This is a genomic window from Nocardioides hungaricus, from assembly GCF_054782915.1.
In genome coordinates, this window is record NZ_BAAGRO010000054.1 from 1 (window position 1) to 57,503 (window position 57,503).

A 57,503-nucleotide genomic window follows, 5' to 3' on the forward strand; every position below is an offset into this window, starting at 1 on the left:
ACCATCAACCCGGCTCGTGACCGCTGAAGTCAGCACCACACGTTCACAGTCGGTGGATCAGGGCTGAGCAGCCCCAACCCACGGCCAAATCTTCAGTACGACTTGCTCCACCCAGTGACTGGACAGCCTGTGAAGCGGAACCGAAACGGCTGGCGGGCCAGCCGCGAGGCGATGGACAGCATGATCGGCGAGGACCGCATCCTGTTCGGTAGCGACCACACGTCGACCGCCTACTTCAAGCGCTACCTCGATGAGCAGACCAACGAGACCGTCGGCTCGGTGTTCGAGCGAGACCGGCGAGCGTCAACGGCCTACCTGAAGGGCATCCTCGGAGACGCACGCTTTCCCAACCCCAAGGACCACGAGGTTCTGAAGCGGTGGATCAGGATCACGGCACCGACTGACGGGGTGATCGTCGACTTCTTCGGCGGCTCGGGGACGACGACTGAAGCGGTCCTCCGCCTCAACGCCGACGACGGCGGCACCCGCCAGTCGATCCTGGTCACCAACAACGAAGTGGGGGCGAAGCAGGCGAAGGTGCTCCGGAAGGCTGGACATCACCCGGGCGACGCCGAGTGGGAGGCGCTGGGGGTGTTCGAGTACGTGACCCGGCCGCGGATCAGCACAGTGGTGACGGGGACGCGCCCCGACGGCTCCACATATTCCGAAGGGCTGTCCGCCAACGTCGAGATGTTCAACGTCACCTACCTCGATCCCGGCATGGTCCGCCGCGGTCGGGAGTTCGAGGCCATCGCCCCGCTGCTCTGGCTTGAAGCTGGGGCGGTCGGCGTGCGCATCGAGGAGGTCCCCGAGGACGGTTGGGCCCTCACCCCTACCTATGGCGTCCTGTTCAGCGTCGATGCGATCACACCGTTCGTCGCCGCCGTCGCTGAGGCTGCCAAGAAGGAATCACCACCGAATGTCGTGTTCATCGTCACCGACTCACCCGTTGAGTACCAGACCGCGGCCGAGCGGCTCCCCGTCGGCATCGAGACCGTGCGGCTCTACCAGGACTACCTGGCCAACTACACGATCAACGTTGACGGCGGTGCCCGATGAGGTTCACGCTCGAGGACTACCAGAAAACCGCCGTCGACCGGCTCCTCACCGCCATCTCCCGCGCCCGCCGTGACTTCGCCGAGGACGGCGAGCGCACCGCCGTCGGCCTCACCGCCCCAACCGGTGCCGGGAAGACGGTCATCGCGACAGCGGTCCTCGAGGGCCTCTACTTCGGCACCCCAAGTCGCGAGGCAGACCCCGGTGTCACGATCCTGTGGGTCACGGACGACCGCTCCCTGAACGCCCAGACGATCGGGAAGATCCTCCAGGCATCGGGCGGCCGGATCGACGCCAACCGGATCAGGTTCCTCGGCGACACCGACGAGCGGACCCTCGAACCGGGCTACATCTACTTCGTCCATATCCAGGCGCTCCAGAAGAACTCCACCCTGCACGCTGTACGCAACGGAACCCGCTCCGACAAGCGCACTCACGGCGCCTGGGACATGATCGCCAACACGGCCCGCGAGCGCGGAGGCGACTTCCTCATCGTCTGGGACGAGGCCCACCGCGGCTCAGGCACGACCTCGAACGAGCGCAACACCATCGCCGGGACCATCGTCAACGGCGGCATCACCAACGTCGGCACCCAGCAGCCCCCGGCGCCGGTCGTCCTCGGCATCTCCGCGACCCCTGAGCGATTCCACGCCGCCATGTCCGCCGCCGGGCGCACCATGCGGCTCGTCGAGGTGCCGCCAGCGGACGTGCGCGAGTCCGGGCTGCTGAAGGATCGCATCCTCATCCGCAACATCGCGGAAGACCAGTCGGCCGATAACACGATGCTCGCGCTCGCCGTCGAAGACCTGAAGGCATCCGACGAGGCATGGCGAACACACCATGAGGCCAGCGGTGACCGTCTTGTCGAACCCCTCCTTGTGGTGCAGGTCGAGCCGAAGGTCACCGAGGGGCGGCTCGTGGAGATCCTCGCCGTCATCGAGTCAGCGTGGCCCGACCTCACGGACTACGCGATCGCGCACGCGTTCGGCGACCCACACGGCCCGCTCCCTGTCGGCGACAAGACCGTCCGTTACCTGCCGCCGGAAGCGATCTCCGGGGACGACCGGGCACGGGTCGTGCTGTTCAAGTCCGCGCTCACCACCGGCTGGGACTGCCCGCGCGCCGAGGTGCTCGTCTCATTCCAGGGCAAGGACTCCTACACCGAGATCGCCCAGTTGATCGGTCGCCTTGTCCGCACCCCGCTCGCGCAGCGGGTCGACGGGGGAGACGACCGGCTCAACGAGGTCGTCGCCTACCTGCCCGGCTTCAAGACCGAGCACGTCACCCGGGTCGTGTCGGCCCTCACCGAGGACGAGACCGTCGAGGTCGAGGTGCTTATCAGCCCCGAGGTGTGCGTCCGGTCCACCGACGTGCCCGCGGCCTTGTTCGAGCAGCTCGACACGATCCCTTCCTACACGCGCCCGCGCGCCACCTTCTCGACTCGCACCGGGCAGTTGATGCGGCTCGCCGCGGCCCTCAACGAGCACGGGCTAGTCACCAACGCATCCGCGAAGGCCCGGCAGTGGGTCGTCGACCAGATGCGTGCGGCGGACTCCCAGCAGTCCGACGAGATCGACGCCAAGACAGCAGACATCCTCACCCTGTCCGTCGAGACCTCCATCGTCGGCTACGGCGGCGCGATCATGATCGCCACCGAACTCGGCGAAGTCGCTACCACCGAACGCGACCTGGACGCCTACTTCGTCAAGGCACAGCGAGTGATGCCCGACGGGTCCGCAGCTTGGTACTTCAACGACCTGTGCGACCGCGGCATGGATGAAGTCGAGGCCGGAGTCCGGCTGGCCGCCATGGCGGCGCTCGGGTTCAAGGACACGGTGGAACGCCAGGCTGCTGAGCAGATCAACACCTGGCGCGATGCCCACGCTTCCGCTGTGGCACGCAAGCCCCGGAACATCCGTGATCTGATCGAGCCGCTCTGGTATCTCGGCTCGTCGCCGATGCACCCCACCACGGTCGAGGCACGGCAGACCTACCCCGCGGCCACTGAGAAGGGCACCAGCGAGGGGACCCGGCCTGTGCCGGTCTACCCGCATCACCTGTACGTCATCTCTCCCGGCAAGGCGAACGCTGGCAAGTTCCCGGTCGATACGAGCCGTTCGTCCTGGGAGCGGGACGTGCTGGAACGTGAGCTGTCCGCCACCACTCTCGTTGGCTGGTACCGCAACCCCAACTCCGGCAGGTACGCACTCGCGGTGCCGTACGAGTTCGGCGAGAAGACGCTCCTGATGCACCCCGACTTCCTGTTCTTCCACCAGGACGGCGACGAGGTGGTGATGGACGTCCTCGATCCGCACCGGCACGACCTCGCCGACGCCGCCCCCAAGTGGTCTGCCCTCGCCAGGTACGCCCAAGACCACCCTGATCGGGTGCGACGCGTCCTCGCCGTCGCCAGAACCACCGCGGGCGAACTCCGGGCGCTGGACCTAACCGCGGAAGGCATCGCGGACAGGATCGCAACAGCCACCAACAAGGACCGCCTGGAGGCTCTCTTCGCCTCCGACGGCTACGCCTACTGAGGGCAGATCGTCTGGGTCCAGGGGCACGTGTCCGGCTGTGTCTTGCTGATGCTCGTCGGCTGCCGTGTAGCGGCTGCCGACCTCGCCCGCTGGCGACGACCCGCAGGGATGGCACCGCATCATCGCGATACCTGGCGTCCAGGCGGCCGCTCGGGCCGATGATCGATCGACTCGCGCAGATCGTCGCGGCTCTCGATCGTTCCGGGCGACGCGACGGGCGTGGCCGAGGGCGGTCGCAGCTGGTGCCTGGCGACCGCGAGCAGGTCATTTTGGACGGGCGAGTGGATCGGGACGTACCGCTCCCGGGTGGGACTCACGAGTTCCCCGCTGCCGTTAACCATGCGAGGCGCCTTGACGCTGACGAAGTAGAGGCGCTCGGCAACGCCCTGCTCGATGATCGCCGCCATTCGCGCGTCAGTGCGGGTGAACAGTTTGTCGAGGTCGCGCAACGGCTCGGGCCTCGTGATCTCGTCCACGTGGATCCGTCGCAGTCGACCGACGGCGTTGGCTGCCTCGGCTGCAGCAAGTCCACCGTCGCCGGCCAGTCCGCCGACGTTGCGGGTCTCGTCGATCAGCCGCTTGTAGGTCTGCTCGCGCTCGCGCCACTTCTCGATCAGCTCGGGTGCGACGTTCGGCGCCCGCCGGGCCGCTTCGTGGGACAGGATCCGCTGACCGTCCATCACCCGGCGCAGGTTGAGCGCGTTCGGGAAATGACAGAGATGAACGAGCATGTTGTGCTCGGCCTGGAGTACGCCACCGATGCCAGGCAATGGTCCGCCGTCGATTGTGGCCGATGGCGGCCGCCAGCCCTTCTGGTCGACTGAGTAGTCCGGCTCGACATCTCGGGCGAAGGCGGCGCAGACTTGCGCAGCTCGGTCGAGGCGTGCGCGTTCGCGGATGGGGATCCAGCCGGGGATGTTGTCGTACCGCTTGTCGAGTACGACAAGGGCTCGTGCCACCTCGGCGGCGTCCCTGAGGACGGTCGTGGACTCCGCGTGGGACAGCCGGCCGCGATCCATGAATCCCGGGAAGTCGTGTTCCCCGAGGACTGCGGCTCGTGCAACCTGCCGCCAGCTCTCGACCATCGCGAAGTCCTGCGGCTTCGACAGTTCGTCAAGGGATGGCAGTCCGGCGCTAGAAAGCCTGATGCTCCGAGTCAGCCGGAACCGCAGCTCCTCAGCCGGTCCCCGCGCGTGCCCCGAAGACCCTTGGGGGCCCGATCGCGGGCTCTCAGCGGCGACTGCGTGAAGGCACCAGGCCAGAGCGGCGTAGCGGAAGCGCTGGATCTGCTCCCCCAGATGCTCCCGCTCCTCCGGCGTGGTCGTCACCGGGATCGAGTGAGAGCCCGGCCCACCGAGTCGCTGCTGGATCCGGTGATGACGCAGCAAGGATGTCAGCTCCTCCCGCAGCTGGCGACCGTTCGTCCCGTACATCAGCGACGATCCAGGGCACGTGCATCCTCGAGCCGGGCGAGGATCAGCTCGACCTGGAGGGCGTCGACGCCGTGGTCGACGAGCTCCTCGATCGACGCCTCGGCGACCGTGTAGAGGACGTCGCTCTTGTCGGTGAGGACCTCCGTGATCGGAGGAACCTCGCCGCCGTGGATCGTGTCGAGCTCGAGGAGGACGTGCTCGTACTCCACGGACGCGTCGAACGTGTGGGCGTTGTCGGCGAGGGCCGCGACGTACGAGCGAGCCTCCGCGAGCGTGACTGCGTGAGCGAGCAGCATCAGTTCTTCCCTTCTTGTACGGCGGCGCCGGGGCGGCTGCAGCCGGTGCCACGGTCGCGCCGGCCGGACTCGGGATGGGCCGGCACGACCGGGTCTGTGGAGAGGCTGGCCACGTCCGCGGCCTGGGCACCTTCGGCCGCCGCCAGGTAGCGGCGACCGAGGTGGCGGCGCAGTCCAGCCAGCTCGAATGCCTCGTTGCGGGACAGGCCCTGCTCGACGATTCGCAGTAATGCCCTGCCGATCTCAACCTCGATGGCTGCGGCCGCCTCGTGGGCGGTGGCGAGCGCCTTGAGCCGGCGCCGGGCGATGCGGGCACTCTCCGCGACTCGCGCCCGACGTACCGACCCCAGCGGACTGCGTTCGTCCGCTTTCGCGATCAGCCGATCGATGTGCGCCCTCGACTCACGCCTTCGAGCCCGCAGCGCCTTCGCCGTCTCCGTTCCCATGCGCACTTCAAGCGCGTGAAGACCAGCGAGCGGACACGTCTGACGCGGCAGCGCTTCGCGGTCGGCGACCGCCGAGCAGTCGACGCTAGAAGTAAATATTTACTGCTAAGGTGCGATCATGCGAGTAGGCAGACCCGCGAAGCTCACCAGAGGCAGCGCTCGTCTCGGCCAAGTGCTCGTCGCCCAGCGGCTCGCCGCCGGCATGACGCGGAGCGATCTCGCAGCAAAGGCCGGTGTCTCGACCAACACCCTGATGAAGGTCGAGCAGGGACAGACGCAAGATCCCGGCGTGCTCAAGGTCGCCGCGCTCTGTCATGCGCTGCGCGTCTCCATCGATGATCTGGTGCGCGACGCCGTACGAACCCCATCACCCCAGGAGGTCCCAATGAGCCACGGCATCGTCTCCATCGGGTACGAAGGCCGCACGATCGAGGCGTTCGTCGCGGACCTCCAACGCGTGGGCGTCCGCACCGTCGCTGACGTGCGTCTCAATGCGGTCAGCAGGAAGGCGGGCTTCTCGAAGACGCGCCTCAAGGAGGCCCTGGCGGCGGCTGGGATCGGCTATCGGCATCTGCGAAGCCTCGGGAACGCCAAGGAGAACCGTCAGCCGTTTTGGGACGGGCGCGTGGAGGAGGGGCGTCGCGTCTTCCGCGAGACCCTTCGGTCGCCAGAAGCAGAGGCATCACTACTGGAACTGGCAAACATGGCTGCCGATGAGGTCATCGCCGTATTGTGCTTCGAATCCGACATGGAGATGTGTCACCGCAAGGTGATCATCGACGAGGTCGTCGACGCAGCCCCCGTGCCGGTCGTCGCGCTCCCACACTGACCAGTTAGAACAGCGTCCCTTCCTCTTCGATCTTCGGCCAGAAGACGCCGAGCACCAGGAACGTTGTGAGCCACCTGTGCGTGTTCCCGACGAAGAAGTGGGTGTCACGATCGTCACCACACAGCTGCGTCAGGAACTTGTCACGGATCCGGCTGGGTATCTCGGCCTCCGGGTAGCGTCGTGGCCACTTTCTGCCGGCCTCCCCCACCTCCCAGTCGATGAGCGACTGGGTGTGGCCTTGGCAGCCGGCCTCTTGGCATCGGTACCGGTACTTCACGATGTAAGGGCTCGGCTCAAGCTCTTGCTTGGCTGCGGTGAATAGCGTCGCCTCCGCGGCGAGCGCAGCCAGCGCCTGCCTGTCGGCGTCGAAGCCATGGTTCTTCTCGACCTCTACGTCAAGTACCTCTGGCTTGATGAGTCCGAGTGAGGGGGCTGCCCCACGCCCGGCGGCCTCGTTCTGGTGGAGCAGCTCGCACATCGTCGTCTGCCCCACAAGTCCCCCCAGAATCTTGCGGCGCTCAGTCCACCGCTGATCGGATCCACTCGCGATGGAGCGGACGACGCTGATGCTTCCCTGAACCGGGATGTAGCTCTCGGGCCTCGTGTCCTTCCCCCTCCCGATCTCAACATCGACGATGTCGTATTTCTTGAACTGCTGGTACTCGTCGAGATCGCGATAAGCGACAGGGAAGAGCCTGATCCACTCGGGACGACCCCTATCCAAGCGAACACCGGCGACGCAGACGACTTCTCCCGCCTTCTTGCTCAGTTGCGGGTAGGCCTTGACCGTCACCATGACCTGCGCGCGCTCAACCGATGCCATGCCAGCAAGGTACGCAAGGCCACCGGCGAATCTTGGGCGACAGGCTGCTGCCAGCGACGGGCGACGCCCGGCTGACCAGCGCTCACCGGCCGGCTCACACCGTAGTTCCGCGTGCGCTGCCACACCCCGTGCACACAGTGGGGACCGCTGCACCGAGGAAGCAGCGAGAAGGTCGACCGGGGTCGCTTCCGGAGCCCCCGTCCACAGCACCGGCGCCCGCAGCGGCGCGGTGCCCCAACCGGCTCGCAGGCTGCCCCTGACCGCTCAACCAATCCGAAGGAGACACGATGAGCGACTCGCAATTCGTCCGCCTGGACCCCAGCCAGATCAAGATCGGCGCAAACGTCCGCACCGACCTGCACGCCGACGCCAAGGAGTTCGCCCGGTCGATCAAGGAGCGCGGCGTCCTGGAGCCGGTGACGGTGTACGCCGACGAGGACGGCGCGTACGTCGTCCTGCGCGGCCAGCGACGTACCGTCGTCGCCGCCGAGGTCGGTCTGACCGACATCCCGGCGCAGGTCGTACCGAAGCCCGACGAGGCCGACCGGATCACCGACCAGATGGTCGAGAACCTGCACCGCGCCGCCATGCGCGACAGCGAGATCGTCGGCGGCGTCGAGCAACTCGCGCTCGTCGGCATGAGCGCCGCGCAGATCGCCAAGCGCGCGGCCCTGCCCCGCGACCGGGTGAACTCGGCGCTGGCGATCGTCGACAAGGAGCAGACCCGCGCTCGTGTCGTCTCCGGCGACCTGACGCTCGACGAGGCGGCCATCTTCGCCGAGTTCGAGCACGACGCGGAGGCTGTCGAGCGACTCGAGCGCGCCAAGCAGTTCAGCCGCCCGCTGGAGCACATCGCGCAGCGACTGCGCGACGAGGCCGCAGAGCGCGTCGCACTCCTGGCCGAGGTCGACCGACTCCGGGCCGAGGGCCTCCCCGTGCTCGACCCGGACGAGGTCCGGGACGCCCGCGGGCTACGGCTGGACGACCACGTCCGAGCCGCCGACGGCGAAAGGATCGCGGAGGACGACTGGCCGACCGTGCCGGGCGCGGAAGTCGTGGTCGTCAGTGAGTGGGAGTACCCCGACAACGAGACCACCGACGGCGACGACGAGGAGTCGGACGACGAGCCGGTGCAGGTGTTCAAGCCCGTGTGGATCTGTCGTGATCCGGAGGCGGCTGGTCTCGTCCAGCGCTGGAACTACCGCACCGGCACTCACAAGACCGGCGATGGCGAGGTCGACGAGGAGGCAGCCGTCGAGGCCGCGCGCGAGGAGCGTCGACGAGTCATCGCCAACAACAAGGCGTGGGCCAGCGCCGAAGTCGTGCGCCGCGACTGGCTACGCCAGTTCCTCGCCCGCAAGACCGCCCCACAGGGAGCCGAGGCGCTGATCTGTGAGGCGGTCGTGGGCGGGCAGTTCACCCTCACCAAGGCGATGGACGCAGCCCACCCGATGCTGCGCGACCTGCTCGGCCTCAATACCGCCAGCGTGTACGGCGGAGGTCGTCAGGCAGCCGAGCACCTGGCCGAGCAGGCAGCCACGCCGAAGGCCGCGACGATGACCACCCTCGCCGCCGTCGTGACCGCGTGGGAGTCCAGCACCGGGAAGCACACGTGGCGCAACCCGAGCCGTTGGGATGCCCGCGTCCTCGGAGCCCTCTCCACATGGGGCTATCAGCCGAGCGAGGTCGAAGGCCTCCTGCTCGCCGCCCAGCCGACCGACGACCAGCCGGTCGCCGTCTGAGTACGAAGGAGCAAAGACCATGGCACATCAGATCGAGACCAACGGCAGTGAGGCCGCTGCCATCTTCGCCCGCACCGACGCGTGGCACCGGCTCGGGACCACCGTCCGAGGCCGCGCGTTCAGCGCCCAGGAGGCGATGACGATCGGGCACCTCGGAGATTGGCGGGTCCGCAAGGTCCCGCTGACCGCCCACGAGGTCACCACGGACGGCGTGACCGCCATCAGCGCGCCCGGCTACGCGACGGTTCGCGACAACCCGTTCACCGGCCGCGCCGAGGCGCTCGGTGTCGTGGGCGCGGGCTACGAGCCCCTGCAGAACGAGGATCACGCCGAGTTCCTGAACAACCTCGCCGACCAGTCCGGCGCGGTGTTCGACACCGCCGGATCGCTTCGCGGCGGACGACAGGTCTTCATCACCATGCAGTTGCCCGAGACGCTCAGGATCGGCGGCACCGACGCCGTCGACCTGAACATCGCCGCCCTCAACAGCCACGACGGCTCGGGAGCCTTCCGGATCCTCGTGACGCCGGTTCGCGTCGTCTGCGCCAACACGCAGGCCGCCGCGCTGGCCGCCCACGCGTCGAGCTTCTCCATCCGGCACACCCGCAACGCCAAGGCAGCGGTGGCAGCAGCTCGCGACGCGCTCGGTCTGACGTTCGAGTACGTCGAGGCGTTCGAGGCCGAAGCGGAGCGGCTCATCCAGACGACCCTCACCGACGGCCAGTTCGACGACCTCATCGAGGCGACGTTCGGACCGCTCGACCCCAAAGCCAGCGAGCGCACCAAGCAGGCCGACGCCGACCGGCACGACGTCCTGTCGTTCCTCTTCCACGACGCCGACACGCAGGCCGGCATACGTGGCACCGCGTGGGCCGGCTACCAAGTCGTGGCCGAGTACGTCGACCACTACGCCCCTGTTCGCGCCAAGAGCGACGCGGCCAGCGCTCGCGCCCGTCGACTCCTGACCTCCGACGAGCCCACCAAGACCAAGCGCCTCGCTTGGTCCGCACTCACCACCGCCTGACCCTCGCCTCTGCTCGACCTCCGCGCCTCACCTTCCGAGCGATCCCAACTGCCACACACCCACTGCACTCAGTGATCGGGCGGGCTTTATCGCGCCAGAGGCAACTGTCCTTTCGGCCCGCCCGGTGCGCTTGAAGGGCTCGTGATGAGTCTGCGGAAGCTGACCGCGGGTGACGGCTACACCTACCTCACCCGTCAGGTCGCCGCGCACGACTCGACGGAGAAGGGCCACAGCAAGCTCGCCGACTACTACGACGAGAAGGGCGAGTCCCCAGGTCGGTGGATGGGATCAGGCCTGGCCGCGCTTGGCCTCGGAAGCGGCGAGACCGTAACGGCGTCGCAGATGGCATCCCTGTTCGGCCAGGGTCAGCATCCCCGTGCCGCAGAGATCGAGGCCGAACTCGCCGAACGTGGCGGCTCCCCAGGGGCCATCGCGCAAGCCATCGCCCTCGGCCGCCGGTTCCCGGTCCACGACACGGTGTCGGCCTTCAACGTGAAGGTCGCGGAGGCGTTCACGTCCTACAACCGCGAGCACGGCCAGAAGTGGAACGCGGCGATTCGCCCCGAGGAACGTGCACGGATCCGGACCCAGATCGGCAGGTCCATGTTCGTCGACGAGCACGGCCGCGAGCCACAGGATGCGCGGGAACTCTCCGGCTTCATCGCCAAGGAGTCACGTCAGGCCACGAGCGCCGTTGCCGGCTTCGACCTGTCCTTCTCGCCGGTCAAGTCCATCTCGGCCCTGTGGGCGCTCGCCCCTGAGGACGCATCGGCAGAGATTCGCTCGGCGCATGAGGCAGCCGTTGCCGACACCCTCTCGTGGCTCGAGCACGAGGTCGCGTACACGCGCGTCGGAGCCGGTGGGGCACGGCAGGTGAAGACACGGGGTCTGGTCGCCGCGGCATTCACACACCGTGACAGCCGCGCGGGTGACCCTGACCTTCACACCCACGTGGCCGTCAGCAACAAGGTGGAAGCCGAGGACGGGCACTGGCTCGCGCTCGATGGACGCCTCCTGTACGCCGCGAAGGTTGCGGCCTCCGAGCACTACAACACCCGCATCGAGGCTGAACTCGTCAGCCGTCTCGGCGTCGAGTTCGCCGAGCGCGACGACTCAACGCCCGGCAAGCTGCCCGTCCGAGAGATCCGCGGGGTGAGCACCACTCTCACCCGCTTCTGGTCGCGACGCCGCACTGACATCAAGACTCGTCAGGCGGAGCTCGCAGTTGAGTTCCAGAAGACCTTCGGTCGACCGCCCACGGCGGTCGAGGCACTCTGGCAGGCCGACCAGGCCACGCTGGAAACTCGGCCACCAAAGCACGAGCCACGCAGCGAACGAGAGCAGCGCGCGAGCTGGCGGGCCGAGGCCGACGACGTCCTGGGCGACCCCGCCGAGGTCGACGAGATGTACGCCCGGGCCGCAGGCCGCCGTACCGCGGGCCGGGCGGCCACGCGCGCGTGGGTCGAGGACGCCGCCGCGGCGACGATCGACTTCGTCGAGGAGTCACGCGCGACCTGGAACGTGTGGCATCTCCTCGCCGAAGCCCAGCGCCAGGTACGGCGTGCCGGCATCGCCCGCGAGGACGTCGACCGCGCCGTCGACCAGGTCGTGGAGGCGGCGATCTCCCGGTCCGTGCGGCTGGGCGTCGACGACCCGACCTCCGAGCCGCCTCCGCTGCAGCGTCCCGACGGCGCAAGCGTGTACGACGTACACGGCGCGAGGCTCTACACGTCGGCCACGGTGCTGGCCGCCGAGCAGGAGATCCTCACCCTCGCCGATCGCACCGGTGGCCACGCGCTGGCCGACATACGCGTCGAGGTGGCCATCGCCGCGGCCGCAGCCAAGGGCTTCGAGCTGAACGACGCCCAAGCGTCGATGGTTCGCGACCTCGCCACGTCCGGCGCCGTCGTCCAGCTCGCCCTCGCGCCCGCGGGAACAGGCAAGACCACCACCATGAGCGTCCTGGCAGATGCCTGGGCGGAGGCCGGTGGCCAGGTGATCGGGCTGGCACCCTCCGCACAGGCCGCGCACGAGCTCGGCCAGGCCATCACCGGCCACACCGACACCCTCGCCAAGCTGACGTGGAGCCTGGCTAACGAGCCGTCCGCCGCCTGGCCCCGCTGGATCCGTGACATCGGGCCACAGTCGTTGGTGATCGTCGACGAAGCCGGACAGGCCGCCACCACCGAACTGGCCGCTGCAGTGCGTTTCGTCGCCGACCGCGGAGGCGTCGTACGGCTCATCGGCGACGACCAGCAGCTTTCCGCGGTCGGCGCTGGTGGCGTCCTGCGCGACATCCAGCAGCAGTACGGCGCCTCGGCCCTCTCCGAGGTGCGCCGCTTCGACGACCCGGCCGAAGCCGCAGCCACCCTCGCGGTGCGCGAAGGCGACGCGGCCGCGCTCGGGTTCTACGCCGACAACGCGCGGATCCACGTCGGTGACTTAAGCGCGGTCGCCGACCAGGCGTACGACGGGTGGGCGGCCGATCGCGCCGCTGGACTGGACTCGGTGCTCCTCGCGCCCACGCGCGAGCTCGTGAGCCAGCTCAACGCCCGGGCACGGGCAGACCGGCTCTCCAATAGCGCGGTTGAGGGTCTGGAGGTCGACCTCGCCGACGGCAACCGAGCCTCAGTTGGCGATGTGATCGTCACGCGGCGCAACAGCCGTCGACTCGTCCTCTCGCGGACCAACTGGGTCAAGAACGGTGACCGCTGGCGCGTCGAGCAAGTCCTCTCGGGCGGCGGCCTCGTCGCCCGGCACCTCGAACTCGGCCGCGCCGTCGAACTCCCGCCCGACTACGTCGCCCAACACGTCCAGCTCGGCTACGCGACGACCGTCCACGGCGCACAGGGCATGACGGCCGACACCGCACACCTCGTCGCGGCCGGCGAGGAGACCAGGCAGACGCTGTACGTCGGCATCTCCCGAGGCCGGCAGGCGAACCACATCTACCTCGCCACCGGGTACGACGGAGACCCGCACGGCCTCATCGACCAGAAGGCACTCCGTCCACCGACGGCGATCGACATCCTCGCCGAGATCCTCGAACGCGACGGCTCCGACCGCTCGGCCACGACGGCGCAGCGCGAGGCGGCGGCGTACGCGACCCAGCTCCACGACGCCGTCATGCGCTACCACGACGCTCTCGGCTTCGCCGCCGAGGACGTGCTCGGCGCCGAGACACTCGCGAGCACCGACCGGGAGGTCGAGGCGATCTGGCCGGGGCTCACCCACGAACCGGCGTACCCGACTCTGCGCGCACACCTTGCGCTGCGAACCCTCGACGGCGCCGACCCCATCGTCACGATCCTTGACGCCGCCAACGAGCGTGAGCTCGGCACCTCCGACGACCGGGCCGCCGTCCTCGACTGGCGGCTCGGCAAGTCCGCCGCTGGCCCTCTGCCGTGGCTCGACGGCGTACCCGAACGACTCGCCGAGCACGAAAGCTGGGGCACCTACCTGCGCGGTCGATTGGACCGGATTGGAACGCTCGTCGGCGCTGTGCGTAGCGAGGCCGAGGCTTGGTCGCCAACGGCGACCCCGCAGTGGGCCGCAGCCCTCACCTCCGCGGACCACGCAGCGCTGCGCGGCGATCTGGCCGTCTGGCGGGCGGCCTTCGGCGTACCCGAGGACGACAACCGTCCGACGGGTGCCGCGCAGCCCGGCGCCTCGACCGCTCCCCACCAGCAGGAGTTGGAACGACGAGTGCGCTCGGTGCTCGGCGTACACCGAGCCGGCGACGAACTGCTCGAGCTCCTCCCGGACGAAGTCCGGGCCGACGTCGAGTTCAGCCGCCTGTCCGAGCGCCTCGGGGCGCTGCAGGCGGCTCGGATCGACGTACGCCCGCTGGTCGACCGAGCGCTCGACGCCGACCACCCCCTTCCCGACGAACGCGCTGCCGACGCCCTCTGGTGGCGGATCGTGCGCCACCTCGGCCCGGCCGCTCTCCGGGCCTCGGCCAACCAGGCTCACACGCTCCGGCCCGCCTGGACCTCGCATCTGTGTGAGCGACTCGGTGAGGCGACCGGTGAGCGGGTCATGGTGGACGCGATGTGGCCGGCTTTGGTCGCGGCGATCCACGCCCGCCCCGTCGAGTGGACCGCCGAGCAACTCATCGACGCCGCCACCTCGGGCCACGGTCCCGACGGACGGCCCGAAGAACTCTGCTCGGCGCTGGTGTGGCGCATCGCCACCATGACCGACGCACCGTTTGCCGAGCCGGAGCCGCCCGAGCCCGAGTTCAGCGAGCCGGAGCCGACGTCGGCTGCCCCTATCGCGGTAGTGGCCGAACCCGGGACCCCGGCCGACCGGATCATCGAGCTCAACCGGTGGGCCATGGATCACTACTCGGCGATGTACCCCAAGTCGTGGGCACCCGACTACCTCCGCCAGAGGCTCGGGACGGACCTGACCGACGACCCGCGTTACCAAGTGGGCTACGCCCCGCCCGGGCCGACCAGCCTGGTCCAGCATCTGACGACGCGGGGCGCCACCGTGGAAGAACTCCTGGACGCCGGCCTCGCCCGTCGAACCGAGCGCGGTCAGTTGGTCGACGCCTTCCGTGACCGACTGGTCTTCCCGATCTACTCAGGCGCCGACCTCATCGCCTACATCGGTCGCCGCAACCCGACGAAGCCTGACGGCGAGTTCTCCGGGCCGAAGTACCTCAACACACGGACCACCGCGGTCTTCGCCAAGGGCGAGCAACTGTTCGGCCTGACAGAGGCCACCACTGACCTGGAGGCGGGCTCGACGCCGGTGCTCGTCGAAGGCCCAATAGACGCCATGGCCGTCACCCTGGCAACGAGCGGCCAGTACGTCGGCATCGCACCACTCGGGACTGCTTTCAGCGAGGCCCAGGCCGACAAGCTGAAGCAATACCTCCGTGAGGACCCACGCCGTATCGTGATCGCGACCGATCCGGACTCGGCTGGGTGGCAGTCAGCCCAGCGAGCGTTTTGGCGCCTCGCGGCGCTCCGCTGCGCGCCACGACACCTGGCGCTTCCAGAAGGGGTGGACCCCGCCGATGCTTCCCTCGCTCGCGGCAAGGCCGGGCTCGGCCAACTTCTGGTGGACTCGGGTGACTTCGCTCAGGTGCTCATCGATCGGCTACTCGACGAGCGCCTCGCAGCACGGGACGACGCATTCTCCCGGGTGGACCACTGCCGTGAGGTCGCCGGGATCATCGGGGCTCTGCCGCCCGACCACTGGCACGAGCATGCCCAAGGCGTCTCCGAGCGCCTCGAGCTGCCGCTCGCGATGGTCCACGAGGAGGTCCTCGACGCCGGTACCCAGTGGACCGATGAGCCGCATGCCTCGGCTAGCCGGCAACTCGCAACTCGACGGCCCAGCGCGCCTGCGGCGCCGCAATCATGGCTCCCAGATTCTTCCCGCGCTGGAACCAGTGTCGAGATGGCCACAGCGTCCCTGTCGCAACCTCGACGGACGGGACCCGGGCCACTCCGATAGGGCGCATCGGCAGCCACCGCCCGAGCCTCGCAGCGTGTCACCACCGGCCCACCAGCAGCGGCGCGAAAGGTCGTCAGTTCTTGTTATGTCCGAGCGATCGCGACAGCAGGACCTCTTTCCAGTAGGTCTCGCGGTCGATGACGTGCTGGTCCTCGGTGCGCATCGACCAGAACTCCAGTAGCGCGAACCGCATGTTCTGCCGGAAGTAGTCCTCACCGACCGCGGCCAGGTGCGCCTTCAAGCCGATGTTGTCTCCGTGGAGGGTCCCGGCGTAGTAGCTCCATCGCTGCCACACTCCCGTGTCGCCGTACGCCGAGCCAACGTAGGGCTCACCAGTCAGCTGGTCGTGAATGACGTAGACACCCTTCATGTTCTCCAGCGCGATGCGCCAGTCCGGGCGGTTCTGCCTGACGACCGTCTGCAGATCAGCCAGAGAGTGGTTGATGCGGTCATGGCCCGGGAACGGGTCGCCGGAGAACTGCTCCTCTGCGATCGAGGAAACATTCATCTCGTCCAGGCACGACTCCATGTTCCGGCGGCGCTGGCGCCCAGCCAGGCGCAGCCGGATGTAGAGACGGCGTACGAACGGACCCATCAGGTCTTCACGGAGGACGACGTCGTAGGAGTACGTGCGGGGCTCTGGACGGCGGCCGACAACCTCCCAGATCCCGCCGAACAGCCACAGGCTGGGGTCGTGCCGGTCTTGCGCCAGCGAGAAGACGAACGGGCGGTTGAAGTCGTTCTTGTCGCCACGCCAGGAGTTCCAGCGTTCCCACTCGGCCGGGTCATTGGCGAGGACTTCGATCGGATGGTGCTCGCCGTTGTAGACGGCGCAGTGGAGCTTGCACTGAGACGGGTCGAGCCCAGCCGGGAGCAGCGAGGCGAGGGAGATGGGCTCCATGAGCGCAGGCTACCGAGGCCAGTAGTAGAGCGAGTTCTGCGCGCCCTTGGCCCGCCCGACGACCCGGTGCCCGTGCCGACCCACTACCTCGTCGAAGAGGTCGCCGTCAGTGATCGGTGTGACCTTGAACGCCGTCTTGCTGATCGGGCGACCCCGCGCATCGAGCCGATCGGCCACGCGCGTCTCCCACGAGTCCGCCACGATCTCGAACAGCGCCCGTGTGACACCCCGGTGGACCGCCGCGACGTGCCTGATTCCCCGCCGTTCGACGCTCGCGGGGCTGAGGGTCCACCAGGCGGAGAGCGACTCGCCGATCTCCTCGAATGCCCGCACCCGGCTGGCACTCACAAGCCACTCGGGCTTGTAGCCGGCGCCGTACCGCGTGGCTCCCCCGGCGATGACCTCGCCGTCCGGCAGATCGGTCCAGCCGTTGAGAGTGATGAGGAGCAGCGGAGTCATCGTCTCCAGCGGTGGAGCGGCGTAATCGTCGATGATCGAGTGCAGAAGCCGCATCCCGTGGCTGCGCGCGTCCTCTCGCCGCGCGTTCGCCAACTGCCCCTGGACGCCGAGCGGGAGTCGCTGCCCAGCCTCCCCCGGCGTCACCGGGAAGGTCATGAGCAAGTCGATCGCCGCCGCCTCGACCGAGGTGTACTCGCCAGCGGTCAACCCGTACCGGAGGATCCAGATCTCGTGCTCCAGACCGAGACGCCGCAGTTCGTTGATGCGGGCGTGCTTGCGGGACTGCTCGCCACTTCCGCCGTCGGCCACATCGTTTGCCTCCAGACCGTGGGCGGCGTAGCGCAGCCCACGTCCCTTGCCGACATAGAACGGCACTCCGTCGCGCGGGTCGACGAGAAGGTAGACGTACAGGCCGAGCTCGGCAGCTACCTGGTCGAGCACTGCGGGGTCGACGACGGGTGTCCGTTCTTCGATCCAGGGTGAGAGCCGGGCGAGCGCTTTCGCGACCGCGACGGGCACGCCCCCTCCCATGTTGTCGGCGCCGAGGATTCGGACCAGTTCCTCGTGTGACTCGGCCTGAGCGCCCAGAAACGACGCGTACAGGTCCTGGGCGCACCGTCCCAGCCCTTGCGGGCCGTCGTTCCAGCGCTTCCAGGCCGCCGTCACCTCTAGGGCATCGAGCGCCTCGCTCGTGATCGTGAACATGTGGAGAAGGCTAAGACTCGCCCCCGACAACGACGTCCATTCGGCCGGCCACGGCGACGCCGGGCCTTCCGCCGGAACGTCCAGTTCGGGATGAGGCGATACGTCTCCGCCACCGGCCGTGCCTAGCCCCCCTCACCGGTGATTGACGCGGCTCGCGGACGCCCCAGCCTCAACGTCTTGCCAACGCCGACTCCTCCGTCGAACGGGCTCCTCGCCATCGCGATAGATCACGTTCCGACCCCCGCCCGGACTCGGCTGATGCCGACCCGGCGGACAGCCCGTCTCACCGATCCGTTCGACGACGCGGCCAAGGAAGGCCGGCAGCGTGAGTCGGTGCCACTCCTCAAGCGCCGCTGGTGTACGGGCGAAGCCGGCCTCCCAGCGCAGACAGGCGACAGTGGCGAGTTCATGGACTACGTGTGGGTGGAGGTCCCAGCAGATGGGGATGACCCGGTCGGTCCGCCAAGTGTGTTCCTCGTTGATCCAGGCCACGACCTCGTCCATCCAGGCGTACATGCTCTGGCGGATCTCCGGCAGGCAGCTCGGCGGGTCCCACGGGCGCGGCAGGAGCGCGACTCGTCGTGCTTCGTGATCGGTTTCGTCGGTCGCCGCTGCCGCGATCCGCAGTTCGTCGAGTACGGCGGCCACCACCCCGGGCGGCGTCGGGAACGGGGCCGCCATGAGGCCCGGCGCCGTCATCGTCGTCCCTCCGCAGCCTGCGCCCGAGCGGCCGCCTGATCCCGAAGCAGCGCTCTCCCGTGACGTCCATCGATGCACCGCGACAGCTTGGCCACGAACGGCCGGGCGTTCTCCGCGACGACCAGGGCGTGACGATCGGGAAGCTGCCGGATCTCCTCTGGCCGGAGGACCGGTACGTCGTCGCCGTAGAAGCTGCTGCCCCAGCCGCCTCGGTGCAGGTTGTAGCTACGGCGCGACACCCGCGTCGTACCGAGCAGTTCGGACACCTCCTTGTAGAACTCGCCATCCTTGCCGCCGCCGAAGATCACGATGTTGTTCGTCAGGCCGAACATCGCTCGTGCTTCGTCTTCGCCGTAGCAGATGACGAGTTGGCGCCAGGTCTGCGCGGCGTAGATGAAGGACAGGCCCAGCGCCCGCTCGTTGGCCATCCGCGTCCGTAGCGTCGGCAGCGGTGTGGTCGACGGCAGTTCGTCCAGGCATGCCAGGAACGGCGGGCACAGCCGGCCGTACGGCGACCCCATCGCCATGCCCAGCGCGGTGTCGAGGACGTGCTCCGCGATCGCCGTCATGAGCGGCGAGGCGGACGCGTACGGGTCCTCCCGACCCAGCAGGTACACGGTCCCGCCGTCGGCGATGACCTGCTTGAGATCGGTGGCAGGCCGGCTCGAGCTGGGCACGCAGCGACGCCGGATCGACTCCTGGAAGAACAGGGCCATCGCCTGCTGGACGGTCGTGATCGTGTTCCCCGCGGTGCGGTGATCACCGTGGAGGGCGCCCCTCAGCAGGCCATCCCAGAACGGCGCCGAACCTGGATGCGTGCGGAGGATCTCCTCCGGCTGGGTCGCGTTGTGCGGGTCGGCGATCCACATCAGTACGTCGTCCAGCGACGCGCCTTCAAGAGCGGCGGCGTGGAAGTACGCCTGAAGCACCTTCGCTGCCTCCGCCGCGTAGAACCGAGCAGCCTCGTCGCCCGCGCCGCGGGTCACCGCACCGCCGACGGTCCCGGCGGTGAAGGCCTTCGCCCTCCGCTCGGCCGTCATCGAGTCCGCGCAGCCGTCGACCGGATCCCACACAAGCGCGGGGGTCCCTGGCGCGAGGTCGAAGGGGTCGAGAACGTGCACGGGGCTCCAGGCCCCGCGCGCCGTGATGGTGAGGTAGAGATCCTCGGGCTTGGTGAGCGTGACCAGCGCGGCGCCTGGAGCGGTGAGCAGGGCAGGGGTCAGCAAGTCCAGGGTCTTGCCAGATCCCTGCGGCCCGTACACGCCGACCGTTCGGTCGAACGGCACCCACACCTCGACGCCGCCAGGCACCTTTGATCGCCCCAGCCTCCAGCCGAGGTCCGTAGCCTCGACGCTCACCGCCGACCTCCGTCGCCCAGGTCCGGGCGGATCGTCCCTCGCCTCCGCATCAGCCTGCCGCGGCCGAGGACCGCAGCAACCTCGTGCCTGGGTGCCATGCCGAACTGCGCGTACGGCCCGACGGTGCCCCACCACCAGGCGAAGCCGACGACTGCAGTGGCGGCAAGCGCAATCTCTACGACGATCGCAGCCGCGTAGATCAATGGCACGGGAGGGAGGTCCGAGCGCAGTTCCGCTCCAAGGCCCCTTCCCGGCTCACCGCCGAGGAGGCCGAGGAGGCTCTGGCCGAGTCGCGGACCCGGCCAGACGAAGCCCTCTCCCTGCAACGCGAAGGCAATCCCCTGGCCGGCGGGCAGAGCAAGGAAACCCGCTACGAGCCACACGAGTCCGATCCCAACCGGGATCTCCCAGGTCGTCGGGAAGGCGTCGGTACGTCGGCTCTGAACCCTCACGCTCCTTCAAGCGCATCAAGGCGAGCGAGCGGACAGGTGATGCGATGTCAGTCCTGGACCAACGCAACCGAGCCCAGTTGGTCCACGACCCAGACATCGATTCCGAACCTCCAGCGGACCTCTTCAGGCACACGCAGGGCTGCCTTGCGCGCCGATTCGGGCACCACGATCGCGAAGCGAGTGCCCTCTGGTCGGTCGCTCATTCGTCGCAGCAGCTGCCCGTAGGCCGTGTCTACATCGAGCCCGGGAGCCGCAGTGGTGCCCTTGACCTCCGCGACGAGGTGCTCCGCGCCGCGCCGGGCGACGACGTCGGCGTGGTCCACCTTGTCGGTATCGACGTCCCAGCCACGCTCGAGGAGATAGCGCACGAACGCGGCCTCGACCTCTGCTTCCTTCACAGTGTTCATCCTCGCAGCGCCGCGCTGGCCGGGGACGCGTTCTGCGCAAGCCACTGACTCGGATCGAGGTTGTCGGGTCCGTAGATGCTGCCGTTGTGCAGGTGGACCTCGAAGTGCAGGTGGCATCCGGTGGCGTTCCCACGGGCACCCACCTCGCCGAGCTGCTGCCCCGCTCTGACCGGCTGGCCCGGGGCCACGTCGAGCTTCTGCATGTGCGCGTACCAGGTGGCGATCGGGTTCGGCCCGGTGACGACCTTGACGAGCCACGTGCCCGCCCACGCCTGGTCCGTTTCGATCTCGACGGTGCCTGCCGTCGCGGCGAGGACGGGCGTCCCGCACGGGACGGAGAAGTCCGTGCCCGTGTGCCAGCTGCTCCAGTGGCTCCCGCTCCCTCCCCAGTTGTGGTTGTCCGTCCCGACGTAGGCGGGAGGAACGGGGTAGACGACGCCACCGGCGCCGGTCATCGGCTGAGCGCAGGTCGACGAGGTCGCCGGCATCAACGAGGCTGCCTGGGGCCACAACTGCTCGGTGAGCCGAGTCGCCAGGGGAACCCACTGCTCGTACAAGCCGCGATACTCCGCCGCCGGCCGCTGGACGTCGGCGGCGACATCCGTGACGGGCCGCGTCTCCCAGCCGGGGACGAGCACGAGGTGCTCCAAGAACGTCGTCGTGGCGTGCTGGACGTTCATCACTTGGTCCGGCGTCCCCCACCCCTGTGATGGGCGCTGTTGGAACGCACCGAGCGAGTCGCGGTCGCCGTAGTCCAGGTTCTGGATGCCGGACTCCTGCCTCGCGGTGGCCAGAGCGATCACAGCGGCATGCGGTCTGTCGGCAGTCTCGGGAAAGGCGCGTACGGCGGCCACGATCTGCTGAGCGACCTGCATCTGCACATCGTCGAGATCGGGATCTTCACCGACGACGCCGGCAATAGACGGACCGCACGCCGCGGCGGACGATGACGCCGCCTGGCCGCCGACCACGAGCAGGAAGATGATCGGCACTGCGATCGGAACCACGAGCAGCCCGACGGCGTACTTCGCCTTCCCGGCCACGGGCTCAGGCCACCGCTTCGTTGGTGAACGTGAGCTGCCGTTCGATCGGCGAGAGGACGGTCGCGATTTTGAACCGACGGTCTCCGACCATCCAGAGCGCGCGGCCCTTATCCTGCATCGCCCACCCGGTGACGAGGTCCTGCTGCATGCGGGTCAGTCCGAGGAGGTGGCCGAGCTCGTTCGCGACTTCCTCGTCCTGGCCGAGCAGGATCCGTACGTCGGCGAGGTGGAGCAGGTCCTTCGCGATCTGTGCTGCCTGCGAACCAGAGTCGCCGGCCGAGAGCGGGTCGGACGGCTTGTGGTACGTCACGAGCTGGACGTCGCCGTCCTTGCGGGAGAGCCGCAGGTTGGAGTCGAGTGTCTTGACCGCCTCGACGCCGAGGCGGGTCTGCATCCACGCCTCGTCACGTAGCACGATCCGGCGGTCACCGGGCTCGGCCATCTCGCGGATCCCCTGGCCCCAGGAGTTGAGACACATCAGGGCGATGCCAACGGCGGCTTCGTTGCCGGCTGAGTGCAGCGTGTTGAGCGAGAGGGTCTGGATCGGGGCGCGCCAGTTTGGTTGGAACGTCGAGGGTGCGTCGAAGAGCCCCTCGAGTTCCCCCTGACACAACGAGCCCAGGGCATCACGCAACGCCCGGCTGCTGTCGAAGAAGCCCTGCCGAGAGTCGTAGCGGCAAGCTTCCACGAGCACTTCGCTCGGGTCGTCGAGGGCCTTCCAGACCATCGGGATCGTCACCGGCGCCAACGTCGTCTGGCCAGTCGTCCATCCCGTGAGGTCACGCAGGACGTGCGTGATGATGCGTGCCTCGGTCGGCGTAAACGGCACCTGCTGCGACCCGACGAGTCCACGGATCAGGGCGAGCCACCGGTTGAAGATGATCGCGCCCCGCCGGGCAGTCTCCGCCCGGTCCTGCTGCTCCCAATCGAGCGCGAGCGGCCCCACGTCGAGCGGGTTGATTCGCCCGGGCAGGCCGGGCCCGATCCGGTACGGCTCGACGCCGAGCGCCCGCGAGATGTCCTCGTACTCGTCCTTGACGTCGCCGAGGACCAGCGACCGGTAGCCGAAGCGGATCATCCGGAGCATGAACGCCTTGACCAGGGCCGACTTGCCACGACCTGGCTTGCCGAAGATGAAGACGTTCGGGTTGGTCACCGGGATGGAGTCGTCGTTCACCCAGCCCATCGGGTCGCAATAGAAGGACCCGCCGGACAGGACGTCGAACCCCATCGGTGCGCCCGTGGACGGGAGGCCGCCGCCGGCGATCAGCGGCCACATGACCGGGGTCTGCTCCGACGTCATTTGGTAGCCGGCCAGCGGTGGCAGGGTCGGCGCCCACCCGTGTCCGGCCCTACGCCGGCCGCGTAGGCCGACCACCTTCGGGAACGGCTTGTCGGGCGGCGGCGCGGGCGGCTCCGCCTCCTGCCGCGGCAGGTGCGTGCCGAAGTCGGTCAGCAGGTGGTCGACCGACCGCGACGTCGTACGTCGGGCCATGGTCAGCTCCGGCGCCGCTTCGGCAGTCCGGTCCCCAGCGGGATCACGGCGGCCGCGAACGCAGCGTCGTGGGCACCGTCGAGCGGCAGCGGCGTGAATCCGCATAGGCGGACGGACGCGTCGAGGCGGCGTCCGTAGTCCTGGGCATTCCAGGCCGCTGGCACGGTGACGGCGAGCGCTGAGGAGAGCCGTACGAGGGATCGACCGCGCTCCAGCTTCTCGTCGGTCTCGTGCACCTGCTCGACGGCTCGCCGCTCCCGGGCGCGTTCGACCCGGCCGACCTTCCGTCGTACCTCTGCCGCCATCGTCGCCGACATCTCCGCGCGACCGGTCGTGCGGTCGGCGACGGCCTGGCCGACGGGGCGAAAGAACACCGTCAGCGCGCGGCGCTCGCCCACCTGGGACGGCACAAGCGCCCGGGCGAGTGCTCCCATCACCGCCCCCTTGCGTGGCAGCAGGATGGTGGTGGCGATCGACTCCCACTCACCGTGCCGGTAGCAGCGCATCGCAGTCGTCGCCGTGGTTGGGCCGGCAGCGGCGACCGGCACCCCTGCAGCGATGTCGCCGTCGTAGCCGTGGTGAATCACCGAGTCGGCCAGCGCGGGAGCGTCTCCAGGCTCGAACCCGGTCCTGATCGCGATGGCCAGGTCGGCGCTGTCGAGCCATGTGACCTGTGTGCAGCCGATGGCCCCCATGAGTCGGGCTTCGACTTCGCCGAGGACGCCGTACAGGATCCGCGCCCGTCCGGTCACGCCCCGGCCCGCGCGGCGGGCGTCCTTGGCGACCGCGTCCTCGCGGACGACGACGGTGACGAACGCCTCCGTGCGGACGGCGGCGCCGTTGATCGAGGCGTCGAGCTGGGCGTGGATGCGCGCCGAGATCTCGGGCTCTGTGGCGCGGGCGTGCTGGCGTACCCACTCCGCTCGCTGCGTGCCGTCGTCGGGAACCGTGCGCACGCAGATGGCGACAACGTCGATCTGGCTGCTCGCGGACGCAGCCTCGAAGAGCTCGGACAGTCCGGCGCCCATCCGTCCGCGGTCCGCGTCGTCGGCCATGCCGATGCCGGGATGGACGACGCGTGCGGTCGCGGCCCAAGTGCGGGTGGCGTGGTTCTGGATGATCGCGGGGCGTACGGCGCGCCCGGCCATCGGGGGTCCGTCGTGGATCTGGATGCCAGCGAGTACGCCGGGCAGGTCCGCCTCGTTCACGTTGTCCATCTCTCCGGCAGCCGCCTTCGACTGGAAGCGCGTCCATCCGGTGAGGCGGCCGATCACGTGACGGACCAGCACGCCGATCCACTGAGCGGCCGACCACCCGCGCACGGGGACGCAGACCAGCACGACGGCGACGAGCCACAGCGGTACGAGCCCGAGCAGCGCCCGCCACTGGCCGACCGACATCGCGAGCCAGCACGGGAAGGCGGCCGCGAGCACGAGGAAGACCTGTGGGCCAGTGAGGCCGAAGAACCAGCCCTGCCTGTCGCGGCTCGCGGAAGCTCCGTAGACGGTCATGCCAGCATCGCGCCGTCCTCGGCCACGGCGGCCGCTTCGTCCGCGTTCGTGACGTGCGCCGGCTCGTTCGCGACGCCGCCCTCGTCGCGTCCGCGGCCGACGCGTGTCCGTTGCGGTGGTGGCTTGCCGGTGCGACGGGGAGGCGTCGTGTCGTAGTAGCCCTGATGGCCGACGCCCGCCTGGCCCATGACGTCGACCGACATTGAGGCGCCGGTGGACGCGACCTTCCCTACCGCGTCCATGCCGGTGCCGACCACCTTGCCGGCCACGCCGAAGGCCTTGGCCGCACGGGATTGGAACCGGTTGGCCGTCTCGGCGTCAGCACCGGTCTCACTCGCCGCCCGGCCGTCAGAGTCGACCTGGGTCGCGGCGCCGGATCCCTCGCCCTGCCCGCGCCTCCCTGAGACCAGCCCGGAGATGCCGCCGTTCGCGGCCAGGTTGGTCCGGAACGACGCCCCCGACGCCGTGCCCGGGTCCACGAACGCCAGCAGCCGGAAGAGAGCCATCGGGCAGAAGCAGGCGATCGCGAAGACGGCGCAGCCGATGACGGCCATCCCGACGCTCGCCGCGTTGGCGTTGACAATGCCGCCTGCCAGCGAGCTGCCCTGGGTCGACGTAGTCGCCTCCGGGAAGGAGGCTCGCGACATCTGGACGCCGAGGCCGACCACCAGGGCCAGGAGCGGCGAAGTCAGGCAGGCGGCCACGAACCACCGGACCGACTTCCACATCCACGATCGGGTGCCCTCTCCCAGCGCCCCGGCCGCGGCGACCGGCATGGTCGCGACGAGGATCAGAAGTGCGGCCTCGCGCACGAGCATGATCAGCAAATAGCCGAACGCCGCGGGGATCACGAGGAACAGCGAGCAGAGGCCGAGCACCGCCGCCTCCACTGTGCCGACCACCTGGTTGGGCAGGCCAGCCGAGGCGGAGTAGCCCGCGAAGCCCGGTACGTCGAGCAACGTGCTGAGCAGCCCCCGGGTCAGTCCGGCGCAGCCAACGATCAGGCCGCCGCACACGACGACCCAGCCGGCGACGACTGCGCCGTACTGGACGATGCCCATGGCGAGCGCACCGAGGGTCTGGCCGTCACGGCGTACGGCGGCCAGGCCGATCTGGCCGAACCCGATGACGAGTGCCACGACCAACGACAGCCACAGGGTCACGCCGTACAGATGGTTCAGGCCGGGGTCCGTGACGTCGGGCGTCAGGAATCTGTCGAGGACGCTGAACACCAGGTCCATCAGCCACAGTGCCGCCGACCAGAGCGCCATCATCATCGAGGTGAACGTGTCGGCCAGGCTCTCCTTGACCTGGTCGCCGAGCCAGTGGAACGGGTTGAGGTCGATCATCGGGACGAGGTTCGCGATCACGGCTCGACCTCCAGCCACTGATACCCGGCGTCGTAGGAAGCCTGGCTGCCCGGCCACAGCGACGGGGTCGCTGCTGCCTCGTCGCCCGCGGCGATGACCCACCGGTCGCCCATCCAGGTCATGTGCTGGCAGTCGGCCGCCGCGATTCGGGCCGGCTGCCCGCCTCGCACCGTGACGGTGAGGATGAAGTCGACGCAGACGGTCGGCGTCTCGTCTTGGATCAGGCCCATGGCCGGTTCGAGCTGGATAGCCAGCTCCGTCGACCCATTCGCGGGGAGGCCGGCGGACTCGAGCAACGACTGGACCGCGGCAACACCCGACCACGAGTCGGGGGTCGGACCTCCGGGGGCCGCCCAGACGGCGATCACGTCTTGGGCCGTCACGACAGATCCGGACTCGATCGCTCGACGGTCAATCGCGATCAGCTGCGCCAGGGCACCCTCCGTCGTCTTCGGGAACCCCGTGCCGACCTGGGCTTCGCCGAGAGAGCGGGGCTGCGGAATGTGGATGACGCCGGTCGATCCCCTCGACAGCGTGCCCGGCTGCGCACCATCCAGCGAGGTGTCGCCGCCCCAGGCTTGATCTGCCGGTGCCAGCTCAGCAGTCTGGGCTCGCGTCGAGCCCTGGTCCCCGTGGAGCAGTTCGATGACTGACCAGACGATCCCGCTAACCACCGCGGCCATGACTGCCACCGCGACGACGAACAGAATCTGGAGGCGGCGCCGGTTCCACTCGTCCGGCCCCGACAGCATCCGCGCCGCCGCCCTCCGAGCGGACATCAGCACTTCCCGACGATCGCGTTGAGGATGCCGTAGATCGTCACGTAGCCGACCGCGGCCAGGACGGAGTAGATGAGGCCGGAAGCACCCAGTTGGGCGGCCCTGGATATGCTCCCGAGCTTGCCGACGACCAGCGCCCCGATCGACACGAAGCCGCCGACGATGATCACCGCCGCCACGCCGTACTTCACCCAGCCGAGCAGCATGTCGGCGTACCGGTCGATGCCGGTCGGCGCCTGCGCGCAGACGTCGTTGATGGCCTGGAGAATCATGCGCTGGCTCCGATCTCGTCCCGCTTCTCTCCGCCCAGGAGCTCGCGCAGGCGGATGGCCGAGTGACGCGTGCTCGAAGGCAAGGACTCGGCCGACAGCCCGTTGATCTCTAGCCCTGCCTCGCGCGGGAAGAACACGATCCGGTGCTCAGCCTCGACGGCCATGAGCAACGGTCCACGGGAGGCTCGTACGGCCGAAGGCCACTTGCTTGCGGCGACGACGGCGACCGCGTACGCCGACGAAAAGCCGAGCACCCGCTCGGCGCGAAGGACGCTGGGGACCGTCGCCCGCATGACCAACACGTCAGACCGCTCGGGCCAGCCGCACTGGCCGGTGTCCACGACGACGCTGCCCGGAATGGCGTCGGCATCGGAGACGCGGCCGGTGGGACGCACGACCCGGACCTTGCCTCGACGGCCGCCGGCCCATCCTTGTAGCCCGACGTCGGCACGTGCCTCGATCGCCGCGCATACACCGAACGACTCGTCGTCAGTGAGGTCGACGATCGTGGCGCCGGCGTCACCGTTCTCAGCGAGCGCCTCGGCCAGGGCAATCGACACCGTGCTGGCTCCAGCGCCTTGGTGAACACCACGCACGCTCGTGCTCGCTCCCAGGAGTGAGGTCGCCATCCAGATCGCAGGAGCTGTGCTCGCCAGCTGGCGGCGTACTGCGGCCACGAGATCGGCGAGGGCGACAGGCTCGGTGACGGTGTTCAATGGGACACCTCGCCCCTCACGCGGTGGAGCGCGAGCCCCTGGCCGAGCAATCTTGGGTCGACCGTGCCCAACACTCGACGTGCCCTGGCCGACTTGCGCGCGAGCCGAACTACCTCCTCGAGGCGATCGACGATGACGTCGATGTCACCCGCGCGAAGCGTGTCGAACAGGTCGGCGACCCATTCGACGTCGCCGGGCTCGATCGGGAGGGTCTCTGGGGAAGGGCAGGTCTGCATGGTCCCTTCAAGCGCGCCAACCTGGGTCGAGTGGACAGTCATCACGCGACCTCGTCGATGAAGTTCGGGCCAGCCACGCGGAGCTTGGCGATGGCACGATCCCGAGCTCGGGTCACGGACTTCGCGCAAACGCCGCGCGCCAAAGCTGCCTTCTCGACTGCCAACGTCGAGCAGGCTCCCCTCATCCACTTAGTGATGCGTGGGTTGTCCCGGTCGGCGTCGAGCAGCTCGGTGAGCAGTGCAACTTCGTCGTCGTCGAGGACGCCGTTCCGCAGGGACCAGCGAAGGAGGGCCTGGAGCTCATCCTGCGGCCCGAGGTCTGCCACTCGGAGCTCCTCCGCGAGCGGCCGTTCCATCACCGCCTCGAAGAGCCACGACTGTGGGTTGAGCGGGATCACCCCTCGCGTCTGCCACCGGGAGGGGTCGCGCAGCAACACCCAGCGCACCGACTTCCTGGTCGCGTGGTGGATCGCCTGCGCATGGCGACCTGCTCGCTCTCGCCAGTCGTACGCGCGGATCTGCTCCCACATAGCGCCCGCGACGATCCCGTCCGCCTCGCCGTCGGCGGCGTACCAGAAGTGCCTGGCGATGATCCGGATCGAGGCGCCGAGTTGGTGGAGGACCGCGACTGCCGCGAGCTGGTCGTCGCCGCCGTCGATGGCCCCTAGCCAAAGGAGGGCGCCGAGCGCCTGGTCCTCGGCAGCGCCCCTCAGGCGCCTGATGGTGGCCAGCGAGTGGAAGGTTTCAAGCTCGGGTCGGGCGCGACACCACGCCCGCCAGCGCTCGGCGTCGACGAGGTCGTCGAGTTCGCGGGGCGTGACGCCCGCTTGCGTGATCGAAGGCATCGGCGGAGTTCCTCTCAGTGGGTCCGGGCGGAACTCCACGGAAGAGGGCGAGCCTCACCGACACGCTCACCACATGCCTCACCGCGTGACTCACAGATTCAAATTTTCCTCGAATCTCCCCGCCTTCACGCGTGGGCGGCCTGCCAAGACCGCCCACCTGTGACGCGGTGGCGGCGGAGTTGTCCGATTTGGCAATGTAGGTGTGAGAGTTTTGGTAGACATGTTAGATTAGTTGGGGTGAGCGAGAATACTGAGTCGGAGTTCGTCCGCGTGGCCGAGGCCGCGGAGTACGTCGGCGTCTCGGCCCAGACCCTGCGCCGGTGGGACCGCGACGGCACCCTCCCCGCCGTGCGACGGCCCGGCAGCAAGCACCGGTACTACCGTCGCGTCGACCTCGAACCGTTTCGGCTCGAGTACCGCCGGGCCGAGGACGCCAGCAACCAGACGTCGGTGTTCACCACCGCCAACGCCGACATCGAGGCCAACGACTTGCTTCGCGAGCCTCAGAAGGAGGCGCACCGCGCCGTCCGCGAGCACTTCGCCAACTCGCAGGAGCCCGGGATCCTTCAGATCCCGGTCGGCTGCGGGAAGACCGGCATCATGGCAACCTTGCCCTTCGGAATATCCGAGGGTCGCGTCCTGGTCATCACCCCGAACCTGACCATCCGCAAGGGCGTCACGGACGCCCTCGACGTCACCAGCCGCGAATGCTTCTGGACCAAGACCCGAGTGCTATCCGACTTCACCGCCGGCCCCTGGACCGCGGTCCTCGACGGCGCCCGGGCCAACGTCCACGACGCCATCGAGAGCGACTTCGTCGTGACCAACGTCCAGCAGCTCGCTAGCCGTGCCGACAGGTGGCTCCCGCAGTTCCCGCCTGACTTCTTCGACATGATCCTCGTCGACGAGGGACACCACGCGCCGGCCGAGAGCTGGCAGAAGGTCTTCCGCCGCTTCCCCGACGCGAAGGTCATCAGTCTCACCGCCACGCCGTTCCGTGCCGACCAGCAGCAGATGCACGGTGAGGTCCTCTACCGGTTCTCATTCACCCGCGCCATGGTGAACGGCTACATCAAGCAGATCAACTCCCGCAACGTCGCGCCGGCCGAGCTCTACTTCACCTACGCCGACGACAGCCGCAAGCACACCCTCGAGGAGGTCCTCGAGCTCCGCGAGGAGGCGTGGTTCCGGCGCGGTGTGGCCCTCAGCGAGGAGTGCAACCGCCACATCGTCGAGACCAGCATCCAGCAATGCAACGCCATGCGCGCCGACACCGGCATCAAGCACCAGATCATTGCCGCCGCATGCTCGGTCGATCACGCCCGACAGGTCCGCGCCTTGTACGAGGAGTGCGGCTACGTCGCCGCCGAGATCCACAGCGGCATGGACGAGGACGAGATCAACGCCGTTCTCGAGAGGCTCAAGACCGGGACCCTCGACTGCATCGTCCAGGTCCAGATGCTCGGCGAAGGGTTCGACCACCCCCGTCTCAGCGTCGCTGCGATCTTCCGCCCTTACCGCTCACTCGCGCCCTACATCCAGTTCGTCGGCCGCGTAATGCGCGTCGTCCAGCAGAATCAGCCCGACCACCCCGACAACCGCGGCTTCGTGGTCTCTCACGTGGGCCTGAACAACGACGAGCGATGGTCGGAGTTCCGCGAGCTCGACCTCGAGGACCAGGAACTGGTCCACGAGTGGACCACCGGCACCGGCGACCCCACGCTCGAAGGGACCGACGCCGACGGCGAGGGTCGAGCGCGGCGCTTCGACAACGGGATGCTGGTCAACAGCGAGATCCTCGCCAGCTTCATCGACCAGGCCTACCTCGACCCCAACGATGACCGGGTCCTCGAGGAGATGCTCGACCGCGAGGTCGCCCCCGGCCTGCAGGTGCGCGACATCATCACCCTTGACCAGCTCCGTGCCGGCCTGCTCGCCAAGCAGGCCGCCCAGGCGGTGGACCAGCCGCTGCCGATCCCGGTCTCGCCGCAGCGCAAGCGCCAGCGCGCCCGAACCCGTCTCAACGAGCGGACGATGTCGGTGGCCAACCGGGTCCTACAGGATCTAGATCTGCCCCGGAACGGCTTCGCGCTGATGAAGGTCACTCGGGGGCCACGCCAGTCCAACCTCCGCGTAGTCACCCGACTGTTGAACGCGGCGGTGACCGCAGAACTCGGGGACACTCGTGGCGAGGCATCCGCGGTCGAACTCACCCGGGTCTTCAACGACCTCGACGCGATCGCCGACCGCGTCCGCGACGACATCGTGAAGAAGTTGTAGAACTCACCCGGGAGGAAGCTCGCCATGCCCCAGATCAAGGCCGTGCTCGGCAACGTCAAGGTCGAGACCGCAAAGCGTAAGCGGGGCTGCTCGCGCCACAAGGCCGGCAAGCACCAGCACGACATCGTCAAGGATGAGACCTGCCTCGTCGTCACTGACGCCGACGGCAGCACGCACAACTACTGCCAGGAGTCGGCCAAGGACATCCTCGACCGAGCGGAAGCTGACCTGGAGGCGCTGCGGGCGGGCATGGGACTGACCTCGTGACCAGTTCCGGTGACGCATCCGCCTCGGACAACTCGGAGTACTCCTGGGAGCGTGACCCAGCCGGCGTCTTCTTCAGCGACCGCTTCGGTGTCCACCCCGACGTCCTGGGCGAGTTCGGCGCGTTCGACATCTCGGTCGTCGCCGACCTCCCGGTCTTCATCGACCCCTTCCTGCTCTTCAACAGCGACAAGCCCGAGTACGTCGCCCTGCACGACCAGATCCTCGACTACTTGAGGTTCCTCCGAGACCAATCAGGCCAACAACTCACCCCCGGGTTGATCAAGAGCTGGTACACCTTCGGCGAGGTCAAGCAAAACTGGCTGGGCTTCACTGTGGGGGGCAACGCCGGCCACGGTCTCGGGCCCACCTTCGCTAGGTCGCTGCAGACGGCGCTCGGCGACATCCTGAGCAACTTCGGCAATGAGACCATCACCAGCTCCAGCCACCTGGAGAAGCTCGCGCTGATCCGTCCCGGAGTTGGTCGCGACACCATCTCCGACTTCACCACGAACCTCATCAAGCACTTCCTGCTGCGCTTCACCGAGCAGTTCGCCACGACCCATCTGGCTGCAGCGGACCTGCGCACAGTCCCGGTGACACGGGCTGCGTTCAATTACAGCACCCAGACCTGGATGACCCGCTCCTACACCCTGCCCTGGACCGCCGGAGACTTCGTCATGCTCACCCCGGCCGACCTGTTGACGAAGGACGACACCTGGATCAACCGCAACGACATGATCAGAGCCTTCGACCGCCTTCCCGACGTGGTGGACGACGACCAGCTGCGTGCCGAGGTCAACGTCTACCTTGGCCAACAACTGTCGAAGGACCCATCAGCCAAGGAGATCGCGGAGGCCCGCCTGCGAAGCATCCTTCAGTTCCCAGAGCTTATCGACTGCTACATCCGGCTCAAGGAAGACAGCGGCGACCTCGCGGTCGCTACGAGCCGAGACAAGGTCGACGAGACACAGCGCCTGCTGCGTGACCAGGTGCAGGCCGCAGCGCGCGATCTGGCCGCCAAGACCGACCTCTTCGTCAAGCCCTGGACATCCTTCGACGAGGCCATGACCGCGGTGGAGACCTTCAAGCACTATGTCGAGAATCAGGACGGCTGGCGGGTCATCAACCGCGGGGGCGGTCGCCCGTTCGCGAACGAGGCCGAGGTCCAGGGGTTCTTCGGACTCCTGCTTCAGCCGTCCCGGTTCGACATCAACCGCGAGCCAAACAACGGACGCGGACCGGTGGACTTCAAGGTGTCCGCCGGCCTCGACAAGACACTCATCGAGTTCAAGCTGGCCAGGAGCAGCAGCCTCGAGCGCAACCTCGACAAGCAGGTCGCGGTGTACGAGGCGGCGAACAAGACCAAGAGCTCGGTCGTCGTCGTCATCTGCTACACCGCGGCGGACCATGCCAAGGTCGCGAGGGTCATCAAGACCCTCGGGCTCGACCGGCCAGACGCCCGCCCCCTGGTCGTCATTGACGCCCGCTCCGACAACAAGCAGTCTGCGTCAAAGGCGTGACCTCGCATGCAGCGCTGAGGTCCCGTTCGCATCCGGAGCCGCGAACAGTCATACCGCCGAGACAAGACCGCGCCGCTCCGCCAGACGAACACCGCCATTGCAAGTGAATCCGTCGGCCGCAGCCGCGGTTGCCCGCTGCCTCGACAGACCCCCGTCAGCTCGTCCCGGGCCGATCCATCCGGTGGAACACCTCCTTCGTCCGTTCGGAGGGATCCAGCGGGGGACGGTCGTCGTCGGTGCGATTGAAGAGCTGCTTGTCGAGGTACGCCTCCGCTTCATCTTCTTGCCCCAGGGCCTTCATCGCGCGGGCGAGGTCCAACCGCGGCTTGTCCTCGGACGGCGCGGCGGCGATCGCCCGCTCGGCTGCCCACAGGGCATCGCGCGGGCGACCCTCGGCCAGGGAGTGCGTGGCGAAGACGTGGGCGACGTCGACGATCGCGGCCGTCGCGTAGTGATGGACGGGATTGTCGGCCAGCCACCCGTAACCCTTGGAGCGCTGCTGGTCGTACGGCTGGCCCGTCACGAGTTCGAGCGCCCTGCGGAAGTCGTCGATCCCCCTCGGGCCCAGCGCCTCGCCGCGGGCGCGCAGGCGACGGAAGAGGTCCGCGTCGACGAGCACCTCGGAGAGCCGGTAGACCTGATGGCCGCGAACCCGTTGGGCTACGGGCAGGTACCACTCATCGATACCGGGCTTCTTCCCCAGCCACTTCCGGAGCTCGCCGAGCCGCGTGTGCAGCGAGTTGTTCTGGATGCCGAAGTCCGCCGCAACCCGGTTCGGCGTCTGGCCGTCCGGGTGGCACGCGAGGTACGCGGCGAGCTCTGCGTAGTACGCGGGCCGACGCTCGACGTCCTTGGTCTGCTCACCCACGGCGCGCAACTCGACCGGCCCGAGGACTCGGAGCCTGGGTCGCTGGGTGTCCGGGTCGGCCCAGTCTCTGAGGTCCTGGTCGAGTGTGGGATCGGCGGCCAGCGCTGCAGCCTCCTCGGTCTTGAGAACGGCCGGCGCCAGGACCGTGAGGTCGTCGGCCGTCGTTGCTCCCGCTTCGACGTAGGTCCGGTCCGGGCGAGGCAGGATCGAGTCCGGGTCGCCCGTGCCGCATCTCGGTTCGGTCAGGTCGTCCACGAGCGCACCCGCCTGGTCGGTGTTCGTCGGGTTGCCGTCGGCGTCCACGGCAGCCGGGATGTCGACGTCACCTTCGACCTCTGCGTCGTCGAACAACTGGCCCAGCACCGCCGCCTCGTCGCTGGTGAGCCGGTTTGGGCGGACGACACTCCACGGGGTGACGAGATCCCCGTCCGGAGTGAGCGTGAGTGTGATCGCGCGCGGGTCGAGAGGCTCAGCCGCGAGAGCTACGAGCCCGTACGACGTCCTGCCCGGCGCCCGTTCCATCTCGTCGAGCAACGCATGGATGTGGGCCCGCACGGCGTCACCCTCCTCGTCACCAACGGTGCTGATGCGCAGCGTCGGGACCCAGGCCTCCTTCCAGTCGGTCACGCGAGAACCGAGCACGCTGAAGCTGGAGGATTCGGCCAACTCAGCCATGTGGCGAGCAGACTTCGCCAGCTCCTCCACTGGAGCCGTGGCGGCCACGGACAGGCGTCCGTAGTTGAGCGGCAGGACCTCCTGCGCGACACCCACGATCTCCACCGTCTCGAAGTCGGACCAGGCGTTCAGGGCCAGCTCGGCGGCGATGAACCTCGCCAAGTCCCTACAGGCTTCGGCATCGCCGACGATCTGGACGACGCCGGCGCCTTCGAGGTCGACGAACCAAGTCGCGTCCGCTGCGTCCACGCCGATAGTCACCATGGCCGGGTACGGCGACATTCGGTCGGCGCAGGCCGGTCGGTGCTCTGACGCCAGACTCCAGGCGAGCGAGTCAGACGACACCGTCCAGGGTGCGGGCGCATCCGGTGAGGGCGAACGTAAGTGCAGGTCGAGACCGCCCCCGTGGATCCTTGCGGCGACCGCCTCGGGCAGGTCCAACCCCGCCTGCTCGCAGAGCTCGGCGAGCCCGCGAAGGGCCGCATCGAAGAACCCGGCACGCTGACTGGCAGACGAACCAATAGCCCTGAGGGCCTTGTCCTCCGGCCGCAGGTGGGCGGCCACAGGCGGGGCCGCCTTGCCGGACCGCCGGTTTCGCGACTGCGTCCGCCGACGGCCGACGTACACCGCGAGCGTCCCGGCTGCGAGGAATCCGCCACCGCTCAGGAGGGCGCGCGCCACCGTCGCGCCGTCGAGGTGGAAACCGAAGTCGGCGTCGGCCCCCTGCTCCTCGTCCGCGGAATCCGGCGCAGTCGGCGTGACCGTCGCTTCCGGGCTCGGTTCCACCGACGGCGCGGGCGTCGGCATTGGCTCTCGCGAAGGCCGGGTGGAATCAGGTGGATCGGATGGATGTCGGTTCGGGTGCTGGTGTGGCTCAGCGGTTCGCTGCCCCGGTACGTCGAGTCGCTGCCCTGGGTAGATCAGGTCCGGGTCCTCGATCCGGTCGTCGTTGGCTCGGTAGATCCGCGGCCACTGGGTGCCGTCGCCGTACTCCTCGGTCGCGATCTCCCACAGGGTGCCGCCCGGTTCGACGGTGACGAAGGACTGGTGATAAGGCGTCCTGTCCGTCGCGGGCACGAGCAACGTCCAGCCGGGCAGGATGGTCCGGGCGTCGTCGAACCTCGACCCGTCGACCATCTCGCGGTCCCTGTTCAACTCGGCGATCTCTCGCCAGCGCTCTCCCGCACCAAGGTGATTCTCCGCGATTGACCACAGGGTGTCTCCGCTGGCGACCACGACTTCGGTCGTCGGCTGCGATCTGTGCTTCACCGGCAATTGTTGCGTCGGCGCGTCGGTGTTTGGGGCATCGGCAATGGCGGGATCTGACGCCGGTGCCCGGCTCGATGTCGCTGCGTCGGCGTGTGAGATCCAAGGAGTCGCGATGACCGACGCGGCAGTCGTCGTCGCGCCGATGGCGACGACCGCCTGGACGAGAGTGCGGGCAAGCGACTGCTGAACGCCGAAGGTGCCTGGCACACGAGCGAGCCAATCCGCCGAGTGGCCCGCTGCGAGCCTGATCTCGGCGACCGTCTCGACGATGACGCAGATCAGGAGCTGCACCCACAGGACCCACGCGACGCAGGCCAGGATGCCGAGCAGAGCCGTGTTCGTCAGCGGAGCGCCCCACGTCCAGCCTTCAGGAACCGGGTTGCCAACCGTCGCCACCAACGCGGCGGGGACTCCCGCCACGAGGACGATCAGGACAGCCGCGGCGAGCAAGCCGCGAAGCACGATCCCCGTTCGACGCATCACGCTCACGGTGAGTCCTCCTCGGTGATGGCGCGGGCTGACTCGGTCTCGTCGATCGGGAACGAGCTGACCCCGATGACGCCGAGGATCTGGTTCTCTGAGTCGGCGGTGATCCTCACGGTGACGGTGTCGCCAGCAACGCTGACGGTGCCGTCCATCCCCGCGTCGCGGAGGTAGCTCTGGGCGCGCGCCCGCGCAGCTTCGGCGTCGACCGCGTCGCTTCCGTTGCGAACGCTGGCCGCCGAGAGCGCGTCGGCCCCTGCCCGCGCGGCTTGGGCAGCCGCTCGTGAGGCAGCGACGCGCTCATCGATTACTCGGCCGCCGTCGACGACGAGCCCGAGGAGGACGGTGAAGGCCCCGGCGATTACGAGGATCGCCCAGATCGAGGCGCTGCCGCGCTCGTCGCGCTTCACCGGAAGTCCCGGTGTTCCTCGAGCGGCACGACCGCGGTAAATGAGAACGTCTTCGAGCCGGGGATCTTGCCCACGCCGACCACGTCCGACAGATCGGCCACGCACGTGACCGTCGCGCGGACGTCACCACCTGGGTTGAAGTCGGCCGCGTCGACGTTCACCGTCAGGCTGGCGCACGCGAGTCCGCGCTTGTCCATTGACTGCTGCGCGGCCTTCGTCCCTGCCTGGACGGCCGCTTCCTGGTTGGTAGTCAGGGATGCCGCCCGGGCCGCGGCGTACGCGGCGCTGTTGACCTGCCCGCGGGCGTCCACGTAGCGGCCTCCGGCCGCGATCACCATGATCGCGGCCACCAACAGTGGGGTGAGGATGACGACTTCGATCGCCATCGCGCCTCGTTCGTCGCGCCTCACGACGACTCCACGAAGCGTTCGATCGGACCTTCCAGGTGGACCGAGACGTGGACAGGCACGAAGGGCAAGACCTGCTGGCCGTCGCCGGTGACCGTGACAGCGGCCGTATCTCCGGTCCGTGTGACGGTCACGTCGGTGCCGGAAAGACTCCCGAGGTCGCTGAGGTAGTGATTCCCGGCGGCCTCACCGGAGGCCGCAGAGCCGTCGTACGCCGATGCGGCGGCGAGTGCCTCCTCTGCGGCGGCCTGAGCGACCCGGTGGGCGTGGGCCTGCATGGCGTACTGGAGCATCAGCAGGAAGACGAGCATGAGCGCGCTCATCACGAGGAGGAACTCGATCGAGAGTGCTCCTCGTTCGTCTCGGATCCTTCGTACCCGCGACATCGCCCTGGCTCAGGGCTGCCCGAGCTTGTTGGTCTGTCCGGTGACGTAGGCCTTGATCGCTGCCACGGCGATGCCAGCGATCGTGATCACTCCGAGCGCGATCAGCAGCCACTCGACGGCCGTGAAACCGCGCTCGTCGCGCTCCCGTTCGGCCAGACGGGCCCTGAGCCAGATCACCAGGATCCTGATTTCCTCCATGTGGTTCTCCTGTAGGTACAGGGTCATCCGGCGAAGAGCCGGGCAACCGAGGGATAGAGCTCGTAGGTGAGGAAGGCGAAGACCATGACGATGAGGGCGAACCTCATCGACTCGGTTGCCTGGGCGGCGGCGGCTTCCGCGTCGGCGATCCGCTCGGCACGCAGGGTCTCGGCTCGGGCCACCAACGTCGCCCGGACCTTCGCGCCGTCCTCGTTGGCCAAGGTGAGCGCGGAGTCGAGGTCGGTCAGCTCGCGAATGCCGAAGCGGTCGCCGAGCTGGCCCAACGCGTGCCAGGGCGTGGTGCCGGAGAAGCGGGCACCGTCGATCGCGTCCTGCAGGTGTGTGAATGCCCATCCTGTCCCGATGGCCGCAGACGCCGGCAGCGCCTCGGCGTGGCCGCGGCCCGCCTGCATCGACATCGCGACAAGGTCGAGGTAGACCGAGAGCGTCCTGCGGAACTCCGCCCGCCGCTTCTTGGCCTTGTCGGTGAGCTCCTGACGGGTGACCACGAGCATGGCTGCGGCGAGCACCGCGCCGATGGCAGGACCGAAGGCGAGCGGGATGCCGAGGCCGAGTGCGTTGAACACGCCGAGGATGACGACCGGCCCGAAGACGCCCACAACCGCGAGCGTGGTGGTCTTGCCGACGTACTGCTCGACCGTGCCACCCGTGACGGCGAGATCCTGGGTGAGGCCCTTGCCGTCCTTGGCCCGCCGGAGGATCTGCTCGGAGAGCCAGCCCTGCAACTTGCCGCCGATCGTCGTCGCTCTCGGCGCGCCGATCCGCTGGATGCGGGTCTCGCGTGCGCGAGCGGAATCCCAGCGGCGTACGGCGCCCGCCAGGTCGGCGCGTGGAGGAACTGCGAGTCGGTAGGCATGCAGCAACGCGCCCGCGAGGAGGCCGGCCGCGACCATGAACGGGATCATGTGCGGCCTCCGATCGGCGCGAGGTGCGGCTTGTAGGAGGCGATCTCGGTGATCTCGCGTGGCGAAGTCAGGAACCTGGCTTCGACTTCCCCGTTCGACAGGGACCTCATCCTCACGAATGCGCCGATGAAGATCGCGGCAAGGATCGTCAGGACCAGCTGACCCAGTGGTGTCGAGTAGGGCTCGACCCAGCCGCGGGCGAACAGGGCCTGCAGCGCAACGAAGCCGAGCACGGCGAACGCGATCCGTTGTGCTTGCCGGCGCAGGGCGCGACGCTCGTGCTCGACCTTGCGACGCATCTCGAGTTCGGTGCGGGACGAGGCGGCGAGTGAAGTCAGAATCCGCTCCAGTCCGCCGGCGCGCTGTCTGGCGTTGAGAGATAGTGCCGCCACCACCATGTCTGCAGCAGGGTCGTCGACGTCGTCGGCGAAGCGGGCCAGGGCCTCAGGCAGCGGCACCCGCCCGTCGAGCCGGGCAGCGAGATCGCGAACCGGTGCTCGGAGCAATGCGTGGGCGGCGCCGACAGTTGCCGGAATCGCCTGCTCCAGTCCGGCCGCAGCGGTCGCCGTGTCGCGAAGACTCTCCGTCCAGGCTGCGAGCGCCTCGATCTTCTCCAGCTGCCGCCGACCGGCACGACCGCCCCCGAACAAGCGCGGCCACAGGAGGACGACCGCCGCGGCGGCCAGGCCGGCCAAAGCCCATCGAGTGATCAGCAGCGCGACGAGTCCAGCGACCAGCGCGACGCCGAACTGCCGGGTGCTCCTTCGATCGAGGGAGGGCCGCAGCGAAATGCTCGGCAGCGCGCTCATGCCACGCGAAAGGCGGACGATTGCCAGCAAGCCAAAGCACCCAGCCGCGACCGCAACGAGGAAGCCGAGCATCCTCATCACGACCACCCGCCCGGGTCGGGCTGCCAACCCACGGCGACAAGCTCGTCCTGAGCCCGCACCTGTACGCCGTGGCGTCGTACGACGTCGCCGTACGCATCCGGGCCCCACAGCTCGTTCGTCTGGAGCTGGCCGTCGTCGCTGATCCCGGCGACTTCACGGATCGACTCGACGATCCGCCGTTGGCCGTCTTCCCCGCGCACTCGGCGGATGAACACGACGAAGTCCAGTGCCGTCGCGACCAGCCGGACGGTCGCCTCCCACGGCAGCCGCTCGGGCGCCTGTATGGCGTACGTCGCGATCTTGTGGACGACGTCGGACGACGAGTTCGCGTGGATCGTGGACAGCGAGCCGTCGTTGCCCTGGGTCATCGCGTTGAGCATCGTGACGACCTCGTCACCCAGGACCTCTCCGACGATCACGCGGGAGGGATTCATGCGCAGCGTGTCGCGTACGAGCTCGGCCATCGTGACCGCACCGGCGCCCTCGGTGTTGGGCAGGCGCTCCTCGAAGGCGATCGCGTTGGGGTGGTGCTCGACGTCCTCGTCCAGGCCGAGCTCGAGGGATCGCTCGACGGTGAGGATGCGCTCGTCGGGACCGATCTCGGAGGCGAGCGCGCGGAGAAGGGTCGTCTTTCCGGCGCTTGTGGCGCCGGCGACCATGACGTTCTTGCGTGCCCTGACCAGCGCCGAGAGGAACTCGCCCATCTCCACGTCGATCGTCTCCAGGCCGATCAGGTCCTTGAGAGTGACCCGGGGATGGCGGTGGCGTCGGATCGAAACGACCGGCTGCTTCGTCACGGACTGGACGGCGTAGAGCCGTGAGCCATCCGGGAGCCGCAGGTTGACGCGGACGTTCGCGACGTCGAAGGCACGCGCAGAGAGTCCCTCGTGCGCGGCGAGCGTCTGGATCGTCTCGACGAGCTCCTCATCGGACCCTGCGATCGGTCGCACCTTCGCCGTCGTCCCGTCGGCGTACTCCACGTAGACGTGCTGGAAGCCGTTGATGTCGATGTTCTCGACGTTCTCGTCATCAAGCAGCGCTTGCAGACTGCCAGCTCCGAAGAGGCGGGACTCCAGCGCTTCGACGAGATCCTGCCGCGCCTCCCATGTGATGGGCTCAGAGCCCGACTCGACGAGGTTCGACTCGTAGTCGCCGACAACTTTCTGGACGAGCGCCTTGCCGTGCTGAACCGCGTCGGGGCCGGTAAGCATTGGAAGGTTGGCGCTCCGCCGCCGCAGGATCTCCTCCTGCCGGAGCCGTCCGAGCTCCCCTTGGAGGCGCTTGATCAGCGCGTAATCGAGGTCGGTCATGATCCCGCCTTAGATGCGGAACCGGAAGTCGCGTGGACTGGCGCCTTCGCGATGCGCTCGATCTGGCTCACGACTGTGCGCGCCGACCGCATGAGCGCCGTCCGTGCCAGTCGGCCGCCGGGTTCCTCGCCCGCCTGGAGGCGTCGTACGGCGGAGGGATCGTGCGCGAGGAAACCGGCGTCCACGAGGAACGGCCGGACCGGCGTCTCGGCGAGGACCGCACCCAAGTCGGCGACGTCCGCTGGTCCGTGACGGCTCGTCGAGACGAGCAGCGGGAACAGCCGGGGAGCCGTGCCCCTCATCCGCGCGAGATCGGTCGCGGCTCGAATCAGCCGCTCCCGAACCCGTACCACTGACGGCATGTCAGGTCGTGACACGACGACGACCAGGTCGGCGCGGGCCGCGACGGCGACCGTCGCGGACGCGGCATGGAGGTGCCCGAGGTCGGCGAACACCGGCAGGGTGCTCTGGCTGAGGGCGTCGGCCAGCGGCGCCCAGTCGCCGATGTTCGCGAACTGCTCGGCCAAGGCAGGCCCGGGTATCACCGTGGTCGTCGAGTTGAGGACGTGGCTGTGATTGGCCACTGCGGCCGTCCGGTCCGCGCCTCGGGAGGCGGTCACGACCGACAAGACGGTCGGGGTCTCGGGGAGGACCAACCCCTTCGGCCGGAGCCGGATCGCGAGATCGCCCCCGGCCGGACTTGCCTCGACGACGACCGCGGGCCCGGGCCATGCCGAGGCGATCGCAAGCGCCGACGTGGTCACCCCGGGGGCGCCCTTGTCCCCGCACATAGCAATCAACATCAGCCGTCACCCCCGATCGGCGCCTGGACCAGGGCGACGCGTCCCGCCGCGACGTACGCCGTGACCCGCTCGGCGACCGACTCCGGGACGACGAGCGCCAGGCGCGTCCCGGCTCCCTCGACGACTTCGGCCGATGCGACTGTGGCCTGTGGCGCCAGTACCGTAGGGTCGTCCAACTCAGCGGGCGAGCTCGGGTCGCCGGCAGGTGGAACGGCGAGGACCACGACCACATCGCCCGGGACCAGGCCACTCGGAGCACGCGTGGCGTCCAGCTGCAAGCCGACCACTCGCTCGCCCGGTCCGGGGAGCGGCTTGGACGTGACCATGTCGGGCGTCAGGATCTGACCTTCCACGAGACCGACTGCGGCGGTCGACCCGATGACGGTCTGGGCATCCTCTGAGTTGATCGTCGAGTGGACTCCGGCGACCTCGACGACCTGCAAGTCGTCCTTGGCGATGACAACCCCTGCCGGAACCGGGTGAGCGATCGCGAGGACGGCCTCCCGGTCGCTCTTCTGCTGCCAGAACCACCCGGCGAGCAGGACGGCCATGACGACGAACAGCACGGCCCCGGCCCACTGCCCGTAACGCCGGGGCACCCGTGGCAGGTCGTGTCCAAGGGACTTCGGACGGGGTTTGGTGGTGCGCGGCTGCTGGTCGGCCGACGTGCGCGACCCGGTATCAGTCGTCATCGGACCACCACCGTCTGCCGCTGGAGCACGCGCAGCGTGCTAGTTCCGGCTGGCGCGTCGACCAGGCCAAGGTCACCGCCAGTCGTCGGGCAGGCCCCTGCGCAGGTCCACGTCACCTGGTAGCGAATGGTCGCCGAGATCGCGAAGCTCCCGTCCGGCTGGTCGACCGAGCTGGTCTCGTACGTGTAGCCGCAGGTCGTGGTCGCGGCGTCGGACATGCCCTGCTCCCATGGCTTGCCGGGGTCATAGCAAGTGATCGACGACGGTCCCAGGTTCCACACGATCTGCGAGGGCGCGGCCGTGACGGTCACGGTTGTCGCCCCCGCGTTGACCGACTTGGTGAGCGTGCGCCACTGGCCGTCAGGGACCCAGAGCCAGTTCTCAACACCGACGTAGGTCTCCGACGGCGACGCGGGAGCGGTGTGTACCTCCGCCTGCGCCAGTGGCATGAGGCCCAAGGCCGTTGAGGCGAGTTGCTCCGGCGTCGGCGGCCCCGGCTCCGCACCCGGTGCCGTCCAGATGATCTGGACGTTGCAGGTGGTCGACGAACCGGCGGACTCACAGCTCGTGCACTGCCATAGGGATCCGTCGGTGTGGCCCTGCCAGGCCGGCGTGCCGGGCGGAGCGTCGTACGGCGACGCGTAGCACTGGTAGCCCGACCACCAGTAGCCGTCGTCGGTCTGGCACGGCACCTGCGTGCCGTCGGACTTGTAGCACCCAGCCGGTGCCTGCCCGCCGTCTCCTGGCTCTCCGGGTTCGCCCGGCTGCCCGGGCTCGCCCGGGTCCGTGACGACAACGCAGATCACGCCGGACCCCACGCTCACGGGATTGGTACCCGGAGGGCAGGGCGAGTCGCCCTCGGCTGCGGCCCTCGGCACCATGACGACCAGCGGCAGCAACAGCGCAGCCACCGACGTGCCAAGAGTCCGGGTCAGCATGTCGAGCCCTGCTCCGCGATCCCCGAGCGCCACCGGTCCTCGCCGCGCCGCTTCTCGAGCCGGACGTTGTAGACGTGCGGGTCCTTGAACTGCGGCTGGTTGACCTTCTGGCCGTTCTGCTCCACGACGCGGCCCGACTCGTCGAGGCACCTGCGAAGAACGACGACGTCCCCCTTCGGTCCGCCCAGCTCGATCGACTTCGGCTTCGTCCAGACGGTCTTCGTCGAGCCGGTGACGGTGACGTTGTTGTTCGCGATCTGGGCGAGGTTGCCCCACGCGGTCGACCAGTCGACGGCGTACCGCTGGTAGAAGCGCTTCGCGGCAACGGTCGTCTCGCCGGTGGCGTAGAACTCGTCGTTCCGCCGCGTGAACGCGTCGTACTCGGTCACCGCGGTCTCGTACGCCGCACGCTCCTGCTCGCTGTAGCCGGCGAGTTCGGGCGGCACAGACGTCGTCGACGCCGTGGGCGCCGACGAAGTCGACGAAGGGCTGTCAGTTGGAGCCGGCGAGGCCCCGCCATCGCTACAGGCAGCGCAAGTGACCACCAGGAAGGTCGCGAGCCACAGCCGAGATCGCAACATTCCAGGCTCCTCCGAGTTGGCGCGCGGCGATGTTGGTTCATCGACCATACGCCGCAGGCGGCCTGCTCGGACAGACCGCATCTTCCGCCACATGCGGCACACCGCGATCCGCCTCCTCTCGGTTCCGACTCTTCAAGCGCATGAAGTTGCGCGAATGGACACGGAACCCAGCGTGACCTCCGAGTCCGTCGTCGGCAGCCAGCTCTCCCGTCGCCTGTGGACAAGGAGTCAGGAAGCGCGGGCTGGGGAGTGCCTTGGCGCGGGCAGCCTGAGGTTGGGGCGGGTGTCGTCGAGCTCGGCCATGAAGCGCTCGAGCTCGTCGCTCGGCACGCGGCGGGCGCGGCCGACCTTCACCGATCGCAGTTGGCCGCTAGCCATCAGCTCGTACACCTTCGTCTGGCCGACGGAAAGCCGCTCCATGACGTCGGGGATCTTCAGCAGGACGGTCTCCATGTCCATCTCCTAGGCTCTTGGATCCTCCTTCAAGCGCGCCGGGCCCATCGAACAGACATCCTGGGGAAGTGAGACCGTCACGCGTTCTGCGTGACCCGCCGGTCGATCGCCTCGGATGAGCAAGGATCTGTTTCGCAACCGGATCGTCACGCGGAGCGTGACCAGAACGGGATCGGTATCCAGACGAGCGGCTGCACGTTCGTCTTGACTCGCATTACGCAGATCGCTACCGGTCTCCGTGCGACGACGATCGTCGTTCGAGCTTTCAATTCCCGCTGTTCACGTCAAGCGTCAGGACCGTCCGCCGGCCGAACACGCCACGCTTCAGCTCAGTTGGACGAAGGGTTCGAACCACTCATCTCACGGTCGCGTGGACGCCGGCTGTTCGCCCGCAGGCGCTCAAGAGGGCGCGGCAGTCATGGGGCACCTTCGTCTTCGCCACGGTCGCCACCCCGTCCACCGACCCGTTCACCATGTGCTTCCTGGCGCCCCAATGTTGCTGCTCTTCCTCGTCGCCGAGGTCACCGCCCGGTTCGTCGACCGTTCCCGCGGCCACAACCGGATCGGCACCAACCGGTGGGGCGGCGACGAAACCTCCCCATCTGAGGATGGTCCTGGACGCCCTCCGGGGGTCTGGCCGTCTCGCAACCGGCGTCCAGGCGCAATGCTTGGAACGACAGCAGAGCGGAGGGTGCACTGAGCTCTTGCGGCGCCAGACATGTTCTCGTGCTTCGCGCAGTGACACGCGACGTTCAGTTTGGTCGGGCGACTGGCATGGCGCGGGCCTGACTCTCCCGCCCACGTCGCGGGCGAAAGTATTCAGGTCAGCACGGCGAGGTTGGGCGGCGGTCGCCGCGGGGCGGTGGTGCTGGCTGCTGGTCCGTTGGACTCAGTCCAGAGAGCTCGCTTCGATGGCGAGGTCGCGTTCTGCTGATCGAAGGTGCTCAAGCGCCGCTTGGCGAGCGCCCTCGGCGTCACTCTGGGTGATGGCGTTCAAGATCTGTTGGTGGCCTTCGCAGGCGCGTTCCATCCGCCCGGGGATCTCGATCACCTTCTCGGAGTAGATCGCGTGATGCGGTCCGATCTGCTCGTACAGGCGGCGCAAGAGCCTGTTGTTCGACGCCTGTGCGATCCGGTTGTGGAACTCGAAGTCGAGGCGCACGAACTCCGCGCCGTCAATTCCGGGAGCCTTGGACCGCTCGAAGATCTCTCGGATCTCGCTGAGGTCGGACTTGGTGCGGCGGTCGGCGGCCATGGCCGCGGCCCGCGGTTCCAGTGCGTAGCGGACCTCGAATAGCTCCAGCGCGGTGACGTCACCAGCTGTGAGCATGAGGATCCGCCCTGCCGCCTGAGGGGGCGGGTAGACGGCGAACGTCCCGACGCCCTGGTTCTTCACGACGATCCCGAGGGTCTCAAGCTTGCTGACGGCCTCACGCATCGTGCCTCGACCGACACCGAACTGCTCGGCCAGCTCACGCTCGGCCGGCAGCCGGCCGCTGTCACCGAAGTGCCCCTTCTGGATGAGCTCTTCGAGCTGAGCAGCCACGGCGTCGGCTAGCTTCAGCTGCCTAACGGGCTCGATTCCGACCTGCGCATCAGGCACACGAACTCCTTGAGATGACCGGGGAGGCCGCCGACTCCTACTTTGCGATCCTGCCCGCGACGGATCCGGACCCAACGCGAGACGTTCGGACGAGTATATCGACCCCTCACCGCTGAACCCGGGCGCTGGCGCCGTCGGCAAGGCGCCATACCTCCGCAGCGGTCGCCATGGAGGTGTCGCCCGGGGTAGTCATCGCGAGAGCACCGTGTGCGGCGCCCAGCTCCACGGCTACCTGGAGCGGCTCGGCACTGAGTAGGCCGTAGATCAACCCTGATGCAAAACTGTCGCCGCCTCCGACTCGGTCGAATATCTCCATTTCTTTCCAACGTCGCGACGCCACCAGGCCGGTTTCCCTGGACCATGCAATTGCCGACCAGTCATTACGACTTGCTGACGAGACGCCCCGGAGGGTGGTGGCGATTACTTGGAGGTTCGGAAATTCGGAAACGACGTCGTTGATCATGCTCAGAAATGCGCCGTGGTCGAGGTTCGTGAAATCTGGGTCGACGCCTGAAACTTCGAATCCCAGGGACTCGATGAAGTCTTCTTCGTTGCCGATCATGACGTCGACTAAAGGCGCGAGCTTCCGGTTGATCTTCTGGGCGGTGTCGCGGCCGCCGATGCCCCTCCAGAGGCTGGGTCGGAAGTTGAGGTCGTAGGAGATGAGGGTCCCGTGGCGGCGGGCGGCCAACATGGCTTCTTCCGCGACCTCGGGGCTGGTGGCCGATAGCCCTGCGAAGATCCCACCGGTGTGCAGCCACCGCACGCCGAGCGTCCCGAAGATGTGGTCCCAATCGATGTCTCCGTCGGCGAGCTGGCTGACCGCAGTATGGCCGCGGTCAGAGACGCCGAGGGCACCCCTGACTCCGAAGCCGCGTTCGGTGAAGTTCAGCCCGTTGCGGACCCGTCGTCCGACGCCGTCGTACTCGAGCCAACGCACGAGGCTGGCGTCCACGCCTCCCTGGGAGATCAGGTCTTCGATGAGGCGACCGACCTCGTTGTCCGCCAGCGCGGTCACCACCGCGGTCCGCAGACCGAAGACCTTATGGAGTCCGCGCACCACGTTGTACTCGCCGCCGCCTTCCCATGCGTCGAACTTGCGGGTCGTCCTGATCCGCCGGTCGCCGGGGTCGAGGCGAAGCATCACCTCGCCCAGCGCCAGTGCGTCGTAGCGGGCGTCGCCAGGGCTCTTGATCTTCAACTCGTCCACGCGCCTTCTTTGAATCGACCCAAGGAGGGATCGGCTGCGGTGACTGCGCGGGCCGCGCGGCGGGTCACCTCGTCGTAGTCGCCTTGTTCGAGGATCTCGGGTGTCGCGATCCAGGTACCGCCGACCGCGGCGACCGATCCGATTGCGAAGTACTCAGCGCAGTTGCTCTCGGTAATGCCACCAGTGGGGATGAAGGTCGCGGTGCCGAACGGCGCGCTCAGGGCTTTCAGCGCTGGGACTCCCCCCAGCGCTTGAGCTGGGAAGAACTTCAGCTCGTTCAGTCCGTGGGCGAGCGCCGTCGAGATCTCGGTTGGGGTTGCTACGCCGGGGAAGTAGGGGAGGTTGAGGTCGGCGCATGCAACGGCAACGGGGAGGCTGAAGCCGGGGCTCACCATGAAGCGGGCGCCGGCTGCGGCCGCCGCGCGGGCCTGGTCTGCGGTCAGCACCGTTCCAGCCCCAACAGCGAAGTCGGGATCGTCGGCCATCAGCTCGATGGCGGCAAGCGCCGTCGAGGTCCGAAGGGTCACTTCGGCACAGGTGAGCCCACCAGCTTGCAGTGCCGGGCGCAGAGATATGGCGTCTGCGGGATCGCGGAGGACGAGTACTGGCAGGACCCGTTGGGGCGCGAGCTGCGTGATCGATACTGTCTTGGACACGGTCGTCATTCCTGCGCACCGATGGTGACGCTGAACCTCTCGATGGCGCCGTCGGCGATGGCAACCCCGATTCCCGCGCCGTCGTTGGCCCAGAGTCGTCCGTCCTCGACGACGAGCGGGTTTTCGAGGAAGCCCTCCCATCCGAGCCCCCCGTAGGCGTCGACCTCGATGAGGGGAGCGTTCTCGCAGCTGAGGATCACCTGGAGTCCGGCGGCCAAGCCGATCCCGGTCCCCGAGGAGCAGCCGATATGCGGCACGCACTGCAGGTTCCAGGCGCTGGCCATGTCGGCGACTCGCTTGAGCTCTGAGATGCCGCCAACGCTCGCGGCGTCGGGTTGAACGATGTCGAATGGCAGTTCTGACATCAGGTCGACGTACTCGTACCGCGTCAGGAGAGACTCCCCGCCTGCCAGCGGGATGTCGACCCGGTCGGCCAGCCAGGCATGAGCGGAGACATAGGTCGAGAGGGACCGGGAGAGAATCGGTTCTTCGAGCCACGCGACCTGTAGCTGGTGCAGTTCCCTGGCGAGGGCGAGGGCTCCTCGTCGGTCATAAGCCATGTTTGCGTCGACCATCAGGTCCACGTCGGGGCCTACGGCGCTACGAACGGAGGCGACCAGGTCAACTGCCTCCTTCAGGTCGCCCGCGACACGAAGCTTGATGGCGGTGTAGCCGGCCTCGGCTGCGGCGAGCGCCTCGGTCACCGACTTCTCGGTGTCCTTCAACGACGGCGCGAAGTAGGCCCTGACGGAGGGCTTGTAGGTGCCGAGCAGCCGGTGCACCGGCTGCTCGGTGATCTTGCCCAGCAAGTCCCACAACGCCATGTCGATGCCACTGAGCGCGTAGGTCTCGACTCCGCGCCTTCCCCACATGTGCGTCGAGCGCATCATGTCGTGCCACAGGGCCGAGATGTCTCGCGGGTCGCGGCCAGTGACCATGGGGCCCAGCTGGTTGTTGACCAGCGGCCCGACGATGGGGAAGTACTCCGCGGAGAACCCTGCCTCCCCGATGCCTACGAGGCCGTCGCTGGTGGTGACTTCGACGAGAATGCCGCCCTTGGTGCTGACCGACATCGCTCCCCATCGGAGGTTCTCCTCGAGTGGCAGCCCGACCGGGCGAGCCTTCACACTTTCAATCTTCATACCTTGGTCCACCGTTCGACGTGCTGCGGTTCATTGCAGGTTTGTAGGGCCTCGGGCTCGCGGGCGAGAGAGGGCCGCCCGAGCGGCCAGATGTCGCTCTGCCTAGCTCGGGATCTCCCACTCGGTTTGGACCTTCAGGTGGGGAATGAGGTCGGCCCAGTCGTACTCCTGGACGAAGAAGGAGTCGGTCGAGTAGGTGCCGTCCATCGTGTCCTTCAGGCTCGCCGGTCCTTCGAAGCCGATTACCCGCCAGCCTTCACGGTTCTTGTTGCCGCCATAGACGGGGTCGGCGTAGAACCCCTGCTTGACGTGCAGGCAGAGGGCGTCGAAGAACGCGAGTCCGTCATCGGTGGTGAACTGGGTGAACGTGCTTGCCGGCTCCGTGGTCCCGAGCGTCACCGGCCCGGGCTTCGGTCGCCCGGAGAGCATCTCGAGCGCCCGGTCCTGCTCGGCATCGGCGAGCGCAGTGAAGCAGTTGCCGAATTCGGAAGTGCAGAGCGCGTCGAGCTGGGCCAGCCCCTCGCGGTAGGTGCGCTGCATGTCCGTGATCCGCGACCGCCACGCGTTCGCGTAGTGGCCGTCGATCTGCAGGAACCCGCTACCGTCCGCGGACGCGAAGATGTAGTTGATCCCCGACAGGTACCGGTCGATGAAGACCACCACGCGGGCTTCCCGGGCGCCGGGATCGTGGTCGGTGGGGATGATGCGTGCCGAGAGAGCCTCGACGGTGTCCCACTCGTGGCGGGTGAAGAAGAGCCGCTCGTTGGAGTCGGGGTCGACCGGCTCGAGGACTGTCTTCCAGTCTGCCTTGGAACTCATGTAAGTGCCTCCGTTCAGGATCGTCAGGCGTGGGCGCCGGCGAGACGCTCGACCCGGCCCGTCAGGTAGTTCTCAGCGATGTACTCGCAGCTGCGCCAGGCGTTGGCCATCATCGCCAGCGTCGGGTTGACGCCGAGCGAGGTCGGGAAGCCCGATCCGTCCACCACGAACACGTTGTCGATGTCGTGGGTCTGGCACCACTCGTTGAGTACCGAGGTGCTGGGGTCGAATCCCATCCGCGCGGTGCCGTGCTGGTGGCAGGTGTTGCCCGTGACCTGGTCCAGGTAGACCGGGATGGTCTTGCGGGCGCCAGCGGTCTCGAGGATCTCGATGTTCTTGTCGACCTGCCATTTGCCCATTGCCCTGTCGTTCTCGTGCGCGCGGTGGGTGATGCGCGCCACGGGCAGGCCCATGAAGTCCTTGTGGGTCGGGTCGAGGTCCACTCGGTTCCGCTCCTGGGGCATGTCGTGGAGGATCAGGCCGATCTTCATCGCGTAGTTGAAGAAGGTCCGGTCCGCGTCCTTGAACGCCTGCCCCCAGGTGGGTCGGCCGGGGAACACCATGTTGATCGGGTGGCAGGTCTGGGAAGAGGACACGATGCAGCCGCCGATGTGGCCACGGCTCTCGTCGGTCTCGTAGAAGTCCATCGTGCCGCCGCTGATGTAGTTGCCTGTCCAGCCGTACAGCGGGTCGTCGATCTCGTTGTCGAAGAAGCCGATGGCGAAGAGGTACTCGTGGAAGGTCGCGTTCTTCCCCACCAGACCGGAGGAGTTCGCCAGCCCGTCGGGGAACTGCGATGACTTGGAGAGCAGCATCAACCGAGCTGTTTCGATCGCCCCCATGGCCAGCACAACGACGCGTGCATCCTGCTCGAACTCTGCACCGGAGTCGTCGACGTAGACCACGCCGGTCGCCTTGCCGTCCTTGCCGACCTTGACTTCGCGGACGAAGCAGTCGGAGCGTAGTTCGAAGTTCCCCGTCGCCAGTGCTTCGGGGATGAAGGTCGTCGCCGTGTTCGAGCGGGCGCCGCTGGGGTCGCCGTACTGGTTCCAGAAGCTGGTCCGGTTGAAGGGCTGGCGTCCCTTGTGCTCGTTGGTGACCATCGCGTGCGGGATGGGGAAGGCGTTGATCCCCATCTGGTTGGCGGCCGTGTAGAACTTCTTGCCCCATCGCGTCGGCGGCAGCGGCTGGCTGGGGAAGGGCTTGCTGCGGAAGCCCTCGCCCTTGTCGGCGCCGGCGATGCCGGCCACGCCGAACTCCCACTCGACCTTGGTCAGGTAGGGCTCGAGGTGCTCGTACTGGAAGGGCCAGTCCGCCAGGCTCATCCCGTCGATGTCGCCGTGCAGGGTTCGCTGGAGGAAGTCGGAAGGCCTGGGGCGGGGGACCCAGCCGGCCCAGTGGTTGGTCCCACCGCCGACGAGCTGAGGCGTCATCGAGAAGGGATAGGGCTGGGCCACTTCGTCGTCCTCGACGCGCCGCGTTCGCGGGGTCAGCTTGGCGTCGGGCCACATGTAGCTTCGGTTGACGAACTTCAGCTCGTCGCCCGAGAAGTGCTCGTTGTGCCGCAAGAAGGGGCCACGCTCGAGCCCGACGACCTTGAGGCCCGCTTCGCTCAGCACCTTGGCGGCGGTTCCGCCGCTGGCGCCGAGTCCAACGATGACCACGTCGACCGGGTCGGGCTTCTTGTGTTCAGCCATGAGTTGTCACTCCCGTCGCATCAGTCGAAGTAGGCAACGATTGCCTTGAGGAAGTCGGGCAGGTCCGGAGGCGTCCGGGCGGTGATGATGTGCCCGTCGACGACGGCCGGCTCATCGGAAACCCAGGTCGCGCCCGCGTTGACGAGGTCATCCTCGATGGGCGCGTAACCGGTGACGCGGCGCCCGCGGACCGCGTCTGCGGAGGCGAGGATCCACCCTCCGTGGCAGATGGATGCGGTCATCTTGCCCTGGGCCGCGATGTCACGGACGAGGTCGATCATCGGGCGGTGTAGCCGCATGTTGTCTGGCGCGAATCCTCCGGGGACCACCACGCCATCAAAGTCGTCTGCGGTGACCTCCCCCGGCGAGGTGTCGGCCTCCATGGGGTAGTGCTCCTTGCTGGAGAACGACTCCTTCTCGCCGTTTCCCACGACCGTGACCACTGCTCCGGCCTCGATGAGCCGGAGATAGGGGTACCAGCCCTCGAGGATCTGGTAGTCGTCCTCGATCATGAGGGCGATGCGCTTGCCTTGAATGCTCACGTCAGTTCCAACCTGTCAGTTGATTCGGCAGCGGGCCTGCCGGCCGGGTTACTTCAGCTTCTCGATCAGCTCGGTGCTCAGGAGCACGTCGCCGTAGTTCATCTGGATATTGCGCAGCGCCTCCCAGTGCTGGCCGTAGCCCAGGGGCTGGTCCTCGTTGGGAGCCGGAACCGCGGTCGTGGTGTCGGCGACGCAGACGATCTTGTAGTTCTTGTTCCAGCCGTCGATTGCCGTCGAGTGCATGCAGTTGGCCGAGGTGACGCCGATGATGATCAGGGTGTCGCGGTCGTTCTCGCGGAGGTACTCCTCCAGGGGGGTGTTGTAGAAGCTGCTGAAGCGGTGCTTGTACATGACCGGCTCGCCGTCGAGGGGCTTCATCTCCGGGTGCAGGAGGTCATCTCCCGTGGGGTTGCCCCAGCTGGCCGGAGAGGTCGGCGCGCCGCAGTCGAGGCCGGGCCACTTGGCCTTCGCCAGGCCGGCATCCATGCCGTCGGGACGCAGTCCCCACAGCGACCAGACCACAGGGATGCCCTTGTCGCGGCAGGCCTCGAGAACTCGCTTGATGGGCTCGATCGTGTCCTTGCCCTCCGGGGCGCCGCCAACGGACTGGACGTAGGCGGCGCCGCTCTCGCTAACGATCAGGTTCTGCACGTCGAGCACCAGCAGCATGGTGCGGGCCGGGTCGATCGTGGGGGCGACCCACGCGCCGCGCGGGAGGACGTCGTCGATGTGGTCGTAGGTGAAGTCGAGCGATGACATGGGGGTTCCTATCGGTTGTTGGTTGACTCGGATTCTTCGACGGCGGTGACCAGATCCTCCTCGGCTGCGAGGAGGTGGTCGAGCGCCTGCTTTCTGGCCTCGGCGGTGTTCCGTTGCGACACGGCCGCCAGGATCCGGTGGTGTCCCTCTTGCGCCCTTGAGCGCCGTTCGGGTAGTGCGATGACTTTCGCCGAGTAGATGGCGTGGTGCGGTTCGAGCTGCTGATACATCTGGGTCAGGAGGCTGTTCTTTGCGGCGTGCGCGACCATCGAGTGGAATTCGAAGTCGAGACGCACGAACTCGTCGTCGGCCAGGTGTGGCCGCGTGGAGTGGTCCAGCAGGGTCCTGAGCTCCTTGAGGTCTGCGGAAGTCCTTCGCTGGGCACTCAACGCTGCGGCGAGGGGTTCGAGCGTGTAGCGGACCTCGAAGAGTTCCAGGGCTGAGACGTCGCCTGCGGTCAGTAGTCCCATCCGGGTGGGGGTGGCGCCGGTAACCGCGAAGGTTCCGACTCCGTGTGAGCGGGTGATGATGCCGAGCGCTTCCAGCTTGCGGATCGCCTCGCGCATGCTGCCGCGCCCGACGGTGAACTGCTCAGCAAGCTCCCTCTCTGAAGGCAACCTCCCATCGGCTCCAAAGTGGCCGGAGCTGATCAGCGCCTCGAGCTGGGCGGCGACGGCGTCGGAGAGGCGGAGCTGCCTGACCGGAACGATGCCGGCTGGTGCCTCGTCCGACGTCATGTGCTTCACCTCCTGCGGCTCGGGTCTTTGGGTTGGCTGGGTTCGGTGGAGACGGTCGGCACCGGCTCGACGTGGTGGCCGGTGCCGACCGGGTCTGGGGGTTAGGAGCCGTACTTCTTGGGGACGTTGAGGGCCCACTTGGTGTAGGCCCGGTGCCAGTCGACGTTCGACTTGTCGACGACCTGGGTGGGGTTGTTGATGATCTGGGTGACGGTCTTCCCGAGTACCGCGGTGGCGAAGATCGCTTCGATCAGGTTCTGGCCCTGGTCGACGCCTCCGATGTCGACGGTGGCGGTGAGCTTGCCTGCGCTGATCTGGTCGTAGCCCGAAACAAGGCCATCCGCGCCGATGGTCAGGATCCCGCCCGAGCCATCCCAGTGCTTGAGGCCGGCCTGGTCGATGGCCTGGGATGCGCCCAGTGCCATTTCCTCGTTCTCCCCATAGATCGCATTGACGTCGTTGTTCTTGGTGAGGAGGTCCTGCGCGGCGGCAAAGCCCTTGTCACGGACATAGCCGCCGTCGGCCTGCCCCACCACCTTGATTCCGGGGTTCTCGGCGAGTGCCTTGTCGAAGCCGATCTTGCGGCCTCGCGTCCAATCGGATCCGGAGGGGCCCCAGATCTGGAGGATGTTGCCGGCGCCGCCGAGCTTGTCAGCGATGTACTTGCCGGCCAGGTAGCCAGACTGCCACCGGTTGTCATATCCGACGTTGGTGACGGTCCGCAGTTCCTCGGGCGGGTAGAGCTCAGCCGGCTGGTTGAACTGGTAGATCTTCACGCCCTTGTCCATGGCGTCCTGGTAGAGATCCTGAACGGTGGCGAAGTTGGCGCCGGTGCATACCGCGATGGCGTCGAACTTGCGAGATACCCACGACTGGACGATGCCCAGGGTGCCCTGGACGGCGTTGAAGTCACCGACCGGCGCCTGTCGCTCCCACACCCACTTGCAACCGAACCGCTGCTCGTACTCGTACATCTTCTGCCACGCCGCGTGCTCGATCTGGGTGAAGTTCTCCGACAGAACCGGAGGCGTGAAGCCGACCTTGATCTCGCGACCGGCCACCACCTTCTTGATTGCGTCGTCATAGCTGGCCGCGCTTCCGCTGCCGACGGCACCTGGGGCGCTGCCACCGCCGGCGGTGCAACCGGTCAGGGCTGCCACGCCGATGCCAGCGCCGACCAGGCCACTGGTGCGCAGCACGCCCCGGCGAGACATTCCACCGTTCTGGTTCATATCCGGGCTCCTTCTTGTTCTTCACGCGATGGTTTCGGGACGGCGCTGGGGCGCCGGGGCGTCGTTCTGGGCGCCGGTGTCTTGAGTCGGTGCGGTGTGGTGAACCCGAGAGTCCCGAGAAGCAAGGGGTGCGGCCTTTGGCTTCGTGTACTTGGCGAGCGCAGTGCTCCCTGAGCGCGCGCGAAGCACGGTCCAGGCCTGGTTTGCCGCAACGGCCAGGATGAGGACGAGGCCGGTGACCACGGCCTGCCAGCTCGACTCCACGCCGGTCAGGTTGATGATGTTGCGGGTCATGGTGAGGGTCAGTGCTCCGACGAGCGCCCCAAAGACATGGCCCTTGCCGCCGGTGAGCGGGGCGCCACCGATCACGGCGGCCGCGATGGCGGTGATCTCGTACCCGTTGCCGATCAGCGGCGGGACGGTGGTGGTTCGACCGGCGATGTGGATGCCGGCAATCGCGGCCATCAGACCGCTGATGACGTAGGAGGCGATCTTGACCCGGTCGACTCGGACGCCGGCATGGAGAGCGCCGGTGGGGGAGCTCCCCACGGCGTACAGCATGACGCCGAATCTGGTGCGACCCAGGAGCAGTGCGACCGCCGCGGCGATGATCACGACCAAGATCATGGGGAAGGTGAGCGGGCCAGCGATCCGGGTGAGGCCGCCGATGTAGTAGTAGGTGTCGTTCATGTAGCCGAGGATCGGGACCCCGGCGGTCCAGTAGAGAAGGACTCCGCCGACGATTCCCATCGTCGCCAGGGTGGCGATGAAGTCGGGGATCCCGAGCTTGGTGATGAGTACGCCGTTGACCAACCCGATTCCAGCTCCGACGCCGAGCGCGGCGAGGAACGCGACGGGCATGGACTGGCCGTAGGCCAAGAGGTTGGCTGCCACCCCGGCGCACAGGCCCATGACCGCGCCGACTGACAGGTCCAGGCCGCCGGCGATGAGGACCACGGTCATGCCGATGGCCAGAAAGCTGACGGTCATCATCGTGTTGATGATGTTGGTGATGTTGCCCCCGGTGGCGAAGGTGGGCTCGTGGATGGACATCACGATCGAGGCGAGGACCAGCAAGCTGAGGATGCCGATCGACGGGTCGGCCAGGATGCGGCGGCGCATGGCGTCGCTAGCGACGCGCGACGAGGTGGACTGGCGGTTCACTGGACTCGACCCCCCTGAATGGCTGCGGGTTGGGGTTTGGGTGAGGCAGATGAGCCCAGTGACAGGGCGAGGCGGTAGGCGCTCCGGTCGATGATGACCCCGACGAGGATGCAGACGCCGATGATGATGGAGAACACCAGCGGGTCCACGCCCATGAGCCGGAACCCCTGCTTCAGGGTCGCGAGCAGCAGCCCCCCGGCGGCTGCCTGCCAGATGGCCCCGCGGCCACCAGCGAGGCTGACGCCGCCGAGCACCGCGGCAGCGATCGCCGTGAGCTCGTACCCACCCGCCATCCCGGGCTGTACGGAGTTGAGGCGAGAAGCGAGCAGCACGCCGCCGAAGCCGGCGAGGCTCCCGGAGATCACGTAACACCACGCTTTGACTCGGCCAGCATTGATGCCGGCCACCAGCGCCGGAGCCGTGCCAGTTCCGACCGCGCGGACTCTGCGGCCGAAGGTGGTCCTGGCCAGCACCAGCTGCAGTCCGACGATAGTGAAGCCGGCCAGGATAAGTGCGCTGGTCACCGACAGGACCGACGTGTTGGCGATCGCGAGGTAGCGGGCGTCCTGGGTTCCGGTGATCTGGACGTAGTCGGTGAGGACCACGAGCAGGCCTGCGGCGATGTTGAGCGTCCCCAGCGTGACGATGAAGTCGTTGAGCTTGAGCTTGACGATGACGAGTCCGTTGAGGATCCCGAACGCGGTCCCCGTGCCGACTCCGACGATGACGGCTACTGCGGTGTTGGCGCCGTGCATCGAGGCGAGCAGCGATGTGCCTGCACTCAGCCCGAGAACAGAGCCTACCGAGAGGTCGATCCCACCGGCGATGATCACCAGAGCCGTGCCGGCGGTGATGATGAAGATCGGGACTTCCTCGTTGAGGTAGTAGCGCATGGCCTCGCCGTCGATGAACGCCGGGACGGTGGCCGTGAAGTAGACCGTGACAGCCACGAGCGCTGTGACGATCGGGAGTCCCTCGATTCCCAAGACGCGGGAGAGTCGCGTTCGCGTGGTGCTCATTTCGCTGCCCTCGATGCGCGGTCGATGATGAAGTGTTTGGTGGCTTCGATACCGTCCTGTGCGACTCGCTGGGCAACGTCGGGGACCTCGCCGACCAGGGAGCCTCGGTTGAGGACGATCACTCGGTCGCTGAGACTGATGAGTTCAGAGAATTCCGAGGCGATCAGGATGACCGCGGTGCCGGCTTCCATGAGCTCTCGGATGAGCCGGTGCACCTCAGCCTTGGCGTGCACATCGATGCCTTGAGTGGGCTCATCGAAGATGAGGATCGATGGCTGGGTGTTGAGGCATCGGGCGATGATCGCCTTCTGCTGGTTGCCGCCGCTGAGGTTGCGGACCTTCTCTCGAGTGCTCGGCGTCTTGATGCCGAGCTGCTGTACGAAGGACCTCGCCATCGTCCGTTCCCGCCGGCGACTCAGGACCCCGCCGACGGAGACGGTGCCGAGCCGTGAGATGGAGATGGTCTCCCCGACCGAGAACTCGGCGAGGACGGCCAGCTGCTTGCGGTCCTCGGGCACCATGGCCAGGCCTGCCCGATACGCTTTCCCCGGGTGGTTCAGCTTCCGAAGCTTCCCGTCGATCTCGATCCGCCCCGAGCTCGTCTTGTCCAGACCCATCAAGGCCCTGACGAGCTCTGTTCGTCCGGCTCCGGCCAGGCCGGCGA

Annotated in this window: 54 protein-coding genes (1 of these 54 running past the window's edge); 9 read left to right on the plus strand and 45 right to left on the minus strand. The window is 67.8% G+C overall.

Going from position 1 to position 57,503, the window contains the following annotated elements; translation table 11 throughout:
- Positions 1-129: 129 nt before the first annotated feature.
- Together ACYVKX_RS19940 and ACYVKX_RS19945 are read left to right on the plus strand one after the other, a co-directional pair.
- Complete coding sequence (locus ACYVKX_RS19940) at positions 130-1,059, plus strand: DNA methyltransferase (RefSeq protein ID WP_460835430.1); 930 nt, start codon at positions 130-132, stop codon at positions 1,057-1,059.
- Positions 1,056-3,593, plus strand: a complete 2,538-nt coding sequence (locus ACYVKX_RS19945) for a DEAD/DEAH box helicase (protein WP_460835431.1) — start codon at positions 1,056-1,058, stop codon at positions 3,591-3,593. The genes ACYVKX_RS19940 and ACYVKX_RS19945 overlap by 4 nt, the downstream gene beginning before the upstream one ends.
- Before the next feature lie 119 nt (positions 3,594-3,712).
- Here the strand turns inward: ACYVKX_RS19945 and ACYVKX_RS19950 are convergent, their stop codons facing one another.
- The 3 genes from ACYVKX_RS19950 to ACYVKX_RS19960 form a co-directional block, all read right to left on the minus strand.
- A complete protein-coding gene (locus ACYVKX_RS19950) occupies positions 3,713-4,678 on the minus strand; it encodes a hypothetical protein (RefSeq protein WP_460835432.1) in 966 nt (321 codons plus the stop codon).
- Between the two features lie 347 nt (positions 4,679-5,025).
- Positions 5,026-5,322 carry a hypothetical protein gene (locus ACYVKX_RS19955; protein ID WP_460835433.1) on the minus strand — a complete coding sequence of 99 codons (297 nt, stop codon included), beginning with the start codon at positions 5,320-5,322 and terminating at the stop codon, positions 5,026-5,028.
- Positions 5,322-5,768, minus strand: a complete 447-nt coding sequence (locus ACYVKX_RS19960) for a hypothetical protein (RefSeq protein ID WP_460835434.1) — start codon at positions 5,766-5,768, stop codon at positions 5,322-5,324. The genes ACYVKX_RS19955 and ACYVKX_RS19960 overlap by 1 nt, the downstream gene beginning before the upstream one ends.
- A 172-nt stretch (positions 5,769-5,940) precedes the next feature.
- Here ACYVKX_RS19960 and ACYVKX_RS19965 point away from each other — a divergent pair, with 172 nt between their 5' ends.
- On the plus strand, positions 5,941-6,597 hold the full coding sequence (locus ACYVKX_RS19965) for a DUF488 family protein, N3 subclade (protein ID WP_460835435.1): 657 nt from the start codon (positions 5,941-5,943) through the stop codon (positions 6,595-6,597).
- A gap of 4 nt (positions 6,598-6,601) precedes the next feature.
- Here ACYVKX_RS19965 and ACYVKX_RS19970 read toward each other — a convergent pair whose 3' ends face one another.
- Positions 6,602-7,420 carry a hypothetical protein gene (locus tag ACYVKX_RS19970; protein WP_460835436.1) on the minus strand — a complete coding sequence of 273 codons (819 nt, stop codon included), beginning with the start codon at positions 7,418-7,420 and terminating at the stop codon, positions 6,602-6,604.
- 287 nt (positions 7,421-7,707) lie between these two features.
- Here ACYVKX_RS19970 and ACYVKX_RS19975 point away from each other — a divergent pair, with 287 nt between their 5' ends.
- From ACYVKX_RS19975 to mobF, 3 genes are all read left to right on the plus strand, one after another.
- The gene (locus ACYVKX_RS19975; protein ID WP_460835437.1) at positions 7,708-9,162 is read left to right on the plus strand and encodes a ParB/RepB/Spo0J family partition protein; all 1,455 of its coding nucleotides are present in this window, start codon (positions 7,708-7,710) and stop codon (positions 9,160-9,162) included.
- A gap of 19 nt (positions 9,163-9,181) precedes the next feature.
- A complete protein-coding gene (locus tag ACYVKX_RS19980) occupies positions 9,182-10,186 on the plus strand; it encodes a DUF932 domain-containing protein (protein WP_460835438.1) in 1,005 nt (334 codons plus the stop codon).
- 144 nt (positions 10,187-10,330) lie between these two features.
- The gene (mobF, locus tag ACYVKX_RS19985) at positions 10,331-15,655 is read left to right on the plus strand and encodes a MobF family relaxase (RefSeq protein WP_460835439.1); all 5,325 of its coding nucleotides are present in this window, start codon (positions 10,331-10,333) and stop codon (positions 15,653-15,655) included.
- A gap of 73 nt (positions 15,656-15,728) precedes the next feature.
- On the opposite strand, the gene ACYVKX_RS19990 is transcribed toward mobF, so the two are convergent.
- The 15 genes from ACYVKX_RS19990 to ACYVKX_RS20060 form a co-directional block, all read right to left on the minus strand.
- On the minus strand, positions 15,729-16,556 hold the full coding sequence (locus ACYVKX_RS19990; protein WP_460835440.1) for a GIY-YIG nuclease family protein: 828 nt from the start codon (positions 16,554-16,556) through the stop codon (positions 15,729-15,731).
- Between the two features lie 9 nt (positions 16,557-16,565).
- Positions 16,566-17,720, minus strand: a complete 1,155-nt coding sequence (locus ACYVKX_RS19995; RefSeq protein ID WP_460835441.1) for a hypothetical protein — start codon at positions 17,718-17,720, stop codon at positions 16,566-16,568.
- Positions 17,721-17,852: 132 nt separating this feature from the next.
- On the minus strand, positions 17,853-18,419 hold the full coding sequence (locus ACYVKX_RS20000; protein ID WP_460835442.1) for a hypothetical protein: 567 nt from the start codon (positions 18,417-18,419) through the stop codon (positions 17,853-17,855).
- Entirely contained in the window at positions 18,416-19,777 is a 1,362-nt protein-coding gene (locus tag ACYVKX_RS20005) for a type IV secretory system conjugative DNA transfer family protein (RefSeq protein ID WP_460835443.1), read from the minus strand. Before ACYVKX_RS20005 ends, ACYVKX_RS20000 begins: the two co-directional genes overlap by 4 nt.
- Positions 19,774-20,229, minus strand: a complete 456-nt coding sequence (locus tag ACYVKX_RS20010; protein WP_460835444.1) for a hypothetical protein — start codon at positions 20,227-20,229, stop codon at positions 19,774-19,776. The genes ACYVKX_RS20005 and ACYVKX_RS20010 overlap by 4 nt, the downstream gene beginning before the upstream one ends.
- 47 nt (positions 20,230-20,276) lie before the next feature.
- Positions 20,277-20,627: a hypothetical protein gene (locus ACYVKX_RS20015; protein WP_460835445.1), complete on the minus strand. Its 351-nt coding sequence runs from the start codon at positions 20,625-20,627 to the stop codon at positions 20,277-20,279.
- A gap of 5 nt (positions 20,628-20,632) precedes the next feature.
- Positions 20,633-21,679, minus strand: a complete 1,047-nt coding sequence (locus ACYVKX_RS20020; RefSeq protein ID WP_460835446.1) for a M23 family metallopeptidase — start codon at positions 21,677-21,679, stop codon at positions 20,633-20,635.
- A gap of 4 nt (positions 21,680-21,683) precedes the next feature.
- Positions 21,684-23,174, minus strand: coding sequence for an ATP-binding protein (locus ACYVKX_RS20025; protein ID WP_460835447.1), 1,491 nt, complete (start codon positions 23,172-23,174; stop codon positions 21,684-21,686).
- Between the two features lie 2 nt (positions 23,175-23,176).
- Positions 23,177-24,685 carry an SCO6880 family protein gene (locus ACYVKX_RS20030; protein ID WP_460835448.1) on the minus strand — a complete coding sequence of 503 codons (1,509 nt, stop codon included), beginning with the start codon at positions 24,683-24,685 and terminating at the stop codon, positions 23,177-23,179.
- On the minus strand, positions 24,682-26,055 hold the full coding sequence (locus ACYVKX_RS20035) for a hypothetical protein (protein WP_460835449.1): 1,374 nt from the start codon (positions 26,053-26,055) through the stop codon (positions 24,682-24,684). The genes ACYVKX_RS20030 and ACYVKX_RS20035 overlap by 4 nt, the downstream gene beginning before the upstream one ends.
- Positions 26,052-26,834: a hypothetical protein gene (locus ACYVKX_RS20040; protein WP_460835450.1), complete on the minus strand. Its 783-nt coding sequence runs from the start codon at positions 26,832-26,834 to the stop codon at positions 26,052-26,054. The genes ACYVKX_RS20035 and ACYVKX_RS20040 overlap by 4 nt, the downstream gene beginning before the upstream one ends.
- Positions 26,834-27,106: a hypothetical protein gene (locus tag ACYVKX_RS20045; protein ID WP_460835451.1), complete on the minus strand. Its 273-nt coding sequence runs from the start codon at positions 27,104-27,106 to the stop codon at positions 26,834-26,836. Before ACYVKX_RS20045 ends, ACYVKX_RS20040 begins: the two co-directional genes overlap by 1 nt.
- Positions 27,103-27,666, minus strand: coding sequence for a hypothetical protein (locus tag ACYVKX_RS20050; protein WP_460835452.1), 564 nt, complete (start codon positions 27,664-27,666; stop codon positions 27,103-27,105). The genes ACYVKX_RS20045 and ACYVKX_RS20050 overlap by 4 nt, the downstream gene beginning before the upstream one ends.
- A gap of 152 nt (positions 27,667-27,818) precedes the next feature.
- Complete coding sequence (locus ACYVKX_RS20055; protein ID WP_460835453.1) at positions 27,819-28,103, minus strand: hypothetical protein; 285 nt, start codon at positions 28,101-28,103, stop codon at positions 27,819-27,821.
- Positions 28,100-28,903 carry a hypothetical protein gene (locus ACYVKX_RS20060; protein WP_460835454.1) on the minus strand — a complete coding sequence of 268 codons (804 nt, stop codon included), beginning with the start codon at positions 28,901-28,903 and terminating at the stop codon, positions 28,100-28,102. Before ACYVKX_RS20060 ends, ACYVKX_RS20055 begins: the two co-directional genes overlap by 4 nt.
- Positions 28,904-29,140: 237 nt before the next feature.
- Here ACYVKX_RS20060 and ACYVKX_RS20065 point away from each other — a divergent pair, with 237 nt between their 5' ends.
- Genes ACYVKX_RS20065 through ACYVKX_RS20075 form a run of 3 tightly spaced genes read left to right on the plus strand, consistent with a single transcriptional unit; the run spans position 29,141 to position 32,970 of the window.
- Positions 29,141-31,183, plus strand: a complete 2,043-nt coding sequence (locus ACYVKX_RS20065) for a DEAD/DEAH box helicase (RefSeq protein WP_460835455.1) — start codon at positions 29,141-29,143, stop codon at positions 31,181-31,183.
- Positions 31,184-31,207: 24 nt separating this feature from the next.
- A complete protein-coding gene (locus ACYVKX_RS20070; RefSeq protein ID WP_460835456.1) occupies positions 31,208-31,450 on the plus strand; it encodes a hypothetical protein in 243 nt (80 codons plus the stop codon).
- Positions 31,447-32,970 carry a hypothetical protein gene (locus ACYVKX_RS20075; protein WP_460835457.1) on the plus strand — a complete coding sequence of 508 codons (1,524 nt, stop codon included), beginning with the start codon at positions 31,447-31,449 and terminating at the stop codon, positions 32,968-32,970. The genes ACYVKX_RS20070 and ACYVKX_RS20075 overlap by 4 nt, the downstream gene beginning before the upstream one ends.
- Positions 32,971-33,124: 154 nt before the next feature.
- Here the strand turns inward: ACYVKX_RS20075 and ACYVKX_RS20080 are convergent, their stop codons facing one another.
- The 26 genes from ACYVKX_RS20080 to ACYVKX_RS20205 form a co-directional block, all read right to left on the minus strand.
- Positions 33,125-36,262 carry a LysM peptidoglycan-binding domain-containing protein gene (locus ACYVKX_RS20080; protein WP_460835491.1) on the minus strand — a complete coding sequence of 1,046 codons (3,138 nt, stop codon included), beginning with the start codon at positions 36,260-36,262 and terminating at the stop codon, positions 33,125-33,127.
- Between the two features lie 5 nt (positions 36,263-36,267).
- Positions 36,268-36,675, minus strand: coding sequence for a pilus assembly protein TadG-related protein (locus tag ACYVKX_RS20085; protein WP_460835458.1), 408 nt, complete (start codon positions 36,673-36,675; stop codon positions 36,268-36,270).
- Positions 36,672-37,061 (minus strand): TadE/TadG family type IV pilus assembly protein, encoded by a 390-nt coding sequence (locus ACYVKX_RS20090; protein WP_460835459.1) that lies wholly within the window; start codon positions 37,059-37,061, stop codon positions 36,672-36,674. Before ACYVKX_RS20090 ends, ACYVKX_RS20085 begins: the two co-directional genes overlap by 4 nt.
- 20 nt (positions 37,062-37,081) lie before the next feature.
- Complete coding sequence (locus ACYVKX_RS20095; protein ID WP_460835460.1) at positions 37,082-37,468, minus strand: TadE/TadG family type IV pilus assembly protein; 387 nt, start codon at positions 37,466-37,468, stop codon at positions 37,082-37,084.
- A 9-nt stretch (positions 37,469-37,477) separates the two neighbouring features.
- A complete protein-coding gene (locus ACYVKX_RS20100) occupies positions 37,478-37,666 on the minus strand; it encodes a hypothetical protein (protein ID WP_460835461.1) in 189 nt (62 codons plus the stop codon).
- A 23-nt stretch (positions 37,667-37,689) separates the two neighbouring features.
- Complete coding sequence (locus tag ACYVKX_RS20105; RefSeq protein WP_460835462.1) at positions 37,690-38,592, minus strand: type II secretion system F family protein; 903 nt, start codon at positions 38,590-38,592, stop codon at positions 37,690-37,692.
- Complete coding sequence (locus ACYVKX_RS20110; RefSeq protein WP_460835463.1) at positions 38,589-39,473, minus strand: type II secretion system F family protein; 885 nt, start codon at positions 39,471-39,473, stop codon at positions 38,589-38,591. Before ACYVKX_RS20110 ends, ACYVKX_RS20105 begins: the two co-directional genes overlap by 4 nt.
- Positions 39,474-39,478: 5 nt before the next feature.
- A complete protein-coding gene (locus ACYVKX_RS20115; RefSeq protein ID WP_460835464.1) occupies positions 39,479-40,792 on the minus strand; it encodes a CpaF family protein in 1,314 nt (437 codons plus the stop codon).
- Entirely contained in the window at positions 40,789-41,583 is a 795-nt protein-coding gene (locus ACYVKX_RS20120) for a hypothetical protein (protein WP_460835465.1), read from the minus strand. The genes ACYVKX_RS20115 and ACYVKX_RS20120 overlap by 4 nt, the downstream gene beginning before the upstream one ends.
- 11 nt (positions 41,584-41,594) lie before the next feature.
- A complete protein-coding gene (locus ACYVKX_RS20125; protein WP_460835466.1) occupies positions 41,595-42,287 on the minus strand; it encodes an SAF domain-containing protein in 693 nt (230 codons plus the stop codon).
- The gene (locus tag ACYVKX_RS20130; protein ID WP_460835467.1) at positions 42,284-43,225 is read right to left on the minus strand and encodes a hypothetical protein; all 942 of its coding nucleotides are present in this window, start codon (positions 43,223-43,225) and stop codon (positions 42,284-42,286) included. The genes ACYVKX_RS20125 and ACYVKX_RS20130 overlap by 4 nt, the downstream gene beginning before the upstream one ends.
- Positions 43,219-43,671: a hypothetical protein gene (locus ACYVKX_RS20135; protein ID WP_460835468.1), complete on the minus strand. Its 453-nt coding sequence runs from the start codon at positions 43,669-43,671 to the stop codon at positions 43,219-43,221. Before ACYVKX_RS20135 ends, ACYVKX_RS20130 begins: the two co-directional genes overlap by 7 nt.
- A 363-nt stretch (positions 43,672-44,034) precedes the next feature.
- Positions 44,035-44,259: a helix-turn-helix domain-containing protein gene (locus ACYVKX_RS20140; RefSeq protein ID WP_460835469.1), complete on the minus strand. Its 225-nt coding sequence runs from the start codon at positions 44,257-44,259 to the stop codon at positions 44,035-44,037.
- An 889-nt stretch (positions 44,260-45,148) separates the two neighbouring features.
- Entirely contained in the window at positions 45,149-45,862 is a 714-nt protein-coding gene (locus tag ACYVKX_RS20145) for a FadR/GntR family transcriptional regulator (RefSeq protein WP_460835470.1), read from the minus strand.
- 106 nt (positions 45,863-45,968) lie between these two features.
- Entirely contained in the window at positions 45,969-47,072 is a 1,104-nt protein-coding gene (locus ACYVKX_RS20150; RefSeq protein WP_460835471.1) for a sugar kinase, read from the minus strand.
- Positions 47,060-47,737 carry a bifunctional 4-hydroxy-2-oxoglutarate aldolase/2-dehydro-3-deoxy-phosphogluconate aldolase gene (gene eda / locus ACYVKX_RS20155; protein WP_460835472.1) on the minus strand — a complete coding sequence of 226 codons (678 nt, stop codon included), beginning with the start codon at positions 47,735-47,737 and terminating at the stop codon, positions 47,060-47,062. Before eda ends, ACYVKX_RS20150 begins: the two co-directional genes overlap by 13 nt.
- Positions 47,734-48,855 carry a mandelate racemase/muconate lactonizing enzyme family protein gene (locus ACYVKX_RS20160; protein ID WP_460835473.1) on the minus strand — a complete coding sequence of 374 codons (1,122 nt, stop codon included), beginning with the start codon at positions 48,853-48,855 and terminating at the stop codon, positions 47,734-47,736. The genes eda and ACYVKX_RS20160 overlap by 4 nt, the downstream gene beginning before the upstream one ends.
- A gap of 117 nt (positions 48,856-48,972) precedes the next feature.
- Entirely contained in the window at positions 48,973-49,689 is a 717-nt protein-coding gene (locus ACYVKX_RS20165) for a gluconate 2-dehydrogenase subunit 3 family protein (protein ID WP_460835474.1), read from the minus strand.
- Positions 49,690-49,712: 23 nt separating this feature from the next.
- Positions 49,713-51,386 (minus strand): GMC family oxidoreductase, encoded by a 1,674-nt coding sequence (locus ACYVKX_RS20170; protein ID WP_460835475.1) that lies wholly within the window; start codon positions 51,384-51,386, stop codon positions 49,713-49,715.
- 20 nt (positions 51,387-51,406) lie between these two features.
- A complete protein-coding gene (locus ACYVKX_RS20175; RefSeq protein WP_460835476.1) occupies positions 51,407-51,928 on the minus strand; it encodes a type 1 glutamine amidotransferase domain-containing protein in 522 nt (173 codons plus the stop codon).
- Positions 51,929-51,976: 48 nt separating this feature from the next.
- The gene (locus ACYVKX_RS20180) at positions 51,977-52,687 is read right to left on the minus strand and encodes a cysteine hydrolase family protein (protein WP_460835477.1); all 711 of its coding nucleotides are present in this window, start codon (positions 52,685-52,687) and stop codon (positions 51,977-51,979) included.
- Between the two features lie 8 nt (positions 52,688-52,695).
- Positions 52,696-53,424, minus strand: coding sequence for a FadR/GntR family transcriptional regulator (locus ACYVKX_RS20185; RefSeq protein WP_460835478.1), 729 nt, complete (start codon positions 53,422-53,424; stop codon positions 52,696-52,698).
- A gap of 101 nt (positions 53,425-53,525) precedes the next feature.
- Complete coding sequence (locus tag ACYVKX_RS20190) at positions 53,526-54,656, minus strand: sugar ABC transporter substrate-binding protein (RefSeq protein WP_460835479.1); 1,131 nt, start codon at positions 54,654-54,656, stop codon at positions 53,526-53,528.
- 21 nt (positions 54,657-54,677) lie between these two features.
- The gene (locus tag ACYVKX_RS20195; RefSeq protein ID WP_460835480.1) at positions 54,678-55,778 is read right to left on the minus strand and encodes an ABC transporter permease; all 1,101 of its coding nucleotides are present in this window, start codon (positions 55,776-55,778) and stop codon (positions 54,678-54,680) included.
- A 38-nt stretch (positions 55,779-55,816) separates the two neighbouring features.
- A complete protein-coding gene (locus ACYVKX_RS20200; protein WP_460835481.1) occupies positions 55,817-56,713 on the minus strand; it encodes an ABC transporter permease in 897 nt (298 codons plus the stop codon).
- A gap of 122 nt (positions 56,714-56,835) precedes the next feature.
- A protein-coding gene (locus ACYVKX_RS20205; RefSeq protein ID WP_460835482.1) for a sugar ABC transporter ATP-binding protein crosses the window boundary here: on the minus strand, positions 56,836-57,503 show its 3' end. Its footprint extends 928 nt past the window's final position; 668 of the gene's 1,596 nt are visible here — the last part of the coding sequence; its start codon lies beyond the right edge, outside the window; its stop codon occupies positions 56,836-56,838.

Bases quoted from the DNA above. Each gene is read 5' to 3' on its own strand.
- ACYVKX_RS19950 (WP_460835432.1), bottom strand. From the start codon at position 4,678: ATGGTCGAGAGCTGGCGGCAGGTTGCACGAGCCGCAGTCCTCGGGGAA.
- ACYVKX_RS19975 (WP_460835437.1), top strand. From the start codon at position 7,708: ATGAGCGACTCGCAATTCGTCCGCCTGGACCCCAGCCAGATCAAGATC.
- ACYVKX_RS20130 (WP_460835467.1), bottom strand. From the start codon at position 43,225: ATGCTGACCCGGACTCTTGGCACGTCGGTGGCTGCGCTGTTGCTGCCG.
- ACYVKX_RS20040 (WP_460835450.1), bottom strand. From the start codon at position 26,834: ATGTCCGCTCGGAGGGCGGCGGCGCGGATGCTGTCGGGGCCGGACGAG.
- eda (WP_460835472.1), bottom strand. From the start codon at position 47,737: ATGACGACCGTGTCCAAGACAGTATCGATCACGCAGCTCGCGCCCCAA.
- ACYVKX_RS20110 (WP_460835463.1), bottom strand. From the start codon at position 39,473: ATGCTCGGCTTCCTCGTTGCGGTCGCGGCTGGGTGCTTTGGCTTGCTG.
- ACYVKX_RS20100 (WP_460835461.1), bottom strand. From the start codon at position 37,666: ATGGAGGAAATCAGGATCCTGGTGATCTGGCTCAGGGCCCGTCTGGCC.
- ACYVKX_RS19980 (WP_460835438.1), top strand. From the start codon at position 9,182: ATGGCACATCAGATCGAGACCAACGGCAGTGAGGCCGCTGCCATCTTC.
- ACYVKX_RS19945 (WP_460835431.1), top strand. From the start codon at position 1,056: ATGAGGTTCACGCTCGAGGACTACCAGAAAACCGCCGTCGACCGGCTC.
- ACYVKX_RS20025 (WP_460835447.1), bottom strand. From the start codon at position 23,174: ATGGCCCGACGTACGACGTCGCGGTCGGTCGACCACCTGCTGACCGAC.
- ACYVKX_RS20120 (WP_460835465.1), bottom strand. From the start codon at position 41,583: ATGTGCGGGGACAAGGGCGCCCCCGGGGTGACCACGTCGGCGCTTGCG.
- ACYVKX_RS20185 (WP_460835478.1), bottom strand. From the start codon at position 53,424: ATGACGTCGGACGAGGCACCAGCCGGCATCGTTCCGGTCAGGCAGCTC.
- ACYVKX_RS20125 (WP_460835466.1), bottom strand. From the start codon at position 42,287: ATGACGACTGATACCGGGTCGCGCACGTCGGCCGACCAGCAGCCGCGC.
- ACYVKX_RS20190 (WP_460835479.1), bottom strand. From the start codon at position 54,656: ATGAACCAGAACGGTGGAATGTCTCGCCGGGGCGTGCTGCGCACCAGT.
- ACYVKX_RS20200 (WP_460835481.1), bottom strand. From the start codon at position 56,713: ATGCGCTACTACCTCAACGAGGAAGTCCCGATCTTCATCATCACCGCC.
- ACYVKX_RS20105 (WP_460835462.1), bottom strand. From the start codon at position 38,592: ATGATCCCGTTCATGGTCGCGGCCGGCCTCCTCGCGGGCGCGTTGCTG.
- ACYVKX_RS20080 (WP_460835491.1), bottom strand. From the start codon at position 36,262: ATGCGTCGAACGGGGATCGTGCTTCGCGGCTTGCTCGCCGCGGCTGTC.
- ACYVKX_RS20180 (WP_460835477.1), bottom strand. From the start codon at position 52,687: ATGTCATCGCTCGACTTCACCTACGACCACATCGACGACGTCCTCCCG.
- ACYVKX_RS19955 (WP_460835433.1), bottom strand. From the start codon at position 5,322: ATGCTGCTCGCTCACGCAGTCACGCTCGCGGAGGCTCGCTCGTACGTC.
- ACYVKX_RS19970 (WP_460835436.1), bottom strand. From the start codon at position 7,420: ATGGCATCGGTTGAGCGCGCGCAGGTCATGGTGACGGTCAAGGCCTAC.
- mobF (WP_460835439.1), top strand. From the start codon at position 10,331: ATGAGTCTGCGGAAGCTGACCGCGGGTGACGGCTACACCTACCTCACC.
- ACYVKX_RS20140 (WP_460835469.1), bottom strand. From the start codon at position 44,259: ATGGAGACCGTCCTGCTGAAGATCCCCGACGTCATGGAGCGGCTTTCC.
- ACYVKX_RS20045 (WP_460835451.1), bottom strand. From the start codon at position 27,106: ATGATTCTCCAGGCCATCAACGACGTCTGCGCGCAGGCGCCGACCGGC.
- ACYVKX_RS20165 (WP_460835474.1), bottom strand. From the start codon at position 49,689: ATGAGTTCCAAGGCAGACTGGAAGACAGTCCTCGAGCCGGTCGACCCC.
- ACYVKX_RS20170 (WP_460835475.1), bottom strand. From the start codon at position 51,386: ATGGCTGAACACAAGAAGCCCGACCCGGTCGACGTGGTCATCGTTGGA.
- ACYVKX_RS20115 (WP_460835464.1), bottom strand. From the start codon at position 40,792: ATGACCGACCTCGATTACGCGCTGATCAAGCGCCTCCAAGGGGAGCTC.
- ACYVKX_RS20095 (WP_460835460.1), bottom strand. From the start codon at position 37,468: ATGTCGCGGGTACGAAGGATCCGAGACGAACGAGGAGCACTCTCGATC.
- ACYVKX_RS20030 (WP_460835448.1), bottom strand. From the start codon at position 24,685: ATGACCGTCTACGGAGCTTCCGCGAGCCGCGACAGGCAGGGCTGGTTC.
- ACYVKX_RS19960 (WP_460835434.1), bottom strand. From the start codon at position 5,768: ATGGGAACGGAGACGGCGAAGGCGCTGCGGGCTCGAAGGCGTGAGTCG.
- ACYVKX_RS19990 (WP_460835440.1), bottom strand. From the start codon at position 16,556: ATGGAGCCCATCTCCCTCGCCTCGCTGCTCCCGGCTGGGCTCGACCCG.
- ACYVKX_RS20090 (WP_460835459.1), bottom strand. From the start codon at position 37,061: ATGGCGATCGAAGTCGTCATCCTCACCCCACTGTTGGTGGCCGCGATC.
- ACYVKX_RS20000 (WP_460835442.1), bottom strand. From the start codon at position 18,419: ATGACGGCGCCGGGCCTCATGGCGGCCCCGTTCCCGACGCCGCCCGGG.
- ACYVKX_RS20195 (WP_460835480.1), bottom strand. From the start codon at position 55,778: ATGCGCCGCCGCATCCTGGCCGACCCGTCGATCGGCATCCTCAGCTTG.
- ACYVKX_RS20070 (WP_460835456.1), top strand. From the start codon at position 31,208: ATGCCCCAGATCAAGGCCGTGCTCGGCAACGTCAAGGTCGAGACCGCA.
- ACYVKX_RS19995 (WP_460835441.1), bottom strand. From the start codon at position 17,720: ATGTTCACGATCACGAGCGAGGCGCTCGATGCCCTAGAGGTGACGGCG.
- ACYVKX_RS20060 (WP_460835454.1), bottom strand. From the start codon at position 28,903: ATGCCTTCGATCACGCAAGCGGGCGTCACGCCCCGCGAACTCGACGAC.